Source organism: Marinomonas sp., assembly GCF_039940335.1.
Taxonomy (GTDB): domain Bacteria; phylum Pseudomonadota; class Gammaproteobacteria; order Pseudomonadales; family Marinomonadaceae; genus Marinomonas.
This window is the reverse complement of sequence record NZ_JBDVGW010000015.1, coordinates 1-57,671: the sequence shown is the minus strand read 5'-3', so window position 1 is coordinate 57,671 and position 57,671 is coordinate 1. Positions and strand designations below refer to the sequence as shown.

General features: G+C 42.3%; 44 protein-coding genes and 4 tRNA genes (1 of these 48 running past the window's edge). 33 read left to right on the top strand and 15 right to left on the bottom strand.

What is annotated here, in order from left to right; all coding sequences use genetic code 11:
* Nucleotides 1-416, bottom strand: the 5' portion of a protein-coding gene (locus ABJF92_RS14780; RefSeq protein WP_446816544.1) for a histidinol-phosphatase. It extends 241 nt beyond the left edge of the window; only the first 416 of its 657 coding nucleotides appear in the window; the start codon lies at nt 414-416; its stop codon lies beyond the left edge, outside the window.
* 135 nt (nt 417-551) lie between these two features.
* On the opposite strand from ABJF92_RS14780, the gene ABJF92_RS14775 reads away from it, so the two are divergent.
* The 5 genes from ABJF92_RS14775 to ABJF92_RS14755 all read left to right on the top strand — a co-directional run bounded on the left by ABJF92_RS14775 (nt 552) and on the right by ABJF92_RS14755 (nt 7,711).
* Complete coding sequence (locus ABJF92_RS14775; protein WP_446816543.1) at nt 552-1,046, top strand: RNA pyrophosphohydrolase; 495 nt, start codon at nt 552-554, stop codon at nt 1,044-1,046.
* Between the two features lie 37 nt (nt 1,047-1,083).
* Nucleotides 1,084-3,372 (top strand): phosphoenolpyruvate--protein phosphotransferase, encoded by a 2,289-nt coding sequence (gene ptsP / locus ABJF92_RS14770; RefSeq protein WP_446816542.1) that lies wholly within the window; start codon nt 1,084-1,086, stop codon nt 3,370-3,372.
* Between the two features lie 41 nt (nt 3,373-3,413).
* The gene (gene lgt / locus ABJF92_RS14765; RefSeq protein WP_446816541.1) at nt 3,414-4,211 is read left to right on the top strand and encodes a prolipoprotein diacylglyceryl transferase; all 798 of its coding nucleotides are present in this window, start codon (nt 3,414-3,416) and stop codon (nt 4,209-4,211) included.
* Nucleotides 4,212-4,416: 205 nt separating this feature from the next.
* Nucleotides 4,417-6,090, top strand: a complete 1,674-nt coding sequence (locus tag ABJF92_RS14760; protein ID WP_446816540.1) for a GGDEF domain-containing protein — start codon at nt 4,417-4,419, stop codon at nt 6,088-6,090.
* A gap of 124 nt (nt 6,091-6,214) precedes the next feature.
* The gene (locus ABJF92_RS14755) at nt 6,215-7,711 is read left to right on the top strand and encodes a methyl-accepting chemotaxis protein (protein ID WP_446816539.1); all 1,497 of its coding nucleotides are present in this window, start codon (nt 6,215-6,217) and stop codon (nt 7,709-7,711) included.
* Nucleotides 7,712-7,787: 76 nt separating this feature from the next.
* On the opposite strand, the gene ABJF92_RS14750 is transcribed toward ABJF92_RS14755, so the two are convergent.
* Nucleotides 7,788-8,639, bottom strand: a complete 852-nt coding sequence (locus ABJF92_RS14750; RefSeq protein ID WP_446816538.1) for a thymidylate synthase — start codon at nt 8,637-8,639, stop codon at nt 7,788-7,790.
* 108 nt (nt 8,640-8,747) lie between these two features.
* Here ABJF92_RS14750 and ABJF92_RS14745 point away from each other — a divergent pair, with 108 nt between their 5' ends.
* From ABJF92_RS14745 to ABJF92_RS14705, 9 genes are all read left to right on the top strand, one after another.
* Nucleotides 8,748-9,257, top strand: a complete 510-nt coding sequence (locus ABJF92_RS14745; protein WP_446816537.1) for a dihydrofolate reductase — start codon at nt 8,748-8,750, stop codon at nt 9,255-9,257.
* Between the two features lie 5 nt (nt 9,258-9,262).
* Entirely contained in the window at nt 9,263-9,628 is a 366-nt protein-coding gene (locus ABJF92_RS14740; protein ID WP_446816592.1) for a secondary thiamine-phosphate synthase enzyme YjbQ, read from the top strand.
* A 100-nt stretch (nt 9,629-9,728) separates the two neighbouring features.
* Nucleotides 9,729-11,018, top strand: coding sequence for a tyrosine-type recombinase/integrase (locus tag ABJF92_RS14735; RefSeq protein WP_446816536.1), 1,290 nt, complete (start codon nt 9,729-9,731; stop codon nt 11,016-11,018).
* Nucleotides 11,008-12,738, top strand: a complete 1,731-nt coding sequence (locus ABJF92_RS14730) for a hypothetical protein (RefSeq protein ID WP_446816535.1) — start codon at nt 11,008-11,010, stop codon at nt 12,736-12,738. Before ABJF92_RS14735 ends, ABJF92_RS14730 begins: the two co-directional genes overlap by 11 nt.
* Nucleotide 12,739: 1 nt before the next feature.
* Complete coding sequence (locus tag ABJF92_RS14725; RefSeq protein ID WP_446816534.1) at nt 12,740-14,734, top strand: hypothetical protein; 1,995 nt, start codon at nt 12,740-12,742, stop codon at nt 14,732-14,734.
* On the top strand, nt 14,718-15,113 hold the full coding sequence (locus ABJF92_RS14720) for a hypothetical protein (protein WP_446816533.1): 396 nt from the start codon (nt 14,718-14,720) through the stop codon (nt 15,111-15,113). Before ABJF92_RS14725 ends, ABJF92_RS14720 begins: the two co-directional genes overlap by 17 nt.
* A 75-nt stretch (nt 15,114-15,188) precedes the next feature.
* The gene (locus ABJF92_RS14715) at nt 15,189-17,648 is read left to right on the top strand and encodes a hypothetical protein (RefSeq protein ID WP_446816532.1); all 2,460 of its coding nucleotides are present in this window, start codon (nt 15,189-15,191) and stop codon (nt 17,646-17,648) included.
* 124 nt (nt 17,649-17,772) lie between these two features.
* Entirely contained in the window at nt 17,773-18,639 is an 867-nt protein-coding gene (locus ABJF92_RS14710) for a hypothetical protein (RefSeq protein ID WP_446816531.1), read from the top strand.
* Between the two features lie 146 nt (nt 18,640-18,785).
* Complete coding sequence (locus ABJF92_RS14705; RefSeq protein ID WP_446816530.1) at nt 18,786-20,507, top strand: hypothetical protein; 1,722 nt, start codon at nt 18,786-18,788, stop codon at nt 20,505-20,507.
* A gap of 203 nt (nt 20,508-20,710) precedes the next feature.
* On the opposite strand, the gene ABJF92_RS14700 is transcribed toward ABJF92_RS14705, so the two are convergent.
* The gene (locus ABJF92_RS14700) at nt 20,711-22,075 is read right to left on the bottom strand and encodes a DEAD/DEAH box helicase (RefSeq protein ID WP_446816529.1); all 1,365 of its coding nucleotides are present in this window, start codon (nt 22,073-22,075) and stop codon (nt 20,711-20,713) included.
* Complete coding sequence (locus ABJF92_RS14695; protein ID WP_446816528.1) at nt 22,075-22,602, bottom strand: hypothetical protein; 528 nt, start codon at nt 22,600-22,602, stop codon at nt 22,075-22,077. Before ABJF92_RS14695 ends, ABJF92_RS14700 begins: the two co-directional genes overlap by 1 nt.
* A 102-nt stretch (nt 22,603-22,704) precedes the next feature.
* On the opposite strand from ABJF92_RS14695, the gene ABJF92_RS14690 reads away from it, so the two are divergent.
* On the top strand, nt 22,705-23,082 hold the full coding sequence (locus ABJF92_RS14690; RefSeq protein ID WP_446816527.1) for a helix-turn-helix domain-containing protein: 378 nt from the start codon (nt 22,705-22,707) through the stop codon (nt 23,080-23,082).
* A gap of 207 nt (nt 23,083-23,289) precedes the next feature.
* Here the strand turns inward: ABJF92_RS14690 and ABJF92_RS14685 are convergent, their stop codons facing one another.
* The 6 genes from ABJF92_RS14685 to ilvD all read right to left on the bottom strand — a co-directional run bounded on the left by ABJF92_RS14685 (nt 23,290) and on the right by ilvD (nt 32,844).
* Nucleotides 23,290-25,062 (bottom strand): hypothetical protein, encoded by a 1,773-nt coding sequence (locus tag ABJF92_RS14685; protein ID WP_446816526.1) that lies wholly within the window; start codon nt 25,060-25,062, stop codon nt 23,290-23,292.
* A gap of 103 nt (nt 25,063-25,165) precedes the next feature.
* A complete protein-coding gene (locus ABJF92_RS14680) occupies nt 25,166-26,584 on the bottom strand; it encodes a UvrD-helicase domain-containing protein (protein ID WP_446816525.1) in 1,419 nt (472 codons plus the stop codon).
* Nucleotides 26,581-28,326, bottom strand: a complete 1,746-nt coding sequence (locus ABJF92_RS14675; protein WP_446816524.1) for an ATP-dependent nuclease — start codon at nt 28,324-28,326, stop codon at nt 26,581-26,583. The genes ABJF92_RS14680 and ABJF92_RS14675 overlap by 4 nt, the downstream gene beginning before the upstream one ends.
* Before the next feature lie 506 nt (nt 28,327-28,832).
* A complete protein-coding gene (locus ABJF92_RS14670; RefSeq protein WP_446816523.1) occupies nt 28,833-30,047 on the bottom strand; it encodes a PAS domain-containing protein in 1,215 nt (404 codons plus the stop codon).
* Nucleotides 30,048-30,071: 24 nt separating this feature from the next.
* The gene (locus tag ABJF92_RS14665; protein ID WP_446816522.1) at nt 30,072-30,914 is read right to left on the bottom strand and encodes a 23S rRNA (adenine(2030)-N(6))-methyltransferase RlmJ; all 843 of its coding nucleotides are present in this window, start codon (nt 30,912-30,914) and stop codon (nt 30,072-30,074) included.
* An 85-nt stretch (nt 30,915-30,999) separates the two neighbouring features.
* Entirely contained in the window at nt 31,000-32,844 is a 1,845-nt protein-coding gene (ilvD, locus tag ABJF92_RS14660; RefSeq protein WP_446816521.1) for a dihydroxy-acid dehydratase, read from the bottom strand.
* A 130-nt stretch (nt 32,845-32,974) separates the two neighbouring features.
* On the opposite strand from ilvD, the gene ABJF92_RS14655 reads away from it, so the two are divergent.
* A complete protein-coding gene (locus tag ABJF92_RS14655) occupies nt 32,975-34,198 on the top strand; it encodes an EAL and HDOD domain-containing protein (RefSeq protein ID WP_446816520.1) in 1,224 nt (407 codons plus the stop codon).
* A gap of 532 nt (nt 34,199-34,730) precedes the next feature.
* Here ABJF92_RS14655 and fdxA read toward each other — a convergent pair.
* Together fdxA and mutS are read right to left on the bottom strand one after the other, a co-directional pair.
* On the bottom strand, nt 34,731-35,054 hold the full coding sequence (gene fdxA / locus ABJF92_RS14650; protein ID WP_445976856.1) for a ferredoxin FdxA: 324 nt from the start codon (nt 35,052-35,054) through the stop codon (nt 34,731-34,733).
* A 130-nt stretch (nt 35,055-35,184) separates the two neighbouring features.
* Complete coding sequence (gene mutS / locus ABJF92_RS14645; protein ID WP_446816519.1) at nt 35,185-37,800, bottom strand: DNA mismatch repair protein MutS; 2,616 nt, start codon at nt 37,798-37,800, stop codon at nt 35,185-35,187.
* Between the two features lie 81 nt (nt 37,801-37,881).
* On the opposite strand from mutS, the gene ABJF92_RS14640 reads away from it, so the two are divergent.
* The 4 genes from ABJF92_RS14640 (at nt 37,882) to ABJF92_RS14625 (ending at nt 42,510) form a co-directional block, all read left to right on the top strand.
* Complete coding sequence (locus ABJF92_RS14640) at nt 37,882-38,382, top strand: CinA family protein (RefSeq protein WP_446816518.1); 501 nt, start codon at nt 37,882-37,884, stop codon at nt 38,380-38,382.
* A gap of 88 nt (nt 38,383-38,470) precedes the next feature.
* Entirely contained in the window at nt 38,471-39,526 is a 1,056-nt protein-coding gene (gene recA, locus ABJF92_RS14635; protein ID WP_446816517.1) for a recombinase RecA, read from the top strand.
* 230 nt (nt 39,527-39,756) lie between these two features.
* Nucleotides 39,757-40,569, top strand: a complete 813-nt coding sequence (locus tag ABJF92_RS14630) for an SDR family NAD(P)-dependent oxidoreductase (protein ID WP_446816516.1) — start codon at nt 39,757-39,759, stop codon at nt 40,567-40,569.
* 375 nt (nt 40,570-40,944) lie between these two features.
* Nucleotides 40,945-42,510: a hypothetical protein gene (locus tag ABJF92_RS14625; RefSeq protein WP_446816515.1), complete on the top strand. Its 1,566-nt coding sequence runs from the start codon at nt 40,945-40,947 to the stop codon at nt 42,508-42,510.
* 359 nt (nt 42,511-42,869) lie between these two features.
* Here the strand turns inward: ABJF92_RS14625 and ABJF92_RS14620 are convergent, their stop codons facing one another.
* Nucleotides 42,870-43,325, bottom strand: a complete 456-nt coding sequence (locus tag ABJF92_RS14620; protein WP_446816514.1) for a regulatory protein RecX — start codon at nt 43,323-43,325, stop codon at nt 42,870-42,872.
* 194 nt (nt 43,326-43,519) lie between these two features.
* On the opposite strand from ABJF92_RS14620, the gene ABJF92_RS14615 reads away from it, so the two are divergent.
* From ABJF92_RS14615 to ABJF92_RS14575, 9 genes are all read left to right on the top strand, one after another.
* Nucleotides 43,520-44,773, top strand: a complete 1,254-nt coding sequence (locus tag ABJF92_RS14615) for a D-amino acid dehydrogenase (protein WP_446816513.1) — start codon at nt 43,520-43,522, stop codon at nt 44,771-44,773.
* A gap of 15 nt (nt 44,774-44,788) precedes the next feature.
* Nucleotides 44,789-45,889, top strand: a complete 1,101-nt coding sequence (gene alr, locus ABJF92_RS14610) for an alanine racemase (RefSeq protein ID WP_446816512.1) — start codon at nt 44,789-44,791, stop codon at nt 45,887-45,889.
* A 211-nt stretch (nt 45,890-46,100) separates the two neighbouring features.
* Nucleotides 46,101-48,725, top strand: a complete 2,625-nt coding sequence (alaS, locus tag ABJF92_RS14605) for an alanine--tRNA ligase (protein ID WP_446816511.1) — start codon at nt 46,101-46,103, stop codon at nt 48,723-48,725.
* Between the two features lie 95 nt (nt 48,726-48,820).
* Complete coding sequence (locus tag ABJF92_RS14600) at nt 48,821-50,062, top strand: aspartate kinase (RefSeq protein WP_446816510.1); 1,242 nt, start codon at nt 48,821-48,823, stop codon at nt 50,060-50,062.
* A gap of 141 nt (nt 50,063-50,203) precedes the next feature.
* The gene (csrA, locus tag ABJF92_RS14595; RefSeq protein WP_445976870.1) at nt 50,204-50,389 is read left to right on the top strand and encodes a carbon storage regulator CsrA; all 186 of its coding nucleotides are present in this window, start codon (nt 50,204-50,206) and stop codon (nt 50,387-50,389) included.
* A gap of 71 nt (nt 50,390-50,460) precedes the next feature.
* Nucleotides 50,461-50,550: transfer RNA gene (locus ABJF92_RS14590), tRNA-Ser, on the top strand.
* Between the two features lie 61 nt (nt 50,551-50,611).
* Nucleotides 50,612-50,688, top strand: a tRNA-Arg gene (locus tag ABJF92_RS14585).
* Nucleotides 50,689-50,747: 59 nt separating this feature from the next.
* Nucleotides 50,748-50,824 (top strand) — tRNA-Arg (locus ABJF92_RS14580).
* A gap of 59 nt (nt 50,825-50,883) precedes the next feature.
* Nucleotides 50,884-50,960: transfer RNA gene (locus ABJF92_RS14575), tRNA-Arg, on the top strand.
* A 78-nt stretch (nt 50,961-51,038) separates the two neighbouring features.
* On the opposite strand, the gene ABJF92_RS14570 is transcribed toward ABJF92_RS14575, so the two are convergent.
* Nucleotides 51,039-52,016 carry a tRNA dihydrouridine synthase gene (locus ABJF92_RS14570; RefSeq protein ID WP_446816509.1) on the bottom strand — a complete coding sequence of 326 codons (978 nt, stop codon included), beginning with the start codon at nt 52,014-52,016 and terminating at the stop codon, nt 51,039-51,041.
* A gap of 178 nt (nt 52,017-52,194) precedes the next feature.
* Between ABJF92_RS14570 and ABJF92_RS14565 the strand changes: the two genes are divergently transcribed.
* From ABJF92_RS14565 to ABJF92_RS14555, 3 genes are read left to right on the top strand one after another with little or no spacing between them, the layout of a single operon-like run.
* Nucleotides 52,195-52,452, top strand: coding sequence for an OadG family protein (locus ABJF92_RS14565; protein ID WP_446816508.1), 258 nt, complete (start codon nt 52,195-52,197; stop codon nt 52,450-52,452).
* 23 nt (nt 52,453-52,475) lie between these two features.
* Entirely contained in the window at nt 52,476-54,260 is a 1,785-nt protein-coding gene (gene oadA / locus ABJF92_RS14560; RefSeq protein WP_446816507.1) for a sodium-extruding oxaloacetate decarboxylase subunit alpha, read from the top strand.
* Between the two features lie 17 nt (nt 54,261-54,277).
* Nucleotides 54,278-55,450 (top strand): sodium ion-translocating decarboxylase subunit beta, encoded by a 1,173-nt coding sequence (locus ABJF92_RS14555; protein ID WP_446816506.1) that lies wholly within the window; start codon nt 54,278-54,280, stop codon nt 55,448-55,450.
* A gap of 57 nt (nt 55,451-55,507) precedes the next feature.
* Here ABJF92_RS14555 and ABJF92_RS14550 read toward each other — a convergent pair whose 3' ends face one another.
* Nucleotides 55,508-56,287 carry a HalD/BesD family halogenase gene (locus tag ABJF92_RS14550; protein WP_446816505.1) on the bottom strand — a complete coding sequence of 260 codons (780 nt, stop codon included), beginning with the start codon at nt 56,285-56,287 and terminating at the stop codon, nt 55,508-55,510.
* A gap of 134 nt (nt 56,288-56,421) precedes the next feature.
* Here ABJF92_RS14550 and ABJF92_RS14545 point away from each other — a divergent pair, with 134 nt between their 5' ends.
* Nucleotides 56,422-57,339 carry a LysR substrate-binding domain-containing protein gene (locus tag ABJF92_RS14545; RefSeq protein WP_446816504.1) on the top strand — a complete coding sequence of 306 codons (918 nt, stop codon included), beginning with the start codon at nt 56,422-56,424 and terminating at the stop codon, nt 57,337-57,339.
* Nucleotides 57,340-57,671: the final 332 nt, after the last annotated feature.

Genomic DNA, 57,671 nt, shown 5'->3' with positions numbered 1-57,671 from the left:
TCAATGACTTCTGGTACTGGGGCGATAATGTGATCCATGCCTAAGGTTTCACCAATAGGCCCTGTTACGAATTGGTTTGTTGCCGTAATCATTAATAAAAAGTGCCCTTGCTCTTTGTGGTGTTTGAGCAACGCATGGGCCTTTTCTTGCATCATTGGCTCGACTTTCTCGACCATGAAATCCTGGTGAAGTTGGCTTAGCTGGGTTGGGCTGAAGTCACGTAATGGTGCTAGGCTAAAGGCAAGATACTCATGAATGTCTAGAGTGCCGGCTTGGTATTGTTCGAAGAAGCGGTCATTCGCCTGCTTATAAACTTGTGTGTCGACTAAGCCTTTTTCGACCAAAAATTGTCCCCAATTGTAGTCGCTGTCGCCGCTTAGCAAGGTGCCGTCTAAATCAAATATTGCAAGAGTCACTGTTTGTCCCTAGTCGGTTGAAAGTGCCCAAAGTATAGCCTTGCAGACAATAAATAACACCTCTGTTAATTGTGAAGAAGGGGGAATTATGGAACAATGAGGGGAATTTATTCTTATCTTAAAAGGTGATTGCTCGTGATTGATGCGGACGGATATAGACCGAATGTAGGCATCATATTGATGAACGAGCGTGGTCAACTGTTATGGGCGCGACGTGTAGGACAAAATGCGTGGCAATTTCCCCAAGGTGGCATCAAGTCCGATGAAACGCCAGAAGAAGCGTTGTACAGAGAGTTAAAAGAAGAAATAGGACTAGAACCTCACCAAGTTGAGGTCGTAGGGAAAACCAAAGGTTGGTTACGTTACCGTCTTCCAAAGCGTATGTTAAGACACAATTCTAAGCCCCTGTGCATAGGACAAAAGCAAAAATGGTTTCTTTTGTCGATTCGTTGTGCAGACACATACGTGTGCGTGGATGGGGCTGAAACGCCGGAATTCGATGGGTGGCGTTGGGTAAGTTATTGGTACCCTTTAGGTCAGGTAGTTGCCTTTAAAAAAGATGTATATCGACGGGCATTAAAGGAATTAATACCCAATGCACATCGTTGGATTGAAAAAAACAAAAAATGATTGTAACACCCGATAACTGCTAAGCGATGGGAGAGCTATGCTAAGTTTGCTAAGACGAATAACACAAGAAGTAACGGCCGCAGAGTCTTTGTCGAGCGCTTTGGATATCATTGTCCGCCGCGTACGTAGAGCCATGCGCGCTGAAGTGTGTTCTATCTATCTAGTGGACCCAAATAGTAGCGAATATGTGCTCATGGCTACCCGAGGCCTCAATGCCGATGTAGCGGGTAGCGTTAGCCTAAAAGAAAACGAAGGCTTGGTGAGTCTGGTTGGTCGCCGTGCAGAGCCGGTAAACCTTGATGATGCTCATATTCACCCTTCCTTTCATTATCTTAATGGTACAGGAGAAGAGCGCTACCGCTCATTCCTCGGTGTACCGATCATTCACCATCGTAAAGTGCTGGGTGTGTTGGTTGTTCAGCATGAAGATAAGCGTCGTTTTGATGAAGGCGAAGAAGCTTTTCTAATCACTCTTTCTGCCCAACTGGCAGGCGTTATTGCCCATGCTGAAGCGACGGGCGCGATGACCAGCTTGAACAACAATGCTGAGCCGGTAGAGTCTGACCTTAAATACAAAGGCGTGCCTGGCAGCTCAGGGGTAGCAATTGGTCGTGGTGTGGTGGTCTTTCCATCGGCAGATTTGGATGTGATTCCGGATCGAAAAACTAGCCATCCAGAGGAAGAAATTCAAACTTTCCACCATGCCTTAGAAGCGACTCGACAAGATATTCGCCAAGCGAGTAGTCGTTTAAGTCAGCATTTATCGGAAGATGAAAAAGCACTGTTTGACGTTTACCTTAAAATCCTTAATGACAATTCCATTGCCAATGAAATAGAGAAGAAAATTCTTGAAGGCAATTGGGCTCAAGGAGCATTAAGACAAGTTATCCGTACTCACATAGCCTTGTTTGATCGTATGGATGACCCTTATTTACGTGAACGTGCGAGCGACTTACGAGATTTAGGGCGTCGTATACTGTCCCACTTGCAAGAGAAAGCCCCCAATATTGCGGAACAATTTAGTGAGCCTTCTATTATCATAGGTGAAGAGCTTACCGCGTCTATGTTGGGGGAAGTGCCTATTGAAAAGATCAAAGGTTTGGTCTCTGTGATGGGCTCTGGAAACTCTCACGTTGCCATCTTAGCAAGAGCCATGGGTATCCCAACAGTGATGGGAGCATTAGACCTTCCGTATGCGCAGCTTGATAAAGTGAACATCATTGTTGACGGCTATCAGGGTAAGGTTATTACCAGCCCTTCTGAAGCTTTGATTGAGCATTACCAACAAATCGTTGATGAAGAGCGACTCTTAGAAGAAGAGTACGAAACGCTAAAAGACTTACCTTGTGAAACCCTTGATGGTCAGCGCTTAGCTCTGTATGTGAATACGGGGTTGTCTGCAGATATTGCTCGCTCACTAGACCGTGGCGCCGAAGGGATTGGTCTCTATCGTACTGAAGTCTTGTTCATGGTACGTGACCGTTTCCCAACCGAAGCAGAACAAGTCCAAATTTATCGTCAACAGCTTGAGGGCTTTGCCCCTGCACCAGTAACCGTGCGTACCTTGGACATAGGTGGCGATAAAGCGTTGCCGTATTTCCCGATTAAAGAAGAAAACCCTTTTCTTGGCTGGCGTGGTATTCGAGTCACACTGGATCACTTAGAAATTTTCATGGCGCAAATTCGAGCCATGATTAAAGCCAGTGCTGGATTACACAACTTAAAGATCATGCTGCCAATGATTTCCAGTGTGGAAGAAGTAGAAGAGGCGTTAGCACTCATTCGTCGTGGGGTGGATGAGGTAATCGAAGAGGGCTTTGATGTGCGTATGCCACGAGTGGGTGTAATGATCGAAGTCCCCGCTGCTGTTTACCAAATCAAAGCTTATGCCGGCTTAGTGGATTTTCTTTCGGTTGGTAGTAACGACTTAACTCAATACCTATTGGCAGTCGATCGTAACAACCCTCGTGTGGCGGACCTGTACAGCTCTTTCCATCCTGCGGTGCTACATGCTTTGCAAAGTATTGCTTCACAAGTTGAAGGTTGTGATGTGGGCTTGAGCGTTTGTGGTGAAATGGCCGGTGATCCAATGGGGGCAATATTACTTATGGCTATGGGTTATGACGTACTGTCTATGAGCTCCACAAGTCTTCCCAAAGTGAAAGCCGTGATTCGCAATATCTCCATGGCTCAAGCGCAAAACATGTTGCAGCAAGTGATGGAACTAAATCATGCACAAAGCGTCAGAGAAACCATGACGCGATTAATGCGTGAAGCCAACATTGAGCGCCTAATTCGCCCAACCAAAACCTCCACTGTTCACTAATCGATATATTCCTCGAACACAGATAAGGCCTGTTTTACATTATGATTACTTACCCTTCTATTGATCCTATTGCTATTTCGATAGGTCCTTTATCTGTGCACTGGTATGGAATTATGTACCTTATAGGTTTCGCTGGAGCTTATTTGTTAGGCAGCTATCGAGCAAAGCGCTCGAATGGCCTGTGGACCAACGAAATGATCAGTGATGTGATTTTCTATGGTGCGATGGGGGTCATCCTAGGGGGGCGCATTGGCTACATTCTATTTTATCAATTCCCATCCTTTATAGACGATCCAATGATCATGATTCGAATCTGGGAAGGGGGAATGTCCTTCCATGGTGGCTTACTGGGTGTAATAGCTGCTATGTGCCTTTTCGCTCGTCGTTATAATAAACACCTTATTGATGTAACAGACTTTATCGCGCCTTTTGTGCCAATTGGTTTAGGTGCGGGTCGAATTGGTAATTTTATCGGTGGAGAATTATGGGGCAAGCCAACGGATGTTTCATGGGCAATGGTCTTCCCACATGACCCATTACAGCTAGCCCGCCACCCATCACAGCTTTATCAGTTTGCTTTAGAAGGTGTCGCGCTCTTCGCTATCCTTTGGTTCTTCTCGCAGAAAACTAAACCACGTTATTGTGTTTCTGGCATGTTCCTATTGTGCTACGGCATTTTCCGTATATTAGTAGAGTTTGTTCGTGAGCCCGATGCACAAATCGGATACTTGGCTTTCAACTGGCTAACACAGGGACAGCTACTTTCACTACCTATGGTAATCGGCGGACTCGCCCTAGTGATTTACGGCTTTAAAAAAGCGTCTAAGATGAAAAGTTAATTGCTTAGATAAACGGTTATTAATTGCTTAGAGCGAAATTTTTAAGGGTATTTAGGAAACTAAATACCCTTTTTACATGCTGATACATTGATGGTTACAATTATTTTTAACAGTAAAGTGTCCAATAAATAGTCTGTTTAAGTTCCACCTAGGGGGTTATTTGTTATGATAATGTAACAACTTGTTTTAGGTAGCTTGGTAGATTATGACGATTAAATCGCGATTTTTCATTTTCACGGCCGCTATTATATTGCTTACCGGGCTATTTTCATGGTTATCCATGAAAGTCTTAGCCGAAGAGATTATCACCAAATGGGTTGAGATATACGCTGAAAAACAATTGCGGTATGACAAGGTTCGTAACTTACTGCCTCTCATTCAGGAAGTAGAACTGTCAAAAGAGTTTGCGGAGTTAGCCTCATTAAAAGCTTGGGCGCTTCAGCCTGACAATGAAAACCTGCAACAACAAGCTTTTCACGATACCGAAGCTTTCCGGCACCGATTTGCAGATAACTCCTACTTTATTGCTTTACAAAAAAATAATCATTACTACTACAGTGATAGCGATAGTCAGGAATTAAAAAAAGATTTTTATCGTTACACTTTAGAGCAAAGTAAACCAGAAGATGCTTGGTTCTACAGTATTATGGAAAAGCAACTAGACCTTCACTTAAACGTGAATCCCGATCTTGAATTAGGCGTTGTTAAGCTCTGGAGTGACGTCCTTATTCGGGTGGATGGTGAGGTGGTTGGTGTAGTAGGAACTGGATTAGATTTGTCTGAGTTTCTCGGACGAATGGTGGCAAAACAGGATATCTATTCCGCTGTGATATTTACCAACTACGAAGGCTCCATACAGCTCCACCAAAAAGAAGAGTTAATTAACTTCTCCTCTGTTACAAAACAACTCAAGGACAAAAAAACCGTCTTTCAATTATTGGATGATGCCGACTCAAAGCTAAGATTGCATAGCAGCTTTGAGAATGCACGTAGTACGCCAAATACAGTGGATATGAGCATTGTTTATAAGGAAGGTAATAGGCTACTGGCAAGTGTCATATACATTCCAGAAATAGATTGGTTTCAGGTGAACTTCATAGACATTAACCAATTCTTGCCCTGGACCGAATTTTCAGACTTGCTAGTTGTCTTCTTAATTAGTTTTCTGAGTGCGCTAATTATTTTTTATTTTCTAGTGCGCATGATAATTACACAACCATTAGAAGCGCTAGATTTATCCATATCGACCTTAGAAGAAAACAATTATCGTCCTCCTAAGCTACATCGTTTCTCAGGGCTTGAAATCAAGCGCTTGATTAGCCACTTTCAAACAATGTCTGAAACCATCGTTGACTACCAAACAGGTCTGGAGAAAAAGGTCGCTGAACGTACCCAAGAACTCAATCGCTTATCTACTCTAGACCCTTTAACAAATTTGTATAATCGACGAGGTTTTGAAAAACATCTAACTGGTGCCTTAAAACAATGGCATGAGAGCCAGCAAGGGTTTAGTTTGATATCGATTGATGTGGATGATTTTAAGCGAGTAAATGATCAATACGGCCACGCTATGGGAGACCAGCTGCTTGTAGCGTTAGCCGAATACCTCCAAAGTACTGTGATAAACCATGGCGAAGCGGCGCGTTGGGGTGGCGATGAATTCCTGTTGCTTATTAAAGATTGTGAGCAGGACAAGAAGGAAGCAATATTAAAGCGTTTACTAAAAGATCGTGAGTCTTTTAGGCTTCAGCTTGGTGAGCAAGAAGTACACATTAGTTTTAGTGTGGGCTGCGCCAAGATTAAAGAGCAGGACTCCTTAGAACAGTTGCTTTCTAGAGCCGATAAAGAAATGTATCAGGAGAAGAAACAGCGTAATTAAAGAACGCTAGATAAATTCATTATTCATTTTTCTAGTTAATTCAATGCGATAGAACTGTCTGGAATCACGATTAATACCTATAATAAAAGAAATATATTACAGGTATTATTTGCTGGAGCCGATTATGAACATTTCTACGGAACGTACCTTGAAAAATGACTTATTTGTTTATCGAGCTTTGATGACGCAAATTCCCGTTTTACTCATAAGTGGTTTACTAGGCGCAGGACTTTTTAGTTTTTCTTTAATCGCCTCAGTATTTGTGTTTATTAGCACGCAGCTTATTTATAGCCTTTTCAAAGGGCGATTAATTTTTTCTGTATTAGCCGGCGTGATAATGATGCTGGTGTCTTCCTTACTGATACAAAGCCAGTTAGGTCTCACTGAAATGCATTTCCATATCTTTGCTTCCATGGTGGTCTTACTCATCTATCAAAAATGGCAGCCTATCGTTGCTGCACTCATCACCACTGCGGCTTACCATATTATTTTCATGTATGTACAAATGGCAGGTGTTCACCTAGGTGAAATGCCTATCAAGGTATTTTCTGGGCATCATAGTATGGCTATCATGCTAATTCATTGTGTTTTCGCGATAGCCGAAGCGGGTGTATTAATCTATATGGCTCGCATCATGAAAAAAGAGTCCTCTGCAAACATAAAAATTGCTGATGCAATCGAGCGTATATCCGTAGACAACGACCTCTCGATCCGAGTTGAGAAGCCATCCTCTAATGCCGAGCGTGCTTTGAACAATTTATTGACTCAGTTATCTAATTTGTTTGTGGAATATCAGCGAATAGCAATCACCTTAGTCGAGTCCAGTAATACCATTCACACGATCACTGACGAAGCGAGCATGAGTGTCGAAGCGAGCAAGCATCGTTCACAAACCGCTGCTGCAGCCTCTGCAGAAGTTTCCCGCTCAATGACCCAAGTATCACAAGATAGCAGTCAGTCAGCCCATGTGGTGATGGAGCTTGAGAAAGAGACGATAAAAGACAGTGAGCAAGCACTCACTATTATGCGAGATATGGAATTACTGGCCAAAGATATTGATAACGTCTCCACCCACTTAAACGCGTTGACGCAAGATGTGGGTTCTATCACCAACTTACTGCAGTCCATCCGTAGTATTTCTGAGCAGACTAATCTACTCGCGCTTAATGCGGCCATTGAGGCCGCTCGTGCAGGAGAAACCGGCCGTGGTTTTGCTGTGGTGGCGGATGAAGTTCGCACCTTAGCTCAACGCTCCAGTGAAGCAACCGATCAAATTGAAAGTGTGTTAGCCAAATTACATCAGAGTGTTGACCAAACTGTGGTTTCTATGGAGTCCGGAAAAGGACGTACCAGTGTTAACGTGGATCATGCGCTGAGCATTTCTGAAGGCTTGGCTAGAAGAGCTAAGGATGTCGCAAGTGTGTCCAGCTCTAGCCAATCAATTGCCCAAGATACCCTAGAGCAAGAAACGGTTATTGCCTCGATTACTGACAAAGTAAGCCAGAATGCTCACGCAATTCAGCAGCTTTCCGAGATGATGACCGAGCTTGACCGCAGTAGCGATGACATCTTCAAAGTTACCAAGGAATATGAAGCCAAAGCGGCTGTATTTAAGGTTTAGGTTAGTAAGTGAAATTTTGCTAAATGGTTTTAAAAATGGCATATGAAGTTAGCTTCATATGCCATTTTTACTGGGTTTAAACAGAGAAAGGGTAGGCGATGGCCTCGTGGTGTTGGTAGTCTTCGATCTCGAAGTCATCCATGGTGACCCAGGTTTCTACATCTTTTAAACTTTTAATATCGGGGTTAATTTTTAGCTTAGGTAATGGGTAAGGCTCACGTTTCATTTGCACATCACGCATGAGTTCAAGTTGATCTTCATAGATGTGTGCATTGACGATTTTATGGAAGGCTTGGCCGGGTTTGTTGCCCGTAATTTGTGCCACAATCGCCAGCAAAACGTAAACCTGTACCATATTAAAGTTTAGCCCTAGCGGTACATCACAGCTGCGCTGGGTGCTGTTTAAGTAAAGAGTATCTCCCAATAAAGAGAAATGGTGACTGTACATACAAGGGCGTAGGCAAGCCATGTGAAAAGCGCCCGGGTGATAAAAGGTTAAGATTTCCCCACGGTTATCCACACCTTTGCTCAAATCATCAATGATTTGTTTCAGCAGGTCTAAGTGGCCGCCATCTGGTTTGGGAAAATTACGGCCAATAGCTCCGTAGCACAGGCCCATGTCGTCTTCACCTTTACGATAAGGGTTGTTGAGCCAGACCTCATTTTGGTTGGCATTAGCGTCCCACGTTTTGGTGCCTAAAGCGCGAAAATCTGCGGCATTATCATAGCCACGTAAATAACCAATAATTTCGGCGATGGCGGATTTATAGTAACTTTTACGTGTCGTTACAAGTGGAAATTCACCTTGCGCCACATCATAGGTGAGGTCAGCATTGATCACGGTTAAACAGCGTTTTCCAGTACGTTCGTTATTGACCCACACCCCTTCGTTTACGATGCGTTCACACAGTGCTAGATATTGATTCATAGGACAGTTGGACTCTTTGTTGGCAGATTTGTGTGTTGCGTAAAAAATGCAATCTGCATGGCTATCAGTATAATGTCGCTGATTGTATCAGAAAAATAAGGTCATTTTATGCTATCTCTTATCGTTGCGATGTCGACTAACCATACTATTGGTATCAATAACGCTTTACCTTGGCATCTGCCAAATGATCTTAAATACTTCAAGCAAGCCACCATGGGTAAGCCTATTGTCATGGGGCGAAAAACCTTTGAGTCCATTGGTAAACCATTACCGGGCCGTCGCAATATTGTCATTTCTCGTGATGCGAATTACAGCGCGGAAGGGGTGGATGTGGTCAGTTCTTTAGAGGCCGCCATTTCTTTGGGAGAGGATATTTGCTTGGTGAATGGCCAAGACGAAGTGATGGTTATCGGTGGGGCGCAAATCTATCAACTAGCGTTAGAAAAAGCGGATCGTTTATACATTACCCATGTTGATGCGGAAGTCCAAGGGGATGCGTTTTTTCCACAAGTAGATTGGCCATCTTTCACTCTGTTAGCCGAAGAGGCGTTTGCAGCTGAAGGGCCGAACCCTTATGACTACCGATTTTCTGTGTACCAAAGAAGCAGTGGAGCGTAATAGTGATGTGGCAGCAAACAGAAATCAGTTTACCTACGAAAACGCGTGGTTTTCATCTGATTACAGAGCAGGTTGAGCAAGCCTTAGCGTCGCTCACACCTGTGTCTGTGGGTTTGTTGCATGTGCAAATCTTACATACCTCAGCGTCATTGACCATTAATGAGAATGCTGACCCTTCGGTGCGCCGAGATATGGAGCGTCATTTTCATCACATGGTGCCAGAAAATCAGCCCTATTATGAGCATATTTATGAAGGCAGCGACGACATGCCAGCACATATTAAGACCAGTATGCTGGGGTCGTCTCTAACGATTCCAGTGCGTAATGGACAATTGTATTTAGGTACATGGCAAGGCATTTATTTTACATAAGAGTCGTATGCTATTTCGCATAATAAATACTCATGAAACATGGACGTATATTGAGTAACCAACTATCTTTAAGTTTGAGGATTTTGATAAGGTGGTTGGTATGGCAAGACTAGAATTGATAAATGTTCAATCTATGAAACCTGTTTTGTCTAGAAATAATCGAAAGATTATTTGGCAAGAAACTAATGACTACCAACTCTCGAGAGTTCCGCAAATTTTCTTTTCTGATGGTGAGCCATGGAGCTCTGCCAATAGATATGCAATAGATCAACTAAATAGTGGTCTGAAAAAAAACTACAAAACTGTTTCCTCTTTTATGAGTCACCTTAAAGCTTACGCATCTTGGTTAGAATTAGAGGGGGTGGATTGGCGTTACTTCCCTAAGAAAAAGAAAGATCGGTGCTTAGTTCGTTATCGCGGTTTTCTGGTAAGACAGAGAGATCAAGGGGAAATAGCTCCCAGTACAGCTACAGCTCGAATGAGCTCTATTGTACGTTTTTATCATTGGGCCAAACTGAATGGTTTTATTGAAAAGAAAGAGTTATGGGAAAATAAAGTTAATATAGTCAAATTTTTCACGAAAGAGGGACTTGAACGCACTATAGCTGTTAATCATACTGAATTGTCTATCCCTAGTCGTAAGCCGCCAGGAGAGTTATTGGAAGGAGGGTTATTACCCTTAAGTGTGAGAGATCGCGATACCTTATTGAAGTTTTTGCTTGATAATGAAAAACATGAACTTTATCTCATGTTTCTTATTGGCTTTTTCACGGGAGCAAGAAGTGAAACTATACGTACATTACAAATATCGACACTTTATAATATACAAAAAGACCCTCTAGGTACTGAAATAGTGCGTATTAGTGTGGGTCCTGGGACAAAAGTAAAAACTAAATACGGTGTAAAAGGGGATATTCTAATTCCTTTTCAGCTAATTGAGCAACTTAAGTATTACGCTAATTCAGTTAGGAGGTTAACAAGGCAAAGCCGATCATCAGGAAATGATAGTGCTACTCTCTTTTTAACCGAGAGAGGAAATACTTATTCAGATACATCATTCACAAAACTAATAAGTGATCTAAGGAAAGAGCTAATTTCCAGTGGTCTTTTACAGTTTAAACATTTGAAGTTTCACCAGTCACGTGCATCTTTTGGTACGGGATTAATGCAGATAGTCTTAGATACTCTCCCAAGAAAATCTGATGCAATTGTTTTTGTTCGAGATGCAATGCTTCACAAAAACGAATCTACAACTTGGAAATATATCAGGTTTATTGAAAATGAGCCAATAAAGGCAGCGCTCTCTGATGAATTTTTTGACTTTTTTATGGGGAATGATATTGGCCTTAATCGAAATAAAGTAATCGATGAGGTTACATATGATTCCTAATTATGATCTAAAAGTTGAAGTTAATAATGAAGATGTCATGGATTATAATGTTTTTGATCTTTCTCGGTTTTTGTATGAAGGAGGAGCAAAAATCAATGCAAGAAATTTCAAAAAAGCTATCAATGAAGGTATTGTAATAGATAAATGTATGGACCGATTAGACTTCCTGTCTGCTATTAAAGATGAATTGGATACTGTTATCGTAGGTGGTGGCAGTTATCGAAGCGTTCTATCTTGTATATCAGAAATAAAAGCATTTATTAAATATATGGAGGATGATGGATTGTCCTTTAAAATTTCAGATATAGTGATTAACTATATTAAATATTCAGAATTTTTGTTTTCGAAGTTTCAAGCTGAATTAATAAAGTCTTCAACTATATATGGAAGCCTAGCTGTGCTATCAAAATTATTTGGTGGTATTTTAGAGATACCGCATGAAGAAAGGTTGATTATAAGGGCTAGAATAAAGAAAAACGCTAATAGGAAAAGGTCGAAGAGTAAAACTTCTGAAAAGCAAAATCTTCAAGATGTTTTTAAATTTGGAAGTTTTATCGCTGGTGTTACATCAGCGATTACGATAGAAAAAATATTGGGTGAGCTACCCTTAAAATTAAATGATATTAATGGAGGGCCGTTGACATTATATGGTCCTTTGAAAGATGCTGAATGGATAAAACTGCCTCGCGATCAATGGCTTTCATGGCAGAAAAAGACAGGAGAAAGGACTTATAAAAAAGCTAGAAAATCTATAAACACTCCAGATGAAGCAATAAATTCTGCGGCAAGGAGATATTGTATAAATGTTCGAGTTTGTGCTGAGCTTATGATGTTTATTGCTCAGACAGGTATGAATTTTTCACAAGCAAAAAAATTAAAACGTGGTAGTTTTAAATATAGATCACAAAGTGATGACTGGAGTGTGACATGTTATAAGCCACGTAGGGGTGGAGAAGTAAGGTTTAGCATTTTTAAATCATATAAAAAACGCTTTAAGGAGCATCTAGCGTTTATTGACCTCTTTTTCCCTAACTCTGATGGTTTGTTTCCGTTGTTTGGTTCTGGCCCATATGAAGGTAGTGCTAGAGGGTTATCTGGTAGTATTCTTCGTAAAATAACTTCAGAGCATGGTGTTCCATGGATCCCGTCTAGCAGACTTCGTAATAGTCGAGTGAACTGGATACTTCGTCGGTCTGGTGATGAAAACTTAACTGCTGAGATGGCACAAAATACAACCCAAGTTTTATTGGACAATTACAAAGTTCCTAGTCAGCAGAGAGCAATGGTAGAGGTAACACAGTTTTGGAATAAACACGATCCTATTCTAACAGGGGCTCTGAAGGCATCAATTATTAATAGTAAATGTGATGGTATACCAATTGCTTATGATGATACGCCTGCTTCCATTGTTGAACCTAACTGCGTAGTACCTTCTGGGTGTCTTTGGTGTCAACATCACCGAGATGTTGATAGTTTGGATTATGTTTGGTCCCTTCTAAGTTTTCGATTATTAAAAATAGAGGAGTCCAAGTTTTTTGTTAAAAATAAATCATTATCACCACCTGTAGATATTGTAATAGATCGAATAACTCAAAAGATTAATTGGTTTAGAAATTCTAGTAAAATTCGTTCCGAATGGGTAGTAGAAAGTGAGAGTAGAGTTGATGAAGGTGACTACCATCCACATTGGAAAAAAATTATAGATTTTTGGGAAGACTAATATGGAAGCTTCTGATCTACATTTTATGTACCCTTCAGATTTGGTAACCCCAAAAACACCAATTTGGAGCTTGCCTTCACTTCCACCTCCTGATGACTGGTTTTTATCGATTGATACAAATGGAGCTAATTTATCTAAGTATGGGGATGACTATTGGGACTATTCAGCTTTTGGTTATTCCGGCTTTAATTTTGGCATGCATAACTTATCTAATAAAAATTTAAAGCTTGCTAAGATTGTTTTAATAACGGTAATTTATCATCCAAGGCTTTTTCCAGGAAAAATAATTAGCTGCAAACAAACCTTTATGTTACTTATAAAAATAGCAAAGGTTTGTGATATACATGGGATCTTGATCTCTGAATTGTCCAGGTTTCCACGTCTTCATGCATCTGTTTCAGATGCTCTTCAACGTGCGGATTATATTTCAGATATAAAGCTATTGCATAAATTAAGACTATATTCGGATTTGATTGGTTTTGAAATTGCTGATGAAAAAACACTGGCTTTTCTATCAGCAAAGGCTAGAAAAAGAGAAATTGTTCAGCATGCATATATTCCTCCAAGAATTTGGAGTTACTCTATAAAACGTTTAAATCAAATTCTAGATGAGTTTCATGAAATTCAAAGTTCTGTTGGAACTGCATTTAATTGGCTTTCAGATGCCTATAGACATAACTCATTAATAAAATCTATACCGTCTAATTATATTAGTCCAGTTGCAAAAATTGATAAAAACGATATTTCTAAAGTACAAAAGTTAATTTCTGAAGGCCGTATTGAATATGATGGGACTGCTTATAAGTTTTTAACTGACTATAATATAATGGCCCAAATTGAAAAATGGACTAAACCCACTAGAGTTACAATGTCCGTTTTTTCAGGGTATCTTAGTTTTATCCGTGACACTGCGCTGTTCTTCATCGCAAGTTTTTCAATTCAGAGACAATCAGAAGTAATCTCATTGCGTTCGGATTGTTTTTTGACGGAAAAAGATGATCGACTTGGAGATATATTTCTACTCGTTGGAGAAACAACCAAAACTGAGCAGGATAATGATGCTCGGTGGGTGGTTCCAGAAACAGTTAAGAAAGCTGTTGATATAGCTGCATTTATTTCTAAATTACGTTCTAGGCATCATAAAGAAATGAAGCATAACGAGTCAATTCCCCTTGCTCTTATTGGGCGTGAACCTTGGGCATTAGGTACAGGAAATAGCCAAAGAGCTGCCAAGAAACACATTTGCTACACCTCTTACTTAAGAAGTTTTCCCCATGTATTTGAACAAGAAGAGATTATGGTAACGAAAAGTGACTGGGAGATAGCTCTATCCCTTACTCCTAATTTAGGTAATCGTGACGAGTTTGGAATTGGTAAGCCTTGGCACTTTAGTGCACATCAATTGCGGCGAACTTCAGGAGTAAACATGTTCTCTTCTCAAAAGGTTTCTGTTGATAGCCTACAATGGAGCATGAAACATCATAGCCGAGCTATGACCCTGTATTATGGCAAAAATCATACTAATTTAAGACTGAATTCAGAGGTAGAGACAGCTCTAATAGTAGAGTCTTATCGTTCGGTAAGTAGGCAGTTAGTGCAATTGGTAAAGAATAGTACTGAGTTTGTGCGACCTCATTCTAAAGGTTCTAGCTCAAATGAAATTATAAATCTTATAGAGGAAAATGATGAAAAGAAGCTAACGCAACTTATAAAAAAAGGTAGCATAAACTGTCGACGCACTTTACTGGGTTTTTGTATGAAATCTGGGGCTTGTGAGTATGGTGGTATTGAATCAATATCAAAGTGTGCAGGCACTCTTGATACAGGGATATGTCAGGACGCTATATTTGATCGTAAAAACGAGTCTCGACTTTCAAAACTTAAATCTATGTATGAAGAAGAAATTAGTGATTTCGATACTGAAGAGCTTCGTCTTAAGGCATTGCAGCATGAAATTAAAGCTATTGAGGTCTACTTGAATGTCATTAAACAATAGTGAAACTGCCGAGGAAATGTTTCGGGACGCATTTGAGCGCTTAAAAATTAATAAGCCACTATTTATAGATAAAGGGTCAAAAATCACTCAAAATAATATTGCAAGAGAGGCAGGAAGAGATCCTTCTGCTTTGAAAAAAAGCAGATACCCCCTTCTCGTTCTTGAAATTCAAGCCTATATTAATTCAATTGAATGTGACTCTCTTAAAGTAAAGAAGACTAAAGATGCTAGAGTTCGATCTCTCAAGGATAGAATGTCTGATTGTAGAAAGCAGCGCGATAAATTGGCTTCAATAGTTGAAGCACAAAATTTCTATATTGAAGAGCTACTTGATGACATCGAGCGCTTAAAATTAGAAAATGTAGTTCAACTAAAGTAGATTTTTGACGGTTTCTGATTGATATTTTAAAATTTTTAGATTCGAAAATGGAGAAAAAATATTTTTATAGAACGATTGAAAATTTGGGGAAGCTCAAAACCATGGTTTTGGAAGCTACGAAAAATTTCGGGTAATATTAGCTTTGCCTACGAAAAAAACGCTTACAAGAGTCGTGTTTCATTTATTAAATCAAAGGAAAACGCCAACATTTTAGGGTCTTTTGCATTCGTGGGAGTGAGAAGTCTTCTTGGTGTTATTTTTTTCTTAGCGGTTTTGATATCTGCAGAATATTATATTAGAAGTAATTTTCCATTGTGGCTTCCAGCAATAACTCCTGATGAAAAAAAATTTAATATAGAACAACTTAGGCTGTATTCTCAATTATTAACGGCTATTTTTTCTATTTATTTTGCAACTATTGGGATTATAATAAGTGCAGGGTACACAAAACTTCGACGGGATATTATTTTAATGCTTACCAGCGAACAGGTTGGAAGTGTATATTCTACTGTTTTGGTTTTTTCTGCGATATTCTGTTTAACTGCTTCAGCTTTACCTACCTTTAATTTTGAACTTGGGTTGTTTGTCTATATTACTGGAACATTTTTGACTTTACTTAGTACTTTGGCTTTGTTTCCACTAGGTCAACGACTTTTTAATTTTTTTGATCTCAATCAGCTAATTAGTTCAGAGATACTTCTAAAAATAAAAAATGATATAGCAGGAGTAGTGGAAAGAAAAAATTCTAATTCATTAGCTAACCATTATTTTAAGCAAGCTCATAAATCTTTAGAGCAGTTTTCATATATTAATGAGTGTCTTATATCTAAGAATGAGGGTTTAAAAAACAACCTATCAGCATTGACTGATATTTATATGTATTTGCTTCTACATTACCTTCTGGTGAAACGGAAAATCGATCAAGACAGCTATTGGTTTCCAAGAAAAAAATCTCATCAGCAATGGTTTTTTGCAGGTGATACAGTAACTTCTATGGCAATTAATACGAAGAGCCAACAACCATTGATAAAGGAAAAAATTGACTATCAATGGGTTGAAAATGAGATCATAAGTAAATTAACAAACCATATCGATCTTGCATTTCAAATTGGTGACTTGGATCTTTCATTAAAGCTAATAACTCGTTTCTCTGATCGAGTTTCTGTTTATACAACACAGTTTCAATTTGAAACCGGTATGCGAGAACTTAAAAAAATCAAAGAAATTATTGAACTCAGTTTCTCCTCATCGAATTCCGTGACAGATCATGACACATCTAAAATAAAGATGACTATAGCGGATACTTGGGCAGCGTTAGGGAGTAATCTCTGCTTAGGAACTCTACGCCAAATAATGACATTTGATGGAGAACTAAAAAACTTTTTTGAGATAGACGAGTGGAATAAACAAAGTCTTCGTCGCTTACCTCCATTCCTACAAATAGAACTCGACTTTATCGTTAAGCGAATTGAGTTTGAGTATGAAATTGAAGGGGCTCGTCAATCTAAACCTAAATACCTCCAACAACTTACAGTCCAAATATTGTTGCAGTACTACGCAAGAATCCTGCCTATGATATGCGACTTTTATCAGAATCTTATTCCGAATTTTGTACATACGCTTAAAAAGCAAGGAATGAAAGAGGCCGCAACTCAAGTTGATTTAGCAAGCTTGCATAGCCATTGGAAATTACCTAACTGGTTAGGTGACATCAATGAACTCATAGAGAGATATAAAGAGTATGAATACTATGCAGAAGATCACTATAAGCTACCTGATATAAACGTTCTTGAAATGATCCAGCAACTTAATACTGCAAGAGAGAGTGCAATATATAACCTTAGTGATGTTGCTATGGTTGGTCATATATTTCAACCACACCTAAGCGATGAGTCGCCAGATCACTTTGGACAAATCTACTTTGAACTAGCTGAAGAATGTATAAATGCTCTTGAAAAAAATGATGTAAATAAATTAGATAAAATATTTCCGACGCTAATGAAGCTTGCATTTATTGCAGCGGATCTCAGGTTTGTTGACCCTAATTTGAAGGTAAATGATAAATACCGCTTTCATCTTATTTCAACTGTGATCAACGACCTTGCTTCAATCTTAGGCTTTTCTATTTTATATGGAGCATACTTCGATAATGAGAAATTGTCAGAGCATGTTCTTACTGAATTTGAGTCTTGGGTTGGAAGCATTAGTGATAAACAACAATACTTAAAACGAATGTTGTTTTTTTCCGATTCACGGAATGTGGACTGGGATGCATCTCCTCGAAGTATGATTAGAATTAATTGGAAACAATCGTTTGAAAACCGAGTAAGAAATGATGGGTTTGAAAGTCAATTGAGGTTTGGCAATGCCAAACAGCATAAAAATAAAATAGTGAGAGTATTTCTTCAATCACATTCTGATGCATCACATCTCTTTTTTGCTGTACAAGTTGTACCGCAAATCGAGGTCATTGACTCTAATATGGATCGTAACATAACCGATCTTGCTCGATACTTACTTGAAGGCGATGGTTAGGTTTAGCATGATAAAATTTAGGATTAACCCTCTACCCCCGCATAACTTTTATGATTTAGAAATTGAGTTAGTTGATAGGATTTTCTATAAACAACAGCAGAAGAGAATTGGTTTCTACCGAAGAATGTTTGATGAAGATTTTTCTAGGTTATTCCATCACTCAAATAATCGAAGTAGTAATCTATTTAACATATCGTCAAATGATGATGAGTTTATGAAAACGATTTTTGGCAATATTCACACTCGACGCACAGCCCATCAAATTGATGAGACAATACTTGAATTAGTAACAGACATAGCTCAATCGTTAATTTGGTATGGAAAAGCTTGTTACATTCTACAACAGGATGTTGACACTAATAAAATTCACACAGTTTCGTTTAGCTCAGAAGGTGTCATAAGTTTCTTTGGTAAATATATTCAGTGGGTTCCTCGGCGAAGGAACAGGCATAATGACCAGTTGTTTCCTAGAGAAATACGCGTTTTAGATTCAAAGAAAGTGATGTGCTTCGACATGCCTATACCAATCAAACACCTGTTATCAGAACAAAATAGAACTTTGGTTGTTCTTGATCAGCACCAATCTAGTGAAATCAAATTCCTCACTCAGGCTCAAGGTGATAGTCCTAGCTCGATCAACTATTTTAACTTCAGTGAATGGAATGACATACAAGAGTTGGCTCTTTATCGTGCCACAAAAGATACTGGTTGGAATTGTAGGAAATATGACTCATCAAAGCGCTCAGATTTCTTCGATTGCCACCGCTTGATACGGTTTCGAAGAAACCAACTAATGTTGAGAGACCAAATTCTGAATCAACTTAGCAATGAACTTTCGAGGGTTGGTAAAGTTTATAATCCTAAATTTTCTATCAATATATCGAGCTCTGATGAATTGCCAAGTATCGCGTTTCTAAACGAACTAGAGGTGAGGTTGGAGCGTGAAGACGTAAGTTTTGACGACATTATCGACTACTGTAATCGGCACTGAATGGCGGCTTTAATTATAACTGAGAATTAATTTAGGCTTCCACTACTGTGTAGTCGACTCCCTAGACTTTACTAAATACCCATTAACGTTAAACTCTAGTTAATTAAGCTGATTTAATAAAGTTACTTAAGGAGGTTATGTTCAGGATGGAACTACCAAAAAATAGATCGGAAGCATTGAATTTCTTGGCCTCAAAGAAGGTCAAAGTTCACTTAGATAAGATAAGTGCTACAGAAAGGGATAAAGTATTTAAAAAACTGGATCGTTTAGCGGCCATAGTGGGCCGTCATCTGTATCAGAGTTTGATGGCCCGAGTGATAGAGCAGACAAAAAAAACAGCCATCCCTCCTCTAGACAGAGGTCTTTTGATCTACCCAGAGTTGACATCCTTCGGAGTTGGCACACTGAGGAGCCAGCTGCCTTTTGCCTATCTTTATATTCTATCTTTGAAACATTATCATCCAGCAAAAGTTGATGAGAGGTTAATGCATAAGATCGATCAAAATTTAGACCTTATTTTCTCTCTTTCAGCATCTATTATGGCTGTAGAAGGTCATCAAACGTACAATAGAATGGAGCCGTTTGTGGGCTATTATGGAATGCACCGAAAATTAGAAGAAATCGCTATAAAAGATAGTATCTTCAATCCTGTGCAATATAATTATAGCAACGGCAAGAAGATGGTACATGGTCTATTTGGTAAAGAGGTGATCAATCAGATTACCGAGGGGCTACAAGTTAAGCTAGACCTGAGTATTTATATCGATATTTTTGATCATCTGCATGCATGGAATACTTATGAAATGAGTGATGATGTCAATCAAAGTATCATGCAAGCTCTTGAAGGCCAATATGACCAAATAGAAATTATTAAATCCGTAGAGGTTCTTACCAACGACATAAACCAAAAATCAACCTCACCATATGATTCCAATTTTTACTCTCTACTGAACAAGCCATTCATAAAAGGCCCTAGTGGAAATGCTGCTTATCCGACTTCCTTTTTTCATATTGTAGGCTTCATAAAATTTCTTCAGAGTGAATTAAAACGTCAGCTAGAACATGGGAGGATATCCATTCGGAAACAGAATGCTTTGAAGGGCGAGATTGCAGAAAGGTTCATCGAAAATGAGCTTCGAAGTAGCAACATTAATTTTCATCATAGTGCCACTTACACTATTAATAAAAATACCCAAAGTCATCTTAGAGAGTTTGGAATTAAGGCGACCCAAGGAGAATGCGATTTCATTATTGAGTCTTCTTCTTGTATTGTGTTTGTTGAACTGAAGACTAAGGAATTGGTTTCAGAGTCAAGGTCTGGTAATCAATCCTCAACGCTTGAGGATATCACCTATTCGTTTCTACATTCACAGAAGCAGTGTCTTGTCCATGAGTATGTGCTGCTAGACCAGAGCCACATAATGTTTAGTGATAACTATCAACTTGAGCATAGGGGGCGTGACATTTTAAGGGTATCACTAAGCGTTATGGACTATGGCACTGTGTCTGACCTCACTAATATTAATAGGATAGTCTATGATATGGCTTTCAGCGCTGATGATGGACATCTAGAAAGAGCTAGCGAGAACACTGATCAAAACGAGTTACTGAAAAAGATAAATGATTATAGAAGTATATGTAGAGCGCATGAAGAAAAACTCAACATCAATACTTCCAAGAAGCCTTTTATGCAAAGGTGTTTTACTTGGAATTCTTTGTTTTTAAACACAGATCAATTGTTAGAGTTACTCTATTATTATGCGGATACAGAAAAATTTGTACAGGCTTTATATAGATCCTCTAGAACTGGGAATTTCAGTCAGAATTGGTTAATAGCGTTCCATAATACAAGAAAACTCTTTAAATGAAACTATTAGAGAAAAGAGCATGTGTCTTTAATACACCTAGTACCAGCTGACACATGGAAGTTGTGATAAGGATTGAAAATGCCTTTAAAAGCTATTTTGGATGGTCTTTATATACAGGCATTCAATTTCAAAAAATGCGACTGGGATAAGCTAAAAAGGTCGTATAAAAACAGTTCTATGAAGGTTGCGTATATGGCGGGTTCCTATAAATAATACGAAATTATTTTCGATTTAAATGAAGACATTGTCAGTTCATTTAAGCCTGTCTGTTTCAATAGATCGTGATCATTACTCAAGATAAAATCATCAAGGTTAGTTTCTGGTGTTAAAACGTCGTCTCTGTAAGAGTCTCGACTACCACCATTTTTTGAGTTTGGAGTGTCTATACTATTCAGCAATTCTTCTGTTTTTTGGTAGTTGTAAGTGCCCGGAATTGCTTTATTTAGCCGGTCTGCGAACTCTACCAAGTTTGGCTCTGCCAACATATACATATTAGCGACAGGTGACTGATCTTTGGTCATTCGAATGATGCGCCCAATGATCTGACGAAAGTAAAGTTCGGTGGTAACATCAGTAAGACTACAACAAACTTGCAACCTTGGTATATCCGTCCCTTCGCTGATCATGGCGATACTGATGATCCATTCGCTGTTGTCTTTGCGGAAACGTTTAATAAGCTCTGGTGAGTCGTCATGCCTATAGGAAACTAAAGTAGACTTTTTATTGAAGTGGTCCAATAGAATCGATTGAATCTGTAAAGCATGTTCGTATGAAGATGCGACTATTAAACCGCCAGCACTAAATGATTTCTTTCTAAGAGCATTCAGCTGATTAACGCTTAATGACAGTAAGTGCTTGATGACTTCAGGGTGTCTGATTACAGTTTGATAGCTCACTTCACCTTCGCTTAGCAATGACTGCAAGCTAGTGTAGGTTTCAAATTTATCTAATCCTTTCACTGTTACTTTTTCAATATCAATTACGGTAATTTGAGGCCTCCGACAGACCTTATCTTTTATTGCATCAACAAGATTATACGAGTAGTCACAGATAATGTTACCTTCTGGATCTGAGTATTTAGCGAATGAAATAGGGAGCGTATCAGTGCGCCAAGGTGTGCCAGTAAGTGATAACGTATAAGTTGCTAAATGTTGTATCGTAGATAAAAGCTGCAACCCCCATGCATTAGCTGGAGAGTTTCCGTCGCCCGCACAGTGGTGTATTTCATCAAAAATGATCAAGACTCTAGTGGCCGCAAGATCATTGATTAGTTCAGTTGAGTTGCTAAGTGAATGATAAGTACGTGATGCTCCGATTGCTCCAAGTCTGCCATTAAACTTTCGCTTCAATGTTTTCTCAAATGTTTCTTCGATGCTCAGTGAAACGATTCGAGAAGGAGAAAAACATACTACATAGTCGATATCGCCATTGTTAATAAGATCTTTTGCAATATGTGCTGCAAGCACGGTTTTACCCGCACCAGGTGAAGCCAATACCAGGAATTGAGAGCGTTTCTTAAAAGATGTCACTGCTTGATATAGACACTGTTCTTGCCATGCTCTAAGCATTACACACTCTCCTCAGATTGAGTTGATTTAATGATTTTTTTTATGGCGTTTAATCGGCCGTAGAATTTTGTCGCTTTTTCTCTCGACTCATTAAGTAATTGCGCAATAGCTGGTCGCTTATGTGGAAACAGTCCTAAATATTCCTGATAAGCATCAATCTCTCCCAATAGTAGTTTTAATTCAGCATTAGCTTTCTTTTCTTCATTCAGAAGATGCACTTCATTTGAGCTTTGACTTGTATCTATAGTTTCTTCGCCTGACGGCTCACGAGCGCTTCTGTTTAGCATTAAAATCAATTCAGAAGTTAGGTGGTAGGTTCGAGCGTTACGCTCTCCACTGGCATTTAGAAGACCTTCAGATGTTAGTCTGCTAACGTTCCTTGCTACCAGCCTCGTTGATTGGGCTATATCTAGCTTTGTTGTACTGGATGCTAATTGAATGAGTTCTTTTCGTCTGATGCTAGTTCCTTCCATGTGTTGCAAGAGCTCTTTGAACCGTTTATTCAAAGAAAATGGTTTAGATGTCATGTTTGTGTCTCAAAAAACTATAAAACTTAGGATTGCTAAGTATACAGAAATAAGTAAAACTTAGACAATCTAAGTACATGAGACTTTAAAGATGAAACTATTTTGTCAGATAACCCTATACCACTACGGCTTAAACAAGCTCGTAATAAAATCGGTATATCCCAGAAAGAGCTTGGGATAAAAATCGGTATGGACGAAAGCTCTGCCAGCGGCCGTATGAACCACTATGAAAAGGGGCGGCATGCTCCTGACATCGAAACGTTGAGAAAAATTGCTCAAGAACTCAACGTCCCTTTGAACTATTTTTTATGTGAAGATGATCTAAGTGCTGAATTGGCGTGTTTAGTATTTCGTTTGGATGACACAGCTAAAAAAACATTAATCACTGAGCTTGAGAAGATGGAACGCTTAGAGATGGAAGCGGTTGTAGAGCAACGTGAAAAATTACCTGAGGTTACTATAGATATCAAAGAATTGTAGTTGCAATCTCCTATGAAACCGTTTTGAAATTGATACCTACGGGAACAGCACTTTAATAGCATTTCCTAATAGATAGTAAGGGAGTCGGTACAAGAGAGCCGTATATTGGGCATTGACTCATTTAGTTTATCTTGAATAATTGAGAATACTCCAACAGAGCAGGCCATTAGCAATAAAAATATCCCAGCTGAGAGTAATATATACCACTCACTCTCTAGTCAGCAGTTCTTTTAACTGATTAGCTATGTAATCTAAAGAGTCGATTACGCCATCCATCACGAAATCAAGTGCTTTCCCATACCCACTCCTAAGGTTGGCTGTATCAAAGCCTAGCTTTTGCAGTGTTGAAATGCATTTTTCTATCGCGTCATGAGCATCAGCTATTCTTAGGTCATTATTTAAAAAAAGTGGGGCTAAATTAACGTTTGAATCATCCCAAGCTTCGGGTTCTGCTTGAGATGGAAAATCATGAACTGATTCAAATTGACCGTTTAAGTATTCTAGCCTATTTAACAAGGCTTGAATAAGTTTTAGGCTCCCAAGACTTCCTATTTTACTTCGTGGGCAGCCAGCGTTAATGAGCAGGGATTTGAGGTGTCCATTTGGGATTTTTTGTATTAACTCGTGGATATTTTTACAGCGTGCTAAAAACATTTGTTGGGTCATGTCGATGGGAGCCACTTGAGCCAGACGCCCTAACGAGGGATATTTGAGCCATCCGTTATCCTCAATTTCTTTTCGACTGAACCCCGTTAGCTCTTCTGTTGTTTGAGCCAAACCTATCGTATCTCCAAGCTTAGAGAGACCATCGCCTAAATTTAGTAATGCTTCTAATAATCGTTGTACTTTATTGACAATATGTTCTTCCGCTAAATCGATATGTTCCAAATTCTCTGGGGCGATAACATGCTCGTATGCATGAGTGATTTCACGATCTGGTTTAGCCTTATAGAGCTCTCTCATAGGAACTTTTATTAAATTCCTACCAACCCGCTGGCATTCAGTGAAGCACCATTGCCCTCCGTAAGAAGGATCACAGTTCCATTGGCCCCAGGCTTGATAAGGGGTAGTATCGTAAAAATTACTTTGTTCGTATTTTTCTAAAAACTTGTCATCAAGATAAACTGGATTATGGTGCTGAATTATGGAATCAGCTCTGTCATGAGTCATTGGTCTTTGCTCGCCAGGCCATACCAGTGTTTCTGCATTTTGCTCTGGACATAATTCGGGATATACCGCTTCTACAGATGCCCAAAGCTGTAAAAGGAGCCCCTGTTTATGTTCACGAATGTCTAATTCAAACCACTTTACACCTTTGATAGGTTTTAAATTGATATGAGATTTACCTTTCATGACTTCTCGAATGTGAACGGTATCTTGAATATGCACTTGATAGAAAAAAACTCGAACACCTCGAGCTCCTCTTAACCACAAATATCGCCTTAAATATTCATTAGACATTCGCCAGCATACATTTCTTTTAAGAGAGCCATGGTAGCTAGTAGATATTTCACCATCTGCCACATCAGGTTCAGGAAGACCTAAGTCATCGTAAATTAGGCGTTGTTCATCATTACCAACACAGCGTGGTGATAAACCAAGAGCCATCCAGACTTTTTCAGACAGACTATACGAATAAAAAGAGCTTCCTCCCCATGCAGCAACAATGTAATCGTGACTTGATATAGATGGTATAAAGTTGCTTATACAGCCGATGGCATCTTCAACTGGAACTGAATACTCCACAACGCCATTATCAGCTTCTCTCAAAGTCTCGAGTGGTTGACTTGTTATTCCGTTCACAACTGCCATTTGAAGGTGAAGGTGCTCAGCATTTGGGCCGTATTGATCATTCTCTTGCATTGCAGCAACCTCTACTCTTACATTTGCTGATAGATCAACAGGAGTTAGGAGCTCACGAAGCTTTGTAGGAAGGTGCTCTTCAGGTATAGGAAATGCAGAAAGGTAATCGAATTTCATTTTATAGCCTATTTTGTGACAACATTGAAACCTAGTATGAAGTGGTCAACTCGTTGTATTTTCAAAATTGTAGGAGCAAGATACACAGAGGTTAAATTTCATCTTATGGGATATAAGTATCCCTAGAAAAAATCGTAATTGTTTTTGCCCCGCGTGAGAGTGCAACATATAAATTGTTTGCATTCATACCATTAGCTTGAGCATCCAAAATCATACAATGATCTGCTTCAAGACCTTTGAGTAAAAGAGTTGATCCAATAGCTCTATTTGGTATCCGTTTATCTCCCTGATGGCGCAGGCGTTCTCTTACTGAGGATGCTGCTTCAAATACACTTATTGTTGGCGAAGTTATGGCTATAGACACAGACTCTTTAAGCGCATCGAATGCATTTTTTCGATAAACACGAGTACCAGTTTTTAATTCGAGTTTTAGCATAGCTTCTAAGATATTAGACCTTGAACTGTCAGTAGCTACATCACAAAGTGCTTTCTCAATATTAGTAGCTGGAGTCCTATTTCGACCGTTGAGAATACTTTTTACTCGTTGTAATGTGGCTGTCTTTTCGACATTGGTCATCATTGTGCTAACAACGTCTAGAATAATAGCTGTAAGATCTAATCCTATTTTGTTATCGAGTTGAATAGCTGCTTTAGTTATGTCTGTAAGTTGGACAGGCTCAATGACTTCAATTCGTGAGCTTCCTTGAGCATAGTTATGCCTTGATTGATTGTTTATTGAGCTTCCAATGACTAATAAAGAATCTTCTGGATAGCTATTTAAGATAGAGTGTTGAAAGTTATACTGATTAGTTCTATCCGTTTGGTGTATGTTATTCAGTGGGTGCCATATTACGTGGGCAGGACAAGTTTGTAGATCAACCCTTGCCCCTAGCTTGAGGCTTTCTCTTGCTGCAAGTACCCATTCCCCAAGAGCGGGTGCTCCAGCATTTATCCAGCGCCATGGAGTATTTAATTCACCTATAAGTGGGAAATGCTTTAAAACTTCACCGTTCCAATTGGGCATTGGCCCCGCAAAGTTAAAAATACATTGCATTGGGTCTCCAAAAATAACAGTTGGGAGTACTGCAGAAAGAGAGGCGATGAGGTTATGCTGGTTAACATCGCAGTCTTGATACTCGTCGACAAGCAGCCTTGAATAAGATGCTTGAATGATGTCGCTAATGCCGCCTGAACTGAGCAACGTCAAGACAGATTGTCTTAGCTCTGGATAGAACTGCCCAGGGTTTTCTGGTGATGAATGAGTAGGGCAGCTATTTGGGAAACTATTAGCTATACGAAGAGCCCACCCATCAATAGTTGTAACAATGTAATGTTTTGTTGGTACTGACAACTTCCGAAGTCTTTTTTTTAATGCACTAACTCCAGCAGTTGTGTGTGTGAGTACTAAAATTGGCTTAGAATTTTGTATTAATAGTACCTCCGTTATCAAATGGGTTTTGCCACAACCTGCTGGAGCGACTATCGCTCCTCTCTCATTATTCAGAACGGCTTCCACATTCATCGAATATCCCCATTATCATTTACCCAATCTAGCATTTTTTTGAGGATACTTTGAAAATGGTTATTAAATAATGACTGATTGGGAGCCACAACAGATCTGATAACTGTTTCTGACTTTTCTATGTTTTTAAACCATTTATAGTGGCCAGCAGCAAGGGCTAAAGGCATCCTCATTTCTTCATGCGGTGTAGATAGGCATGTTGATAAATCATACTGGTTATTCGATTTATTTTTAATATGCTGATCGACTTCCTGTGGCCCATTCAATTCAGAAGCAGCTTTTACAAGAAGTGATAAAAGATCTACTCTACACCAGTTGAAAATAGCACCTTCGGTAGACATTCCGTGTTCCCATTCAAACACAGTGACGCCCGCACTTCTGCATTGCTCTGTTTGTGCTTGATGCGCAGGAGTATTTATATCGGAATCCTTAAGCAAGGCGACTGGGTAACCTAAGCTTGCAAATACCTTTGCTCTTTGAAAATAATTATCTCCGCCGCCGCCATCAGTACAAAAACCGCCTTTAGACTGAATTCCAAGTTGTTGGGAGTCTTGTAGATAAAGGTCTAAACCTCGAACAAAACCCACTTCAGTGCTCCCTTCACCTACAATTATTGCTTTGCTGAAAAATGCTTCAGCACAAGCCCTTAGTGTAGCTTGTTGATGGTCCTCACCTTGAAGGCTATATATTCTATGAGAAGAAGGGCATAGTGGTAATTCAAAAGACTGGGTTGCTAAAGACAGCTTCCTTACGACATGAAGCTGGTTAGCTTTCAGTTCTCTAAGAACATAAGGTGAGTGAGTAGTGATGAATACTTGCTTCTTTGATTCAGCACCTTTTGAACCTAACTCATTAAGAAGTCTAGTAATACGATATGGTTCAAGACCATATTCAGCTTCATCTACAAGAAGAATATTCGAACTACTAGCTGCTTTTTGTAGACCGCTAATTAGAAGGCGTGAAGATCCTGTTCCTAATTGTCTTAGGGGGGTGCCGTCATTATTATGAAGGCTTATAGCACCATTGGATAGGGATATTCCGTTTACATCGAGTAGAGCACTAAGTTGTCCAACTGACACACCAAGCCCATTAGCTATTTGGTGGGCTTGAGTTAGAACATCTGAGATTCCTTGTACTTGTTGTGCTGCAAAGGCTTGACGAGTTTCTCTTCCCAGTTGGGCTAAGATAGAAGATACATCTAATGTATCTTCTGAAAGCTTGTTAAGCACTGATCGATTTCCCCACGCAAGGTTTTGATGGGAGGTTGTACCAAGCCGAGCTGGCGACAATAGCTCTCTATGCTTCCAAGGGAGCCGACGTTCTAAATCATCTGCTTCTGCCCTGTCCGAATACAAGCTCCAATCAGGAGCTAAATCAGCGTCAACATAAAGCTTGAGGGTAAGAACGGTTTCTGCGCCTTGTGGCTCGTCTGTTATGACTTTAGTTTCGGGATTGAAACCTCTGAGAAAAAAACCATAACGTTCTATATTTTTTAATTCTTCATGAAGCTCACCAATTGTGACTGTAATAATTAGTGGCGATGATGTATCTAGTTGATAGAAGTCTGCATCATTAAATGAGTATGAATGCCGTGCTCCTAGGGCAAGATCTATAGCATCTAGAATTGTAGATTTGCCTGAGTCCCCTGGCCCTATTAGACAATTAAGGCCTGGTTTTGGATGCCAAGATAGCCGTTTAATTGCTCTAAAGTTTTGTATTTCTATGTGACGAATTACCGACATATCAAATCCTTTTAAATTAGAAGTTATTAGTCAACATTAACCCTATGTTGTATACCATTTAAAACTCCTTACGAGTAAATAGCTAATACATTTAGGTATTTACTCGTAAGGAGTTTTAGTAGCAGATTTTGTGCTGCATCAAAAAATATTATGAATATTCGGGCTCGTACTTATGGTTTTTTACTCCAATTTAACGCGTAGGAATAATGATGACTGTTATTGTTGCAAGATCGAAAGTGATCAGAAAGAAACTATGGACATAGAATCGCTTATTTTTGTGTTTTTAGAAACATATCCATGGACATTAACAAGAGCGGTTAAAGTCAGTTATATCAAGAGAAAATTAACGTCCATGGTTGGTATACTCGCATTTAATGTGTAGGAGAACACAGAGACTATGGTGGCAAGCGCCGCCTAGTGTTGACCCTGCAAGGGGATTAAGTCTTAAAGATGCATGACAGAAAAACTACCCACGAATTGATTTTCGCGGGTAGCTTTTTTATAGGTTAGTTCACCACAATTTTTTGCTGTTTGGACTGGCCTTCTTCTACCGCTTGGTTAGCACTTTGCGCTAACTCATCTATGGTTTCGCCATCTTCAGGGAAGGTGGCTAAACCTACACAGAAATCCGCCGGATCAGCATTGCCTTCAAACAGCGTTGAGCATTCATCTGAGGTGGGCACTATGATATTCATTAGCAGTTTTTGGGCATCTTTAATGCTGGTGTTCGGTAACAGTAGCAATAATTTATCTGCCTCCACTCGGGCTAATACGTCAGCCTCGCGAATCTTTTTATAGATGTGTCGAGCAGACGTTAAGATGGCGATGTTGCGTTCTTCTAAAGGTAAGCCTGATAAACGTTGATTCGCATCCAAATGGATTTTCGCCATGCTCAAAGGTGTGTACTGGCGTTTTGCCAACCCCAATTGTTTTTTGAAATGGGTGAGGGCGGCGGCTCGAGTCAGTAGGCCTGTTAATTCATCAAAGGTCGCTTGGTTGCGTAGATGCTCTTCCAGTTCTTTCTGGTGACTAATGTCCACCACAAAACCAATGATTTTCTTAATATCACCGTCGGTGGAGCGAGTATAAGTACGACCCCGTTCTTTTACCCACAGATACTCTTGATTGCTACGACGGATACGGTATTCCACTTCATAATAGTCTTTGTTCTCAGCGACATGTTGATTCACAAGGTTTGCTAATCGACGAACATCATCTGGGTGAACAAGATTGTGCCACTCTACTGTAGATCGTGGTGTTTGATCTTGTGGACAACCGAGTAATAATGCAATGGATTCAGAGCAGGCGGTAAGATCGGAATCTGTCTCCCAAATCCACAGACCTGCAGAGGACTCAGACAAAGCAAATTGCAGTAATGTGTTTTCAGCCGCTGCTAAATCCATGTGATCCGAGCTGTATACACAGCTTAGAATGCTATCTCCTTGTAGTTGGAAAGTTAGCTGCATGTGAACGGTCTTATCACCCACTCGAACATTACATTCACAGCGTTGAAGCGAGCCATCCGCTATTTTTTGACTTAATGTCGGCCATGGAGTTTCATCTTTACTAAGGGTATGCCAATCGTTACCCGGAGCAGTATTACGGTTTTCAAAAATCAGCGCGAAATTACGGTTGAAGGCACGGATTTGTCCTGTACTGCGATCAATAATGAAAGCAGGTGTCGGCATATTTTGAAACGCTAATTCGAAGTGGTTTTCCATGGGTACGCTCCTTTGTACGTGTTCTTACTCTGGTGTTATCCAGCGTATTTGATGGCTAGCACTGTTGTCTTCGGCCAGAATGCTTTTTAAGATCGGCAAGCATTCGTTACTTTCTTGTTCCAGAGTCCAAGGCGGGTTGACGATAATCATGCCGCTGCCAGCCATGCCTCTTTCTTTCTCTGTATCTCGGATGCAAAGTTCCACCAGCAGAACATTACGGATCTGGGTGTTTTTGACATCACGAATCAAATCGTCAGCTTGTTGGCGGCCCAGTACCGGGTACCAGATGGCATAAGTGCCTTGAGGGAAGCGTTGATGCCCATCTTTTAAAGCTTGAACCACATACTGATAGTCTTTTTTTACTTCATAAGGAGGGTCCATCAAAGTAAAACCACGCTTCTGTGGCGGTGGTAACATGGCTTTTACGGCAGAAAAACCATTGTCTTTGACGACGTTCGCTTTACGCTTGTTAGGAAACAAGGCCGCTAACACAGGATAATCATTTGGGTGCAGTTCACAAAGGTGTAATTTGTCTTTTTTGCGTAAATAATAGTCAACAACTTTAGGGCTACCCGGATAAAGCTGCAATGTGCCATCTGGGTTCATTTCCCTAACAATGTCTAAAAACTCGTCGATCGGCTCTGGCAAGTTGTCTTCATCTAATAGTCGTGAAATACCAGATTGGAACTCTTTGTTTTTCTGAGCTTGCTCAGAGTCCAACGCATATTGGCCAATCCCTGCATGAGTATCTAGATAGAAGAAAGGAGCTTCCTTTTTGACTAGATGACGACAGATTTGGCTGACGATTAAATGTTTTAAAATATCTGCGTGATTGCCCGCATGATAAATGTGCCGATAGCTAAGCATGTTGTGTCCTGTAATGAATGAAAAAGGTCGCAATGAAACATGCGACCTTTTGCGGTACTGTAAAATATCTTGTTACTTTTTGGAATTAATCCAATTGATCTAAATCACGAACCGCGCCCTTATCGGCACTGGTCGCAAAGTGTGCGTACACTTTAAGTGCTGGCGATACTTTACGTGGACGTTCTTTTTCAGGTTTCCAAGCATCACGACCTTTCGCTTCCATTGCGGCACGACGAGTAGCAAGCTCTTCATCGCTTAGCAATACATCGATGGTACGGTTTGGAATATCGATACGGATGATGTCTCCATTTTCAACCAAACCAATGGCACCACCGGCGCCGGCTTCTGGAGAAACGTGGCCGATAGACAGGCCAGATGTACCACCAGAGAAACGTCCGTCGGTTAATAGAGCACAGTCTTTTCCTAAACCTTTAGACTTAATGTAAGAGGTTGGGTAGAGCATTTCTTGCATGCCTGGTCCGCCTTTCGGTCCTTCGTAACGAACAATCACGACATCACCAGCCACCACTTTGTCTTCAAGGATATTAGACACAGCTTCATCCTGAGACTCGGTAATGTGCGCAGGACCTTCAAAAACTAGGCAGGACTCATCAACACCGGCACTTTTCACCACACAGCCATCTAGGGCGATGTTACCATAAAGAACCGCTAGACCACCTTCCAGCGAGAAAGCGTTTTCAATAGAGCGGAAACAGCCTTCCGCGCGGTCGCCATCCAGAGAAGGCCAGCGAGTTGATTGGCTGAACGCTGTTTGCGTTGGAATACCAGCAGGGCCCGCTTTATAAAACTCGATCACTTCAGGCGTTGGTGAACGCATGATGTCCCAAGTTTCTAGGGCTTCTTCCATTGTTTGAGAGTGAATGGTGTGCACTTGGTTATGCAATAGACCCGCACGATCAATTTCACCGAGCAAACCAAAGATACCACCGGCGCGGTGCACATCTTCAATGTGGTATTTAGGCGAGTTAGGGGCAACCTTACATAGTTGAGGCACTTTACGAGACAAACGGTCGATGTCAGTTAGTGTGAAATCGACACCTGCTTCGCGGGCAATGGCCAGCAAGTGAAGGATGGTATTCGTTGAACCACCCATCGCGATGTCGAGTGTCATCGCATTTTCAAAAGCTTCAAAAGACGCAATGGCGCGTGGCGCCCACTGAGGCTCGTTTTGATCATAGAAGCGTTTCGTAATATCAACAATGCGTTGGCCTGCTTCAAGGAACAAACGGTGGCGGTCAGAGTGGGTCGCTAGAGTCGTACCGTTACCCGGTAAACTTAAACCAAGCGCTTCAGTTAGACAGTTCATAGAGTTTGCAGTGAACATGCCAGAGCAAGAGCCACAAGTTGGGCAAGCAGAACGCTCGTATTCGGCAACTTTTTCATCCGAAGCGGTTGGGTCTGCCGCGATCACCATGGCATCTACTAGGTCTAGTTTGTTTTCTGAAAGCTTAGTTTTACCTGCTTCCATAGGCCCACCAGAGACGAAGATAACAGGGATATTTAAGCGCATCGCCGCCATCAACATTCCTGGTGTGATTTTGTCACAGTTGGAAATACAAACCAGTGCGTCCGCACAGTGAGCATTTACCATGTATTCAACGGAGTCTGCGATCAGATCACGAGAAGGCAAGCTGTACAGCATACCGTCATGGCCCATTGCAATACCATCATCTACCGCAATTGTGTTGAACTCTTTTGCCACACCACCGGACTTCTCAATTTCACGGCAAACTAACTGACCTAGATCTTTAAGGTGTACATGACCTGGAACAAATTGCGTAAAAGAGTTTGCGACGGCAATAATAGGTTTATGAAAGTCATCGTCTTTCATACCGGTCGCACGCCATAGAGCGCGAGCGCCGGCCATGTTACGGCCTGAAGTTGTAGTCTTGGAGCGGTAGTCTGGCATCGGTTTCCCCACAAATTATTTTTGCTTTATATAGACGAAGCATGTTAACAAGTTTAAGGCTTCTGCCCAATGGCAATTTGATCACAATAGGCCACAATTACAAAAATCACATTTTAAAAGTGAAATAGACATGACCATAAACTCAAGTAATGCCTCATATACCGCTATGGCGTTAGCCCGTCAGCCAATTGTTGATAGTCGCTTGGCAGTCATGGGGTATGAGTTGCTGTATCGAAAAACAGCCAATTCATTGAGTGCAGATATCATTGATGATGTAAGCGCTACGTCTCAGGTTATGTCGGCGGCTTTATTTGGCGTGGGATTAGGTAATTTGGTTGGGGCGCATCTCGCCTTTATTAAACTTCCTCGGGCTTATTTGTTAGAACCTACTGGCATTCCCTTTGACAAAGACAACGTGGTGATTGAAGTGTTGGCTGATGCGCAATTTGATCCTATTTTATTGGCCGCTTTAAGGCGCTGGTCGGCAGCGGGCTACCGGATTGCGTTAAGTGGTTTTGTCTTTGAAAGTAAGCTGGTGCCTTTTGTTCAATTAGCAGATTTTATTAAACTGGATATGCGTGTATTAGACCAAGAAGGGATACATCAGCAGGTGGAATCTCTTCGTGGCTTTAACGTAAAAATCATTGCCGAGAAAGTGGAAACTTGGGATGAGTATCAGTTTTGTCGAGTATTGGACGTGACTTTATTTCAGGGCTATTTTTTTGAAAAGCCAGAAGTGCTGGCGAGCAAAAGTTCTAAGGTCAATCACACCACCTTGCTGCAACTCATGGCGTCTTTAATGCAAAGCGCTAGCCTGAGCATTGATGAGCTTGAAAGGATTGTTAGCCAAGATGCCATGTTAGTGCATAAGTTGTTGCGCTACCTGAACTCTCCTGTTACCGGTTTAGTGGCGACAATCGACTCTGTTCGACTGGCTATTATGTTAATTGGTGCCGACCGACTCAAAGCCATTACCAATATGTTGTTGATGTCTGAAATGGTCGGCGACAGACCCGTTTTGCTCGAACAAACCATGGTACGAGCAAAACATATGGAGCTGTTTGCCGAGCGTTGTGGTTATGGGAATGAAGACAAATTCTTTCTCGCGGGCATGTTGTCTATGATAGATGCCTGTCTGGGGATGACGTTGGAAGACATTTTAGAGGAGTTGCCTTTACCCAGTGAATATATCTCTGCCATCGTCAATCGAACAGGGCGAGTTGGAGGAACTTTAGCGCATATCGAAAGCTACGCCACTCTGGGCCATGGTGTTATGGATGAAGACGCTGAGATTCTTAGTGAAACCTACATCGAAGCGGTGCAATGGGCGGACGAAGTGGTCGCTTGTTTCTAGCCATTGTAAGTTGTTTGAAATATTTTCGGTGAGCTGTGTAGGTGGATTCCTACGAGGCCGTAGGAAATGCCTTTGAGTGCTGTGGCTAACTGGATTCTTATGTTGTGGTTGTCTATTAAGCTATTGAATTTTATATGGTTTTTGTTGTTTTTGGGCTGCGTGTTAAAAGTTGCGTGCGAATTATTTTCTGTTAAATTAGAACCATCTTAATGAGGCACAGGGAAATGCTTCAGTAAAGCCTACAAACAGCCATTGATGGCAGTATGGTTTCGTCAGGATAAGATATTTAAATGGATGTAGCAGAAGGATCTGCAATAGTTTGAAAGGATCGAACTATTAAACAGGATGGCGAAGACTTCAGGACGAAGCACTCATGGAAGGTTCACTCATTGGATGAGTTGCTTAACAGGATGTGAGCAAGAATAAGAGCGATTAGTCGCTCTTTTTTTTCGCCCACAATTTGTGAAGTGCTAGGCAAAAAAAAGCAACTTGCTAGAAGTTGCTTTTTAAAAGAGTCGTGAACAGCGTGTGTTTAGCGTTCTAGGTGCTCTAGTTTATCTTCCACACCATCCCACTCTGCCGCATCAGCAAGAGCGTCTTTCTTCTCTGTGATGTTTGGCCAGATCAAAGCTAAGTCTTGGTTCAACTCAACGAAAATCTCTTGATCTTCTGGAAGCTCATCTTCAGAAAAAATAGCGTTTGCAGGACATTCTGGTTCACACAGTGCGCAATCAATACATTCATCTGGATTGATTGCCAGAAAGTTAGGACCTTCATAGAAACAGTCTACTGGGCAAACTTCTACGCAATCAGTGTATTTACAGCGAATGCAGTTATCGGTAACGATGAAAGCCATTCGACTTCTCCTTACAAAGTATAAAATTAATTGACGCTATTTTAGAGCCATGCCCATTCGTCAGCAAGTAACATTCGCAAATCGACTAAATTTATCTGCTATTAGCTTATGCCTGAGCACCCAAAATCCTTCACAGTTGAGACTTAATCTCATGCAGCGCATTGATTGCTTGCAGCGGAGTCATATTATTTAAATCGAGGGCCTCTAATGCGAGTCTCAATGAGTCTTGTTCCGCTTGCGCAAACAAGTCAGGTTGTTGAGGTGTTACGACTTGCGGCGAATCTTTGTCGTCATTATTAGCCAGTGCGCTAACTGGGCTTTGTGTAACTCCCGTGCTCACTTCCAACTCTTTAAGCTTTTGCTTAGCATGACTAATCACATTTTTAGGCACCCCTGCTAATTGTGCCACTTGTAATCCGTAGGACTGGCTAGCTGGGCCGGCATGCACTTTATGCAAAAAGACAATTTCGTCTTCGTACTCGGTGGCGGTTAGGTGTACGTTTTCAGCGTTTTCAAGCTGCTCCGCCAAACCTGTGAGTTCGAAATAGTGGGTCGCGAACAACACATAGCATTGTAAGCTGTTGGCTAAATATTCCACTGCCGCCCAAGCGAGAGACAAACCGTCAAAAGTGCTGGTGCCGCGGCCGACTTCGTCCATTAATACCAGACTGTTTTTACTGGCATTATTGAGTATGTTGGCCGTTTCTGTCATTTCCACCATGAAGGTAGAGCGACCGCCAGCCAAATCATCAGAAGAGCCCATACGTGTAAAGATACGATCCACCACGGAAATGGATGCCGCTTGTGCGGGAACAAAACAACCACTGTGTGCCAGCAAGGTGATCAGTGCGATCTGTCGCATATAGGTGGATTTACCGCCCATGTTTGGACCTGTGATCATGAGTAACGAACGTTGATCGTTAAGTTCCAAATCGTTGGGCACGAAAGGGTCGGAAATGACCGATTCAACTACAGGGTGACGACCACCAGTAATGCTAATACCGCCGCGCTGGTGTAGCTCAGGGCAGGTGAAATTCAGTGTGTCGGCACGCTCAGCAAATGTATTTAAAACATCTAGCTGAGACAGGGCTTGGCTGGTAGTTTGTAACTCTCCAAGAATTTCATTGAGTGCGTCCAGTAACTCTTCGTAGAGTTGTTTTTCGCGGGCTAAGGCCTTGGACTTGGCGCTTAACGCTTTGTCTTCAAAGGTTTTTAACTCTGGCGTAATAAATCGCTCGGCATTTTTCAGCGTCTGGCGGCGAATGTATTCCACTGGTGCTTGGTCGGAATGCAAGCGACTGATTTCAATATAGTAACCATGAACCCGATTAAAGCCGACTTTTAGGGAGCTAATGCCAGTGCGTTCTTTTTCACTACGCTCCATTTCTGCCAGATAGTCTGTGGCATTGCTTGAAAGGCTCAGCAACTCGTCTAATTCATCGTCGTAGCCTTTATCAAATATGCCGCCGTCTCTAACGACCGAAGGCGGGTTTTCTACTAAGGCTGAGGTCAGTGTGTCGGTAATGTTGGGCTGGGCTATGATTCGCCCATTAAGAGCGGCTAAGCGCGGTGCTGAGCCTTGATCGAGAATCTGTTTAATAACCGGTACAGCTTCTAGGGCGAAGCGCAGGCGTAACAAGTCACGTGGACGAGCGGAGCGTAAAGCCACTCGGGATAAAATGCGCTCAAGATCGCCGATTTTCTTTAGAGGTTCGTGCAAACTTTGGTAGAAGAAGCCCTGTTGGCACTCTGCGACCACTTGCTGACGAGCCTGAATTTCTTCGATGTCGCGAATGGGCGTATGTAACCAGCGCTTAAGCAAGCGACTTCCCATCGGTGTTGAGCATTCGTCTAGCACACTGATTAGGGTGTTACTGGTGCCACCAGTTAGGTTAATGTCGATTTCTAGGTTACGGCGTGTTGCCCCATCAATTAATACTGAGTCGTCCTTGTGCTCAACGGTAATGGAAAGAATGTGCGGCAAAGCAGAGCGTTGGGTATCTTTCGCATACTGAAGCAAGGCGCCTGCTGAGGCAATGGCGGCGGTTAGGGCTTCACAGCCAAAACCCGATAAGTCCTTAGTGTTAAATTGCTGGATCAGTTGGCGATAGCTCGACTCATAGTCAAAGTGCCAAGGGCCGAGCTCAGCAATGCCTTTTTCAAGTTTAAGGGCATCTTTTGCTGGGAAGTCTTCAGAAATGAGAATTTCCCTAGGGGATAAACGCTGTAATTCGCTGTTTAAGGCTTCATGACCATCCACTTCAAACACACAAAAACGGCCACTGGCCATATCTAGGTAAGAAAAGCCAAACACGTCCAACCCCTTGCGAGACTGGTGTGCCAAAGACAATAGTAGGTTTTCACGCTTTTCTTCAAGGAAGGCTTCATCACTAATGGTGCCGGGCGTCACAATGCGAGCAATTTGCCTTTCTACAGGCCCCTTGCTGGTGGCTGGATCGCCAACTTGCTCTGCCACAACCACGGACTCGCCCATTCTGACTAAGCGTGCTATGTAGTTCTCGGCCGCATGGAAAGGGATGCCAGCCATTGGAATGGGCTGGCCGCCAGAATGGCCTCGAGAAGTTAAGGTGATATCGAGTAGTTGCGAAGCGCGTTTAGCATCATCATAGAAAATTTCATAAAAGTCCCCCATGCGATAAAACAGTAACTGATTCGGGTGTTGAGACTTTAGGCCAAAATATTGACGCATCATTGGCGTGTGATTATCGCTCGCTGTTTTACTCATCGGGTGTACTCGATTGTGATCCAAAAATTAGAGCGTTATTCTACGGCATATTGCATAAGGAATTAAGGGATCACAAATAAGATGAAGCAAATACAACAAATGACGCTGGCAGCCGAGCAAGCCAGTCAGTTATTGCAGGCTCAAAATTTGCAATTAGTCACCGCTGAATCTTGTACCGGTGGCTTGATTGGCGCCGTGTGTACGGAAATAGCAGGCAGCTCCGCTTGGTTTTTCGGCGGCGTGATGAGTTATGCCAATGAAGCCAAAGAACGAGCCTTGGGTGTGCAACCGACGACCCTTGCAATCCATGGCGCGGTTTCTGAAGCAACGGTGCGTGAAATGTGCCAAGGGGCGTTGGCATTAGGAGGACAAGTGGCGGTAGCGGTCAGTGGTGTCGCAGGCCCAGGGGGCGGCTCTGTAGAAAAGCCAGTTGGCTGTGTTTATATCGGTTGGCAAAGGCTAGGCGGTGATGCCATCGTGACGCGTTTTCAATTTTCTGGAGACCGACAAGCAGTGCGAGAGCAAACAGTTTTAAGTGCGTTACAGGGCATTTCTCAAGTGCTAAATAGCGAGATAAAATAATACTGTTTTTATATACAGTATTTCTTGAGATTCACAAAAAAAAGCGCTAGAGTTACCAGCAACGAAAATTAGCCACAAGGATCACATCATGTCATCTACTGCAGACAACAAGAAAAAGGCGTTAGACGCCGCTTTATCTCAAATTGAACGTCAGTTCGGTAAAGGCGCCATTATGAAAATGGATGAAGGCGCTAAGCTTGATATCGATACGGTATCGACTGGCTCTTTAGGTCTTGATATTGCGTTGGGTGCAGGTGGTCTTCCTTATGGTCGAATTTGTGAAATCTACGGTCCTGAGTCTTCTGGTAAAACAACGTTAACCTTGAGTGTTATTGCGGAAGCGCAAAAACAAGGTAAAACCTGTGCCTTCATCGATGCTGAGCACGCCTTGGACCCTGCCTATGCAGAGAAACTTGGGGTCAACATCGGTGACTTACTGATCTCTCAGCCAGACACGGGTGAGCAAGCATTAGAAATCGTGGACATGTTGGTACGTTCTAACAGTGTTGATGTGATCATTGTTGACTCTGTTGCAGCCTTGGTGCCTAAGTCCGAAATCGAAGGCGAAATGGGTAGCTCATCGGTTGGTGTTCAGGCACGTCTATTGTCTCAAGCGATGCGTAAACTAACCGGTTCCATCAAGAATGCTAACTGCTTGGTAGTATTCATTAACCAGATCCGTATGAAGATCGGTGTTATGTTCGGTTCACCAGAAACCACAACGGGTGGTAACGCACTGAAATTCTACTCTTCCGTACGTTTGGACATTCGTCGTATCGGTTCAGTGAAGCAGGGCGATGAGGTCATTGGTAACGAGACTCGAGTGAAAGTGGTGAAAAACAAAGTTGCACCGCCATTCAAGCAAACTGAATTCCAAATTATGTACGGTGCAGGTATCTACCGCATGGGTGAAGTGATTGACCTTGGCGTGAAACAAGGCTTCATTGATAAAGCGGGCGCTTGGTATGCTTATGGTGGTAATAAGATTGGTCAAGGTAAAGCCAATGCTGCTCAGTATTTAGCGGATAACCCAGAAATCGCTCAAGAAGTTGAAGCGAAGATTCGCGAAGCGCTATTACCAAGTAAAGTGAAAGCAGAAGATAAAAAAGATGATAAAGAAGAAGCGGATCAACTAGAGTTTTAATCCACAAAACCTAGTATTCGTTGACAAGAAGCAGGCTTAGGCCTGCTTTTTTTGTTTTGTGGGTTGTGAGCAAGATTACGAGCTAGAAATACGCAAGATTGTTAATAAAAAATTAAAACTCATTGTTCAGTTTTGCTGATAATAAAGTAACGGCTACTAATCTAGTATGTAGGGAAGATTACTGAAGTACTCAGTGATGAGTATTTATTATCAACTTAAGGAACTTCCCCATGAGTAAGACAATTCTAATTACAGGTTCAACCGACGGGATAGGTTTAGCAACGGCTAAGTCTCTGGTTGAGTTGGGTCATAAAGTGTTGGTGCATGGCCGCAGTGAGGCCAAGCTGAAAGATGTTCTAAAGCAGTTGTCCAGTGTTGCGGCAGCAGAACAATTATTTGCTTATCAAGCGGACTTATCGAGCTTTGCAGAATTGCAGAAGTTGGTGGCAGAGGTGAAAAATGATCATCAACAAATCGATGTATTGATTAACAATGCTGGGGTGTTTGTGATTAATGACAAGGTCACTAAGGATGGTCTAGACACTCGCTTTATGGTGAATACTATTGCGCCGTATTTTCTGACGACGCAATTGTTAGACATCATGCCTAGTGATGCTCGGGTGGTGAACCTTTCCTCTGCCGCACAAGCGCCATTGTCTGCCCAAGAGCTAATTCAACCCAGCGTCCAATCCGACAATGCTGTGTATGCTAAAAGCAAACTAGCACTTACCATGTGGAGCCGTTCATTGGCTTTGTCATTAGGTCAGCAAGGGCCAGTGATTGTTGCCGTGAATCCTAAATCCTTTTTGGGCAGTAAAATGGTTGAACAAGCCTATGGGGTAGCAGGAACCGATTTACAAATTGGCGCCGATATTCTGATTAACGCTGCTTTATCAAAAGAGTTTGCTAACGCCACAGGAAAATATTACGACAATGATATTAACCGTTTCACAGCGCCTCACCCAGATGCTGAGCATGCAGAAAAAGTTGCCACGATTGAGCAGACCATCATTGATATTATCCGCCCTTATCTAGCCGCTTAATTATTTCGTTTTAAACTGACCAATAAAATCGCCACCAACATACTCTGTTGGTGGCGATTTTCGTTGGACTTTTTGACCATCCCTGAAAGCACTGGTTAAAAAGGGGCAATCTGATCTTTTGGCGTTGTGGGTGCATCTGCAGGCAATGTACTATCTGGTTGGGTGGCTTGGCAATTATTTAAACGGCGCGCTGGCGCCCTGAAGGCAGGCCAAAATGATTTTTTTAGCTTTCACCAAAAGGCAATGCTAATAGGGGACTAAAGGTTATGGCGCTTGCCACAAGGCAGATTTGAGAAAGGCTTAGGTGGCTTTTCTTCTTCCATCGTTTTATATTTTTAGCATAACGTTCATTCTAAAAATAAGGTGTAAAGCAATATGTTGATATGGCAATGGGGGCTGATTGGCGCAGCTGGCACCTTTTCTATCTTGGTGTTGTGCCTAGTTATTTGGTATTTCAAACTGAAGAACCCCTCTGCCCAGCCATCTGAGGCAGACGAGAGCCCTGTCTCCAACCCCTTATCTAGCTTGGAAACACGTGCAGTATCAGTGGAAGATAAGCTGCGTTGGTTAAGTCTTATTGAGCAGCAAAAAAACATTTGTTTCCAACTTCTCTCCGAACTGCCTGAGTCCGACGAACAGGGCGAAAATGCCTTAATTTGCTGGTCGATCTTCTTGGATATTGAAAAGATACTGATTGAAGGCGCCGTTCCCCATGACAAAGTGGCCGATTCTCTTGCGGCGTTTAATGAGGTGTTAGAGAAAATAAATAAGGCGCAAGAAGTCGATGCGCTGTTTAAGTGTCTGAAAGTGAATCAAGCAGTGCTTAAAGATCTTAATAGAATCTTGCAAGAAGCCAGTCAGAAAGTCTTTAAAGAGGTAGATGTTACCTCTACCCTGAATGCGGAATTAGATAAGTTACAGGCCAAGTTGATCAAAGATGAGGGGTTAGATAAAGCACTAGCCCAATTACGAACCGAAATTGCCAGCATGTATGAATTGGCAGATCGATTAAAACAACATCTTATTGAAATTAAGGCACAAGATAATGGTGATGAAGAGTATATAGAATCACTAGAGGCCTTCTTGGAAGATACAGACGAGTCCGCCTTCTTAAACTCGATGCGCACTGAATTGGATTATAAAGTTGAGGATTTAAAGGGCCTAGCAGCATCTCAAAAAGCCATCATTGCTGAGCTAAAAGCTAAGATTAAGAGCAGTAAGTCGGCCAAAGGAGAAGAAGGTAGTCACCTTAGCTTGTACGATATTTCTATGGTGCGGCTGGAAAAATCATTGCTTGAAAGTGGTCGTGTGGTTAAGGCTCTTGAGGCCAAACTAGAAAGCATGAACCGAGTGAAATACAACTTAAATATAGATTCTGCTAAGCGTGATGAGATCATAGATCAGAAAAAAGCTCAGCTCGATCAACAAAGAAATGGCGATGATTTACGTGGCGTTTTTGAGAAAGAGCATCAAACAATGCGTAGCATGGAAGATCTATTGCATCAGGGGGACTTAAGTGAAGAGTCTGAGCAGTTCGTGACGGAGCAATCCTCTAAGTTAAGCTCTTTAAGAACCATGGTACAAGAGTCTGAATTGTATGTGGAAATGCTGGAAAGGGATTTGGATAAAGCAAGAGATGTACGTGAAGACTTAGAGCAAAAGCTGCAAGGGGCGGCGGATCAAGCCAATGCTGGGCCTGTTGAAGCCACCAGCCAAGACATGGAAGAAGAGGAAAACCTTAGAGAGGTGAACGAAGAACTGGTGATGGAATTGCAACGCTTAGAAAAGGCTCAAGCAGATAACGAGATATCCTCAGAAACTCAAGCGTTATCGGAAAAAGTGACAGAGCTTGAGAGCAAAATAGATTCCGTACAAACGCGTTATGTGGCCATGGAAGAGCGCTATTTAAACGCCCTTATGTCCAAAGAAGATAAGCCATAATCACGAACTAATGGCTTTTGCCGCTTTTTTGAAAGGATTAAACCCTGCCACTAAAGCGGTACTTAAAATCACGATGAATGAACCAATAAAAGTGTGAATTACCACTTCTTCTTCGAGTCAAAATCATCCCTAACGTTAGAAAATGGCGCCAGTTGGTGAAAAGCACTCACTCTTTTTTAGTGTGAAAGCGATTAGCGGCAGAAACAATGCGGCTAATCCCACGCGCAATGCAATCAATACGACAAACCCTAAAACCAGCGCGGTCATGCGCATCAATAAGAATGAATAGCCCCAAATGGCAGATAGGGTAAGCAGAATCTTTTATTCATTAAGTGTTCCAGATGTTTATTAGGAGAGCGTTAGTCTTCTGCGCTTGCCGTAAGGGCATAGTTTATCTGGTCGAAGTCGAAGCCGCGATATTGTAAGTAACGCATCTGTTTAGCTTTCTCTTTGTAGTCTTGGAAGCGGCTTTCACCAAAGCGTCTATCTTTTAATTGTTTAGCGAGTTCGAACCAGTCAGCTTCACAATTTTGAATAGCTTGTTTAGCTTGCTCTGTCTTTATACCTCTTTGGATCAGTTCTTGCAGGATGCGTTGGGGGCCCAAAGGTTTTTGGGATCTACTGCGTACAAAAATTTCACAGAAACGCTCATCATTGAGGTAGTTCATGTCGAGGAGTCTCAAGCAAATGTCGTCAATTTCAGGGGCTTGGTAGCCTCTTTGTTGGAGCTTTTGTTTAAGCTCTTTTTTGGTGTGTTCTCTGTGGCTAAGCAGAGCTAAAGCTTGGTCAAAAACACTGAGTGTAGGGGGCGTCATTTTGTCTCTCCTAGCAAGCGGCAGATTCTAGCATTAGTTGGAATGTAAGCACTCTTTTTTTTGCTAGTGTATAAAACTATATATTTTGAAATAAATAGTTCTAATGTCTATATATTACTTAAAAATAAGATGATAATTCTTTCATTGCTATGAAAGAATAGTTGAAATTACTTTACTTATATTGAGGTTTCTCTATGCGTGTTTGTGTATTGGGTGCTGGTGTTATTGGACTAACTTCGGCTTACTATTTGGCGAAAAAAGGGTTTGATGTCACTGTAATTGAGCGCCAAGAAGGGGTGGCTTTAGAGGCCAGCTTTGCAAATGCGGGGCAAATCTCTCCTGGTTACTCTGCTCCTTGGGCCGCTCCTGGCGTGCCTTTTAAAGCGGTTAAGTGGCTCATGCAGAAACATGCACCGCTAAAGGTTAGCATGACACCTGAAGTTGAGAAGCTTAAGTGGATCGGTAAAATGCTAGCTCAGTGTAATGCTGAAAGTTACAACGTGAATAAATCACGCATGATGGCTTTGGCCGAGTACAGTCGTGATCAATTTGTCGCCCTGCGAAAAGCCATTGGCATTCAATACGATGATCGCCAGTTGGGTACACTGCAACTGTTCCGTACAGATGTTCAAGTGGAAGCTGCTGAGAAAGACATTAAAGTATTGAAAGCGCTTAATGTGCCTTACGAGGTACTGACACCAGAGCAAATCGTGCAGGTAGAAACAGGCTTGTCTCCTGTTCAGCACAAGCTTACTGGTGGTTTACGCCTAAAAGGTGACGAAACGGGCGATTGCTTTAGCTTCTGCCAGTCTTTGCAGAAGACTTGTGAATCTTTAGGGGTGACGTTTCAATTCTCAACCGATATTAATGCCCTAGAAGTTCAGCTTGGCAAAGTAACAGGTGTTCATACTGGGGCGGGCTTACAAGAATTTGATACGGTTCTGGTGTGTTTGGGAAGTTACTCGAAAGCCTTGTTGAAAGCATGCGATGTTAATATTCCTGTCTACCCAGTAAAAGGTTACTCATTGACGGTGCCAATTTCTGATGACTCTTTTGCACCTATCTCCACGGTAATGGATGAAACCTATAAAGTTGCGGTAACCCGCCTTGGTGGTCGTATCCGTGCCGCCGGTACGGCAGAGTTAAATGGTTATAATCTTGAATTGCCTAAGTCTCGCACGGAAACCATTCGTCATGTGGTCGCGGACTTATTTGGCCAAGGTTGTGATCTTGCTCAAGCAGAGTATTGGACAGGGCTACGCCCGATGACGCCAGATGGCACACCTGTAATTGGCGCTTCGAGTGTGAAGGGGCTTTACCTAAATACTGGTCATGGCACATTGGGTTGGACGATGAGTTGTGGTTCTGGCGCTGTGATTGCCGATATTATTGCAGGCAATAACACGGAAATTGATTCTCAAGCGTTAGCGGTTACACGTTACAACTAAATTTAAGGGGTAAAAATGGCTCGGCCACTCACTGCAACGGTAGATCTAAACGCAATTTTACAAAATTACCGTTACGCAAAAAAATTACAGCCAACGAGTAAAGCGTTTGCTGTTGTAAAAAGTAACGCCTATGGTCATGGCGCTGTGAAGGTTGCCAAGCACCTAGATGAAGAAGCCGATGCCTTTGCCGTGGCAGCGATAGAAGAGGCTTTAGCCTTACGCGAAGCGGGAATTAAATCTCCAGTTATGTTGCTTGAAGGCGTTTTTGAGGCACAAGAATGGGAGCTTTGCGAGCAGTACGGCTTTTGGGCAGCCATAGAAAACGAACAACAACTTGATTGGTTGTTGGATGGCCAAGCTAAGATTGGCAAGGTGTTCGTTAAACTGGATACTGGTATGCATCGTTTGGGGACAGATGAGTTAGGCGCTGCCAGCATGGTAGATAAGCTTAAAGAGTCTGGCTTGGTAGACGACGTTCTCCTGATGACGCACTTTGCTTGTGCTGATGATTTGTCGGATGGTGCCACGCTTGAACAATTGCGCTTTTTTGAACAGGTTCGCCGTCGTATTGGTGGTATTGAGGCCAGTGTGGCGAACTCTGCCGCCATTATGAAATGGATGATTCCAGAAGGTGGTTGGATAAGACCAGGCATTATGCTGTATGGCATCTCTCCATTTGCGGGTATCAGTGGTGAGCAACTTGGTTTAGTGCCAGCTATGAATCTAACGTCGAAAGTCATTTCAGTACGTCAGGTGAAAAAAGGCGATAAGGTTGGCTATGGATACTCTTACGAGGCTCAAGAAGATCATGACTTGGCGACGGTTGCCATAGGTTATGGGGATGGTTACCCTCGCCATACGCAAAGTGGTGCTCCGCTTACCATAGATGGCCAAGAAGCCAGTCTCGTGGGGCGGGTGTCAATGGATATGATCACCGTAAAATACCGCCAAAACAATCAGCCTCTTGCCATAGGTCAAGAAGTGGTGATCTGGGGGCAAGGTGTACCGGTTGAAGAAGTGGCTGATTACGCCAGTTCAATCGGTTATGAGCTGGTGACACGTATGACATCAAGACCTCATTATCGTTATATCACAGAGACAGAACCTAAGTCTTAATGTGTGTTAAAAGCGTCTTTTTCCCTTGAAAGACGCTTTTGTTTAAGCTTTATACAAAATAAGCCTAAAAATTCTACGGTTTCTTTTGAAAACACCTATCCTAAGCGTGTATTATTTTGTGCTTTTCATTGCCCCGTATTGGCTGCGTTAAATAGGCCAATCTCGCAATCCAATTTGTCTAGACATTACAGAGATAGAGACTCATCCCATTATGAAGAGTTCTGAGTTACGCCAGTCATTTTTATCCTTTTTCGAAAGTAAGCAGCATCAAATTGTGAGCTCAAGCTCCTTGATTCCTGCCAACGACCCAACCTTGCTGTTCACTAACGCCGGTATGGTGCAGTTTAAAGACGTTTTTCTAGGGGAAGATCTTCGCCCTTATAGCCGAGCGACAACCTCTCAGCGTTGTGTACGAGCTGGTGGTAAACATAATGATCTTGAGAATGTGGGTTACACAGCCCGTCACCACACTTTCTTTGAAATGCTAGGTAACTTTAGTTTTGGTGATTATTTCAAGTTTGAAGCGATTAGCTATGCTTGGGAGTTTCTAACACAAGTACTTAAGTTACCAACAGAAAAGCTTTTGGTAACTGTCTATGCAGATGATGATGAAGCATTTGATTTTTGGCATCAAAATATCGGCTTGCCAAAAGAAAAAATCATTCGCATTGGTGATAACAAAGGTGGTCGTTACCAATCTGACAACTTCTGGGCGATGGGCGATACTGGCCCATGCGGACCTTGTTCTGAAGTTTTCTATGACCATGGTGAGCACATTTGGGGTGGGCCTCCAGGTTCCCCAGAAGAAGATGGCGACCGCTTTATCGAGATCTGGAACGTGGTGTTCATGCAGTTCAACCGTTCCGCCGATGGCACCATGGCGCCATTACCAAAGCCGTCTGTTGATACGGGTATGGGCTTAGAGCGTATTGCCGCCATTCTTCAAGGGGTGCACAGCAACTACGAAATCGACTTGTTCCAAAACCTTATTGCGGCGTCAGCTAAAGCGGTTGGTACAGAAGATCTTGAATCGCAATCTTTGCGTGTTATTGCCGACCACATTCGTTCTTGTTCTTTCATGATTGTGGATGGTGTCATTCCTTCTAATGAAGGGCGTGGTTATGTATTGCGTCGAATTGTGCGTCGTGCGGTACGCCACGGTAATAAATTGGGTCAAAAAGGCGTGTTCTTCCATAAGTTGGTGGATGCTCTGGATGCCGAAATGGGTGACGCTTACCCAGAACTTCGTAAGCTGAAAGATCGTGTAGCCTCTATCTTGCTAAAAGAAGAAGAGCAGTTTGCGAAAACCCTTGATCAAGGTATGAAGATTCTTGAAGAAGCCATCAGTCAGTTGGGTGATGATAAAACCATTGCTGGTGAAACCGTCTTCAAACTTTATGATACCTATGGTTTTCCTGCAGATTTAACCAATGATGTCGCCCGTGAAAATGGTCTGGAAATAGATGAGGCAGGCTTTGACGCGGCAATGGACGCTCAGCGTGCAAGGGCGCGTTCAGCCAGCAACTTCTCTATGGATATGTCTGGTAGTGTGAAACTAGAGTCGGTGACCGAGTTTACTGGCTATGATCACTTGCAAAGTCAATGTGAAATCGAAGCCATCTTGGTGGATGGTGCTTACGTCGATACTCTAGCAGCAGGTCAATCTGCAGCGATCATTTTGAAGTCCACACCTTTCTACGGTGAGTCTGGTGGTCAGGTAGGTGATCAAGGTTGGTTGCGTGGCGCTGGTGCCTTTAAGGTAAGTAATACGACTAAGCAAGCTAAGGCGCATCTGCACCAAGGCGAGTTAAAAGAAGGGAGTTTGTCTGTAGGTGATTTGGTAACAGGTGACGTGGACCGTACGATTCGTATGGCAACGACATTGAACCACTCCGCTACCCACTTGATGCATGAAGCTTTGCGTCGCGTGTTGGGTGAGCATGTGACTCAGAAAGGCTCTTTGGTCAATGCTGAGCGTTTACGTTTTGACTTCTCTCATTTTGAAGGCGTCACTGCAGTTGAGATTGAGCAGATTGAAGACATGGTGAATGAGCAAATTCGCATGAACCGCTCTGTTGATACCGACATCATGGACATTGAAGCGGCGAAACAAAAAGGTGCTATGGCCTTGTTTGGTGAAAAATACGACAGCGAAGTGCGTGTTTTAACCATGGGCGCTGATTACTCCATCGAATTGTGTGGTGGTACTCACGTTAAACGCACTGGTGATATCGGTATGTTTAAGATCGTATCCGAAGGTGGTATCGCTGCAGGTGTACGCCGTATTGAAGCTCTAACAGGTAAAGCGGCGATTGATTATACCCGCCAGACAGAAGCCGTGCTGACAAGCGTAGCAAGTTTGGTGAAAGGTAATAAAGACAATGCACTCGATAAAGTGTCTGCTTTAAACGAACAAGCCCGTAGTTTGCAAAAAGAATTGGATGTTCTAAAAGGCAAGATGGCCGCTTTGGCTGGCGCGGATTTGGCTTCTCAGGCGACCGATATTGCTGGTGGCAAGTTGTTGGTAGCTCAGGTTGAGGTAAACGATCCGAAAGAGCTTCGTGATTTGTTGGATCAACTGAAGAGTAAACTGGAGTCAGCGGTTATTTTATTAGCTGCTGTGAATGCTGATAAAGTGAGTTTGATTGCTGGGGTAACGAAAGAGTTGACCAAGCAAGTCAGAGCAGGCGATTTGATCAAAATGGTAGCGCCTTTGGTTGATGGTAAAGGCGGTGGTCGTCCAGACATGGCGCAAGCGGGTGGTAATAACCCTGCGGCTTTGCCCGAAGCATTGGCACTAGTACCGGCATGGGTAGCTGAAAAAGTCTCAGGTTAGACGATTTTCTTTAATGGTTTTAAAAAATGCCGACAAATAGCCCCGATTAAAAGGGGCTCTTTTGTCGGTGCGCTTTCAGTATAGGTAATAAGACTATGGCGTTGTTGGTTCAAAAATATGGTGGTACTTCGGTCGGCACAATTGAGCGTATCGAAGCAGTAGCAGATCGCGTACTAAAGCATAAGCAAAACGGTGATGACATCGTGGTGGCCGTTTCTGCCATGAGTGGTGAAACGAACCGCCTGATCGCTTTAGCAAAAGAGGTAACGGCAACACCGAGTCCGAGAGAAATGGACGTTTTGTTGTCTACTGGTGAGCAAGTGACGATCGCTTTACTTTCTATGGCGTTAATGAAGCGTGGCTTAGATGCGCGCTCTTACACCGGTTCTCAAGTACGAATTACCACGGACAGTGCCCATACGAAAGCGCGTATTCAACATATTGATACGGAAGCCATGCAAGCGGATCTAAGCGCTGGTCGAGTTGTCGTGGTTGCGGGTTTCCAAGGCGCGGATGAAAACGGCAATATCACCACTCTTGGGCGTGGTGGCTCAGATACTACTGGAGTTGCTTTGGCGGCTGCGCTGAAAGCAGATGAGTGCCAGATTTACACTGATGTGGATGGTGTCTACACCACCGACCCTAGGGTCGTGGACAGCGCCCGTCGTTTAGATAAGATTACGTTTGAAGAAATGTTAGAAATGGCCAGCTTAGGGTCAAAAATATTGCAAATACGCTCGGTTGAGTTTGCGGGTAAATACCAGGTGCCACTGCGTGTATTGTCGAGTTTTGAAGATGGAGAAGGTACATTGATTACAACTGAGGGGAATAAAGATATGGAACAGCCAGCTGTTTCTGGTATTGCATTTAACCGTGATGAAGCCAAATTGACCCTTAAAGGTGTGCCGGATATTCCGGGTATTGCGTCGCGTATTTTAGGTCCGATCAGTGATGCTAATATTGAATTAGATATGATAGTGCAAAATGTTTCGGCTGATGGCACGACGGATTTTACCTTCACCGTGCATCGTAATGAATACGAGCAGGCGTTAGTTATCCTTAAAAGTATTGAGAAGGAGCTAGGTGCACGCGACGTATTATCGGACGCTAAGATTGCCAAAGTGTCTATTGTTGGTGTTGGAATGCGTTCCCATGCGGGTGTGGCAAGCTGCATGTTCCGTGCCTTGGCTGAGGAGTCAATTAACATCCAGCTAATCTCTACTTCTGAGATTAAAGTGTCTGTTATTATTGATGAGAAATACATGGAGCTGGCGGTTCGCGCCCTTCATTCAGCTTTTAAGTTGAGTGACGCTAGCATGGAAGTTAGTGAGTCTTAGTGGACTTTTGTCTACTTTTGTTAAAGATATAGATTAACCTGAGTATAAAAGATACAATATCTCTTGTAGGGAATTTCCTACACGATTTTGAGATCAAGTCGCTTGATTGAAAATTAATGAATCTCACAGGGAGATATTGTTATGCTTATTCTTACTCGCAGAGTTGGTGAAACTCTAATGGTTGGTGACGAAGTTTCTGTTACCGTGTTAGGCGTTAAAGGTAATCAGGTGCGCATTGGTATTAATGCCCCTAAAGATGTTTCTGTGCATCGTGAAGAAATTTATCTTCGCATTCAGAAAGAACAAGACGAAGTTCTAGAAAATTAATTTTTTTTAAAAAAATTAATTTAAGGGCTTTACATAGCGGTTAAGCAGTATATACTACGCCGCACTTGTTTGGAGAGTTGGCCGAGTGGCTGAAGGCGCGCCCCTGCTAAGGGTGTATGGGTTAACACTCATCGAGGGTTCGAATCCCTCACTCTCCGCCATTTCAAGTTTGAGATTTAGGGCTATCCTCCTATTTTTCAAAAGATACTGAAAAGTAGTTACGCACCCGTAGCTCAGCTGGATAGAGTACTCGGCTACGAACCGAGCGGTCAGAGGTTCGAATCCTCTCGGGTGCACCATTTCAGTATTCACTTAGGATGTTCTATCATCTTAAGTTGCTAATCAAATTTGAAGTTACGCACCCGTAGCTCAGCTGGATAGAGTACTCGGCTACGAACCGAGCGGTCAGAGGTTCGAATCCTCTCGGGTGCACCATTTCAAAACTCCTTAGGTATTATCCTCCCTTAGGTTTTCAAAAAAGATTATGTAGTTACGCACCCGTAGCTCAGCTGGATAGAGTACTCGGCTACGAACCGAGCGGTCAGAGGTTCGAATCCTCTCGGGTGCACCATTTCTTCTTGTTTTATATCTCTTTGTAAAATCTTTCTTCAAAAAACATCCTTGTTTTCTAAAACTTATCTCTACTCTTTTATCTAGTTTCTAGTAGTTCTTTAATCAGTTGATTCAGTGCCTGTGTTGATTGGCAGCGTCTCAATGACTGCAAGTTTGCTTTAATGACTGGAAAATTAAAACGTAAATGCCCGCACCATTGTTTTAGGCGTCCAAGCGTTGCTACCTCATCGTACTCTTGTTGTAGCTGTTGGCTGTAATCCAAAAACAATTCAACGAGTTGCTGCTGTGGCGGTGCAACTTTACCCGCTAAATGAGAGCGGATTTCCTGAAAAACGAATGGGTTGTTGAGGGAGCCGCGACCTATCATGAAATGTTGGCATCCTGTAATGGCCTGACACCTAATGAGTGAGTCAATATCAACGATGTCACCGTTCGCCACCACTTCCATTTTTGTTCTGTCTTGTATCTGTCCTATTTTTTCCCAGCGAGCCGGTGGTTTGTAGCCGTCTACTTTGGTTCTACCATGAACAGTGAGCTTTTCTGTTCCAGCGCTCTCTATGGCGTCGACATTATCAAATAGGCGCTCTTCATCTTCGTAGCCTAGGCGTATTTTGGCGGACAAATGAATATGGCTTGGCAGAGCTAGCCTCGTGACGTGCATTATCTCATGCAGGATGTTTGGGTCCTGAAGCAGAACAGAGCCGCCTCCATGACCATTAACACGCTTCGCAGGGCAGCCAAAGTTAATGTCAATATGAGTCGCCCCAGCTTCGCTGGCGGCCAGAGCACTTTGAGCCATTAGCTCGGCGTTGCTGCCTAACAATTGAGTGTAAACAGGGTGGTTGTGGGTAGTTCTAGCCTGATCTTGATTCTCGGGGACGAGACGCTTAAAAGTATGGCTAGGAATGGCGTATTGGGATACGCGTACAAACTCCGATACCAGATAATCCATGCCACCAACTTGCGATAATAGTCTGCGCATGGTGTGGTCCATGACGCCCTCCATTGGCGCAACAGCTAGGGTAATGTGAGGTTTTTGTGGGGTTGGGTTCACGCTTTTTGTCGATTTAGGTGGAATGTTCACGAAATAAGTTAAACTGTTATGTAAAAAAAATGTCAAACTGTTCTGGTTTGTGGTAAAAAATAGCATCAATCAAAAACAGTATCTATGAGTGTGCATATGAGCACATTCATCGCGGACAAACAAGGCAAGCGAAAAGGTATAAAAAACTATGAATGGATTGTTAGAAGAGGGTATCGGATTAATGGTATTGGGGATGGGTTTTGTTTTTCTATTCCTAATACTGTTGATCTTTGCGACAACCTATATGTCGCGCTTACTGAATCATTTTTTCCCTGATGCACCGGCTCCTGAAGCGACGGCATCTGCTGTACCACAGGCGGCAAACAGCACTAGGGTAGATGAGCATTTGAAGGCTGTTATTACTGCTGCTGTGCATCAACATCGTCAAAACAAAAAAACTAATTAATATTTTCTAACTGAGGCTGAAATATGACAACTCCTAAGCAACCTCTGGGTATAACAGATGTCGTCTTGCGCGATGCGCACCAATCATTGTTTGCAACTCGTATGCGTATTGACGATATGCTGCCAATCGCAGAAAAACTTGATCAAGTGGGTTATTGGTCACTTGAATCTTGGGGTGGTGCGACGTTTGACTCCTGTATCCGTTATATCGGTGAAGATCCTTGGGAGCGCATCCGTGAGTTAAAAAAAGTAATGCCAAACACACCTCAGCAAATGTTGCTTCGTGGACAAAACCTATTGGGCTACCGTCACTATGCTGATGATGTGGTAAACAAGTTTGTTGAGCGTGCTGCGGTTAATGGTGTGGATGTCTTCCGTATTTTTGATGCCATGAATGACCCTCGCAACTTGGAAACAGCTATCAAGGCGGTTAAAGCCCAAGACAAGCATGCTCAGGGTACGATTTCTTACACTAAGAGTCGTGTGCATACTACGCAGAACTGGGTAGATTACGCTAAGACATTGGAAGATATGGGGGCTGACTCCATTGCGATTAAAGATATGTCTGGCATTTTAACGCCATACGACGCGTACGAGTTGGTCAGTTTGTTAAAAGCGCAAACTCACTTAGAAGTGCAACTCCATGCTCATGCTACATCGGGTCTGTCTGATATGACGATCTTGAAGGCGGTCGAGGCAGGTGTTGACCGAGTTGATACAGCGATCTCTTCTATGTCGATGACTTATGGTCACAGTGCAACAGAATCTGTTGTGGCGGCGTTACAGGGTACAGATCGCGATACTGGTCTAGATCTCACATTGCTAGAAGAGATTGCTTCCTACTTTAGAGAAGTGCGTAAGAAGTACGCTAAGTTCGAAGGCTCGCTACGCGGTACAGATTCTCGTATCTTGATAGCACAAGTACCTGGCGGCATGTTGACGAATATGGAAAGTCAGCTGAAAGAACAAGGTGCAGCTGATAAGTTTGATGATGTACTAAAAGAAATTCCTAAAGTACGTGAAGATTTAGGTTTGATTCCACTAGTAACGCCAACGTCTCAAATTGTTGGTACTCAGGCGGTACTAAACGTTCTGACTGGTGAACGATACAAATCTATCTCGAAAGAAACGGCTGGTATTCTTAAGGGTGAGTATGGCGCTGCACCCGCGGAGTTCAATAAAGAGCTGCAAGAGCGTGTGTTAGCGGGAGAAGAGGCAATCACTTGTCGACCAGCGGATCTTTTATCTCCTGAAATGGATAAATTGACAGAAGAGCTCGTTGGCTTGTCCAAAGAAAAAGATATTAAGTTAGCAGAAGACAATCTTGATGATGTCCTGACTTATGCCTTGTTCCCTCAAATCGGTTTGAAATTTTTGCAAAACCGTGGTGATGCCAGTGCCTTTGAGCCAGTGCCTTCTGCTGATGATGTGGTCAGTGCGGCAGAAGCTTCCACCGAAGCGGGTGTCTATACCGTAACTGTTTCTGGGCAAAGCTATGTGGTTGAAGTGGCTGATGGTGGCGATATTAGCCAAATCCAGCCAACTGGTGCGAGTACCGCGGCGCCAGCTGCAACGGCTCAGCCAGCCCCAGTATCCGGTGGCGACCCCGTACCATCACCGCTTGCAGGTAATATTTTCAAGGTTCTAGTGGCTCCGGGTCAGCAGGTTGCAGAAGGTGATACTGTGATGATTCTAGAGGCAATGAAGATGGAAACAGAGATCTCAGCGCCTAAATCAGGAGTGATAGGTTCCATTAACGTGAAAGAAGGTGACTCTGTACAAGTGGGTCAGTCACTTCTTACTTTGTAATCTAGGAAAATTTAGAGATGGAAAATAAGCTACTAAATTTGCTTCATGATACAGGTTTTTACCAGCTTGAGCTGGGCCAGTTTGTGATGATGTGTGTGGGTCTTCTACTGATCTTTTTGGCCGTGAAGAAAGGCTTTGAGCCTTTGTTGTTACTGCCTATTGGTATAGGTGCTGTCATGGTGAATATTCCGGGAGCTGGTTTTATGGCGGCTCCCGTTTATGATGCAGCGGGCCACTTGGTTTCCCCTGGTGGTCTTCAGTACTACATCTATCATGGTGGTATTGAAACGGGTTTATTCCCATTATTGATCTTTATGGGTGTGGGAGCAATGACGGACTTTGGTCCTATGCTGGCCAACCCTAAAACGCTTCTGCTTGGTGCAGCTGCCCAGTTTGGTATCTTTGCAACAGTTATCGGTGCGGTGCTGCTGGGGGCTGCGGGTATTATGGACTTCACTTTAGCGGATGCTGCTGCAATTGGCATTATCGGTGGTGCTGATGGTCCTACGGCGATTTTTGTTGCCAGCCGACTTGCTCCTGATTTGTTGGGTGCAATCGCTGTTGCTGCCTATTCGTACATGGCATTGGTTCCATTGATTCAGCCGCCAATCATGAGAGCACTTACTTCTAAAGAAGAACGTGCTATCAAAATGGTTCAGTTGCGAGTGGTTTCGAAGAAAGAGAAGATCATATTCCCTCTTGTTGTAATTTTCTTAGCTGCTATGTTTTTGCCAAGTGCTGCGCCGCTACTAGGTATGTTCTGCTTTGGTAACTTAATGAAAGAATGTGGCGTGGTGGATCGTTTAAGTGATACGGCTCAAAACGCTTTGATCAACACGGTTACTATTTTCTTGGGTTTAGGTGTAGGTTCAAAACTTAGCTCAGCAGATTTCTTAAATTTTGAGACCTTAGGGATCTTAGGTTTAGGATTGGTGGCTTTCTCTATTGGTACTGCTTCCGGTGTTATTATGGCTAAGATAATGAATAGATACTCGGCTGAAGATATTAACCCTCTTATCGGTGCGGCGGGTGTATCTGCTGTTCCTATGGCAGCCCGTGTAGCTAACAAAGTTGGTTTAGAGGCAAACAAGCAAAACTTCTTGTTGATGCATGCAATGGGTCCAAACGTTGCGGGTGTTATTGGCTCTGCAGTAGCAGCTGGTGTGATGTTGAGTTACGTTGGCGGCTAAGGCGCTTAGCGTTAAATAGAAAGGCCGATGCATCACTGCATCGGCCTTTTTTTTTGATTAATTAAGGCGCCCATAAAAAGTCATGCGGGCGGATTCAGATAGTTCGATGTTGGGTGCGGAGTTATAGGCCAGTACCACCAACATTCGGGTTGTGTCACCGATAGTGGGTGTAACACGGTGAATGGCGTCACGACCGCGGAATAGCACCAATGAGCCTGGGTCAATATCAAGCTGCTGGACTGGGGTTTGACTATTGAGTACGGCTTCCACACCGGTATAGTTCATATCCACCTGTGCGGAATTGCGCATATTAGGAATGTATTGGAAATGACCGCCTTGCTCGGGCTTTTGTAATAGCAGGGTAATGGCAAAGGAGGAGTTATCAAAGTGCCAACCAAGTTCTTGTCCTTCACTGGCGTAATGTAGGTTGATGGAGGAGAGTGGGTCCGCATAGTTATAAAGTTGCTGCTCTTCTAAAACCTCAGCTAAAAATTTCCGAAAGGTTGGCGCATCATAAAGGCGTCTAAGGGGTGAGTTGCTGGGAATAAAGTCGTCAGTAATACAGCCTTTAGAGGAATCAACTAAACGGTTGCGGGCATGGCCTTTGTCAAAATCTGGGTCGCTTTCTTTCAAATAAACATTGTGACGGTCTTCTGTGTAATAAGCCAAATGCATTTGCTGTTTACCCTCAGCCACTACCTGTGCGATGCACTCTTCAGTAAGAAAATTTGGTAGCACTAATGCGCCGTCCTGTTGGAGCTTGTGGCGACACTCTTTTTGAAAAGAGTCGTCATCTATGGTGTACAACGTATGATTAATGATGGTATCTAATGACATATATAGCCTCGCGCTGGTGCCAATGTATTTAAAAAGATAAAACCGACTAGGCTTCAGGTTACTGAATATTAGTAATGGGGAGTAACAATAAATTCTTAATGTCTTGTTAAGTATTGCTTAACGAAGGGTGGGGTATGCGATCTCTCAATAATCTCAGAAGTTTTATCATGGCCGCAAAATATGGCAGTTTCGCCAGTGCCGCGAATGAATTATGTATTACCCCAGCGGCCATTAGTCAGCAAATCAAACAATTAGAAGAAGAGCTAGGGGTGAGCTTGCTAATGCGTTCTTCTACTGGTGTGCAGTTAACAGCGCAAGGCAAAACCTATTTGCCCTTCGTTGAGCAAGCCTTTGCCAGTCTGGCGCAAGGGCAGGCGGTATTGCACAGCAAAGAGCAGGCTGGCGTCTTTAAAATTGCCGCCTTACCGTCAGTAGCAAGTAAGTGGTTAATGCCCAGGGTCTATGATGTATTAGAAAAATGTCAGGATGTGGATATACGAGTAGAGGCGAGTCACAGCAAAGTAGATTTTAATCAGCAGGATTTTGATGCCTGCATCAGTTTTGGTGCTCATTCCTATCCAGACATGCATAAACAGCGTTTATTTAATGACAGGGTGTTTGCTGTTGCTAGTCCAAAATTATTACAGGCTATAGAGAGAGACGATATTGAGTCCATAGTATGCCTACCAATGATTCATGTGGATTGGGGGCGAGATAATGCTGATTTGCCGAGTTGGCAGGATTGGTTTGAAGGAATGGGGTTACCTTATTACGGCGTTCAAAAAGGACCTACTTTTAACCTAACCAATTTGGCGGTCGAAGCAGCGTTACAGGGAAGGGGGCTTTTATTAGGTCAAGAATCATTGATTCAGGCTGAATTAGCGTCAGGGGCTTTGGTGAAAGTTAATGATCTTAGTTTGGCGCTGAAGCAAGACTACTTTCTTGTTTACCCAGAGCGGAGTTTGAAGAGTGCGCAAACTCGACGCATGATTGCACTACTGTTTGCGTTGGAAATCACTGGTGAGAATGATTTTTTAGATAAGGCTGTATGAGAAATGAACAAACATCTCGATATTGTTGTTTTTTTGTACGGAATTATAAGCTTTTGAAATTATTAGCTTAAAAATACAATTAATTGCAGAAAACACTTGCACTAAATCTGTAGATCCTTAATATACGCCCTCGCTGACACGGACAGGGCTTCACTCTAACACAGAGACGAAGCAGCTTAAGTGTAACGGCAACGCTCTTTAAAATAGATAATCAGATAATTTGTGTGGGCGCTCGCTGGAGACTTCAGAAGATCGACTTACTAACTTCGGTTGGTGGTTGATCAAAAAAATTGAAGTCTTACGAGACGTCAAACACGTCAATTCGCTTTATA

Coding starts and splice junctions, on each gene's coding strand:
- ptsP (WP_446816542.1), top strand. CDS start 1,084: ATGCTAAGTTTGCTAAGACGAATAACACAAGAAGTAACGGCCGCAGAG.
- lgt (WP_446816541.1), top strand. CDS start 3,414: ATGATTACTTACCCTTCTATTGATCCTATTGCTATTTCGATAGGTCCT.
- ABJF92_RS14760 (WP_446816540.1), top strand. CDS start 4,417: ATGACGATTAAATCGCGATTTTTCATTTTCACGGCCGCTATTATATTG.
- ABJF92_RS14755 (WP_446816539.1), top strand. CDS start 6,215: ATGAACATTTCTACGGAACGTACCTTGAAAAATGACTTATTTGTTTAT.
- ABJF92_RS14750 (WP_446816538.1), bottom strand. CDS start 8,639: ATGAATCAATATCTAGCACTGTGTGAACGCATCGTAAACGAAGGGGTG.
- ABJF92_RS14745 (WP_446816537.1), top strand. CDS start 8,748: ATGCTATCTCTTATCGTTGCGATGTCGACTAACCATACTATTGGTATC.
- ABJF92_RS14740 (WP_446816592.1), top strand. CDS start 9,263: ATGTGGCAGCAAACAGAAATCAGTTTACCTACGAAAACGCGTGGTTTT.
- ABJF92_RS14735 (WP_446816536.1), top strand. CDS start 9,729: ATGGCAAGACTAGAATTGATAAATGTTCAATCTATGAAACCTGTTTTG.
- ABJF92_RS14730 (WP_446816535.1), top strand. CDS start 11,008: ATGATTCCTAATTATGATCTAAAAGTTGAAGTTAATAATGAAGATGTC.
- ABJF92_RS14725 (WP_446816534.1), top strand. CDS start 12,740: ATGGAAGCTTCTGATCTACATTTTATGTACCCTTCAGATTTGGTAACC.
- ABJF92_RS14720 (WP_446816533.1), top strand. CDS start 14,718: ATGTCATTAAACAATAGTGAAACTGCCGAGGAAATGTTTCGGGACGCA.
- ABJF92_RS14710 (WP_446816531.1), top strand. CDS start 17,773: ATGTTTGATGAAGATTTTTCTAGGTTATTCCATCACTCAAATAATCGA.
- ABJF92_RS14705 (WP_446816530.1), top strand. CDS start 18,786: ATGGAACTACCAAAAAATAGATCGGAAGCATTGAATTTCTTGGCCTCA.
- ABJF92_RS14700 (WP_446816529.1), bottom strand. CDS start 22,075: ATGCTTAGAGCATGGCAAGAACAGTGTCTATATCAAGCAGTGACATCT.
- ABJF92_RS14695 (WP_446816528.1), bottom strand. CDS start 22,602: ATGACATCTAAACCATTTTCTTTGAATAAACGGTTCAAAGAGCTCTTG.
- ABJF92_RS14685 (WP_446816526.1), bottom strand. CDS start 25,062: ATGAAATTCGATTACCTTTCTGCATTTCCTATACCTGAAGAGCACCTT.
- ABJF92_RS14680 (WP_446816525.1), bottom strand. CDS start 26,584: ATGAATGTGGAAGCCGTTCTGAATAATGAGAGAGGAGCGATAGTCGCT.
- ABJF92_RS14675 (WP_446816524.1), bottom strand. CDS start 28,326: ATGTCGGTAATTCGTCACATAGAAATACAAAACTTTAGAGCAATTAAA.
- ABJF92_RS14670 (WP_446816523.1), bottom strand. CDS start 30,047: ATGGAAAACCACTTCGAATTAGCGTTTCAAAATATGCCGACACCTGCT.
- ABJF92_RS14665 (WP_446816522.1), bottom strand. CDS start 30,914: ATGCTTAGCTATCGGCACATTTATCATGCGGGCAATCACGCAGATATT.
- ilvD (WP_446816521.1), bottom strand. CDS start 32,844: ATGCCAGACTACCGCTCCAAGACTACAACTTCAGGCCGTAACATGGCC.
- ABJF92_RS14655 (WP_446816520.1), top strand. CDS start 32,975: ATGACCATAAACTCAAGTAATGCCTCATATACCGCTATGGCGTTAGCC.
- fdxA (WP_445976856.1), bottom strand. CDS start 35,054: ATGGCTTTCATCGTTACCGATAACTGCATTCGCTGTAAATACACTGAT.
- mutS (WP_446816519.1), bottom strand. CDS start 37,800: ATGAGTAAAACAGCGAGCGATAATCACACGCCAATGATGCGTCAATAT.
- ABJF92_RS14640 (WP_446816518.1), top strand. CDS start 37,882: ATGAAGCAAATACAACAAATGACGCTGGCAGCCGAGCAAGCCAGTCAG.
- recA (WP_446816517.1), top strand. CDS start 38,471: ATGTCATCTACTGCAGACAACAAGAAAAAGGCGTTAGACGCCGCTTTA.
- ABJF92_RS14630 (WP_446816516.1), top strand. CDS start 39,757: ATGAGTAAGACAATTCTAATTACAGGTTCAACCGACGGGATAGGTTTA.
- ABJF92_RS14625 (WP_446816515.1), top strand. CDS start 40,945: ATGTTGATATGGCAATGGGGGCTGATTGGCGCAGCTGGCACCTTTTCT.
- ABJF92_RS14620 (WP_446816514.1), bottom strand. CDS start 43,325: ATGACGCCCCCTACACTCAGTGTTTTTGACCAAGCTTTAGCTCTGCTT.
- ABJF92_RS14615 (WP_446816513.1), top strand. CDS start 43,520: ATGCGTGTTTGTGTATTGGGTGCTGGTGTTATTGGACTAACTTCGGCT.
- alr (WP_446816512.1), top strand. CDS start 44,789: ATGGCTCGGCCACTCACTGCAACGGTAGATCTAAACGCAATTTTACAA.
- alaS (WP_446816511.1), top strand. CDS start 46,101: ATGAAGAGTTCTGAGTTACGCCAGTCATTTTTATCCTTTTTCGAAAGT.
- ABJF92_RS14600 (WP_446816510.1), top strand. CDS start 48,821: ATGGCGTTGTTGGTTCAAAAATATGGTGGTACTTCGGTCGGCACAATT.
- csrA (WP_445976870.1), top strand. CDS start 50,204: ATGCTTATTCTTACTCGCAGAGTTGGTGAAACTCTAATGGTTGGTGAC.
- ABJF92_RS14565 (WP_446816508.1), top strand. CDS start 52,195: ATGAATGGATTGTTAGAAGAGGGTATCGGATTAATGGTATTGGGGATG.
- oadA (WP_446816507.1), top strand. CDS start 52,476: ATGACAACTCCTAAGCAACCTCTGGGTATAACAGATGTCGTCTTGCGC.
- ABJF92_RS14555 (WP_446816506.1), top strand. CDS start 54,278: ATGGAAAATAAGCTACTAAATTTGCTTCATGATACAGGTTTTTACCAG.
- ABJF92_RS14550 (WP_446816505.1), bottom strand. CDS start 56,287: ATGTCATTAGATACCATCATTAATCATACGTTGTACACCATAGATGAC.
- ABJF92_RS14545 (WP_446816504.1), top strand. CDS start 56,422: ATGCGATCTCTCAATAATCTCAGAAGTTTTATCATGGCCGCAAAATAT.